The sequence below is a fragment of the Actinacidiphila epipremni genome (assembly GCF_012034175.1).
Lineage (GTDB): Bacteria > Actinomycetota > Actinomycetes > Streptomycetales > Streptomycetaceae > Actinacidiphila > Actinacidiphila epipremni.
In genome coordinates this window covers 1-57,671 of record NZ_JAATEJ010000023.1, presented here as the reverse complement: position 1 = coordinate 57,671, position 57,671 = coordinate 1, and the positions used below count along the sequence as shown (strand labels likewise).

General features: G+C 73.4%; 47 protein-coding genes. 28 read left to right on the top strand and 19 right to left on the bottom strand.

Features of this window, described 5'->3' with window-relative positions:
• Window positions 1–10 precede the first annotated feature (10 nt).
• The 3 genes from ispG to HCN08_RS24990 all read left to right on the top strand — a co-directional run bounded on the left by ispG (window position 11) and on the right by HCN08_RS24990 (window position 2,835).
• The gene (ispG, locus tag HCN08_RS25000; RefSeq protein WP_167985489.1) at window positions 11–1,165 is read left to right on the top strand and encodes a flavodoxin-dependent (E)-4-hydroxy-3-methylbut-2-enyl-diphosphate synthase; all 1,155 of its coding nucleotides are present in this window, start codon (window positions 11–13) and stop codon (window positions 1,163–1,165) included.
• 175 nt (window positions 1,166–1,340) lie between these two features.
• Window positions 1,341–2,186 (top strand): GNAT family N-acetyltransferase, encoded by an 846-nt coding sequence (locus tag HCN08_RS24995; RefSeq protein ID WP_167985488.1) that lies wholly within the window; start codon window positions 1,341–1,343, stop codon window positions 2,184–2,186.
• 112 nt (window positions 2,187–2,298) lie between these two features.
• A complete protein-coding gene (locus HCN08_RS24990; protein ID WP_167985487.1) occupies window positions 2,299–2,835 on the top strand; it encodes a GNAT family N-acetyltransferase in 537 nt (178 codons plus the stop codon).
• A gap of 9 nt (window positions 2,836–2,844) precedes the next feature.
• On the opposite strand, the gene HCN08_RS24985 is transcribed toward HCN08_RS24990, so the two are convergent.
• The 3 genes from HCN08_RS24985 to HCN08_RS24975 form a co-directional block, all read right to left on the bottom strand.
• The gene (locus HCN08_RS24985; RefSeq protein WP_167985486.1) at window positions 2,845–3,795 is read right to left on the bottom strand and encodes an aminoglycoside phosphotransferase family protein; all 951 of its coding nucleotides are present in this window, start codon (window positions 3,793–3,795) and stop codon (window positions 2,845–2,847) included.
• A gap of 65 nt (window positions 3,796–3,860) precedes the next feature.
• Entirely contained in the window at window positions 3,861–4,280 is a 420-nt protein-coding gene (locus HCN08_RS24980; protein WP_167985485.1) for a ferritin-like domain-containing protein, read from the bottom strand.
• Window positions 4,281–4,284: 4 nt separating this feature from the next.
• Entirely contained in the window at window positions 4,285–4,881 is a 597-nt protein-coding gene (locus HCN08_RS24975) for a hypothetical protein (protein WP_240970422.1), read from the bottom strand.
• A gap of 113 nt (window positions 4,882–4,994) precedes the next feature.
• On the opposite strand from HCN08_RS24975, the gene rimP reads away from it, so the two are divergent.
• From rimP to HCN08_RS24930, 9 genes are all read left to right on the top strand, one after another.
• Complete coding sequence (gene rimP, locus HCN08_RS24970) at window positions 4,995–5,582, top strand: ribosome maturation factor RimP (RefSeq protein ID WP_167985484.1); 588 nt, start codon at window positions 4,995–4,997, stop codon at window positions 5,580–5,582.
• Between the two features lie 2 nt (window positions 5,583–5,584).
• Entirely contained in the window at window positions 5,585–6,616 is a 1,032-nt protein-coding gene (gene nusA / locus HCN08_RS24965; RefSeq protein ID WP_167985483.1) for a transcription termination factor NusA, read from the top strand.
• A 102-nt stretch (window positions 6,617–6,718) separates the two neighbouring features.
• Window positions 6,719–7,000 carry a YlxR family protein gene (locus HCN08_RS24960; protein ID WP_167985482.1) on the top strand — a complete coding sequence of 94 codons (282 nt, stop codon included), beginning with the start codon at window positions 6,719–6,721 and terminating at the stop codon, window positions 6,998–7,000.
• 160 nt (window positions 7,001–7,160) lie between these two features.
• On the top strand, window positions 7,161–10,268 hold the full coding sequence (infB, locus tag HCN08_RS24955; protein WP_167985481.1) for a translation initiation factor IF-2: 3,108 nt from the start codon (window positions 7,161–7,163) through the stop codon (window positions 10,266–10,268).
• Between the two features lie 131 nt (window positions 10,269–10,399).
• Window positions 10,400–10,693 carry a DUF503 domain-containing protein gene (locus HCN08_RS24950; RefSeq protein ID WP_167985480.1) on the top strand — a complete coding sequence of 98 codons (294 nt, stop codon included), beginning with the start codon at window positions 10,400–10,402 and terminating at the stop codon, window positions 10,691–10,693.
• 120 nt (window positions 10,694–10,813) lie between these two features.
• Window positions 10,814–11,359 carry a 30S ribosome-binding factor RbfA gene (gene rbfA, locus HCN08_RS24945; RefSeq protein ID WP_167985479.1) on the top strand — a complete coding sequence of 182 codons (546 nt, stop codon included), beginning with the start codon at window positions 10,814–10,816 and terminating at the stop codon, window positions 11,357–11,359.
• Window positions 11,356–12,252: a tRNA pseudouridine(55) synthase TruB gene (gene truB / locus HCN08_RS24940; RefSeq protein WP_167985478.1), complete on the top strand. Its 897-nt coding sequence runs from the start codon at window positions 11,356–11,358 to the stop codon at window positions 12,250–12,252. Before rbfA ends, truB begins: the two co-directional genes overlap by 4 nt.
• Before the next feature lie 323 nt (window positions 12,253–12,575).
• Entirely contained in the window at window positions 12,576–16,703 is a 4,128-nt protein-coding gene (locus HCN08_RS35710; RefSeq protein ID WP_322974667.1) for a S1C family serine protease, read from the top strand.
• A 140-nt stretch (window positions 16,704–16,843) separates the two neighbouring features.
• Window positions 16,844–17,845: a bifunctional riboflavin kinase/FAD synthetase gene (locus HCN08_RS24930; protein WP_167985477.1), complete on the top strand. Its 1,002-nt coding sequence runs from the start codon at window positions 16,844–16,846 to the stop codon at window positions 17,843–17,845.
• Here HCN08_RS24930 and HCN08_RS24925 read toward each other — a convergent pair.
• From HCN08_RS24925 to eccE, 7 genes are all read right to left on the bottom strand, one after another.
• The gene (locus HCN08_RS24925; RefSeq protein WP_167985572.1) at window positions 17,815–18,477 is read right to left on the bottom strand and encodes a response regulator; all 663 of its coding nucleotides are present in this window, start codon (window positions 18,475–18,477) and stop codon (window positions 17,815–17,817) included. The genes HCN08_RS24930 and HCN08_RS24925 overlap by 31 nt on opposite strands.
• A gap of 80 nt (window positions 18,478–18,557) precedes the next feature.
• Window positions 18,558–19,793 (bottom strand): sensor histidine kinase, encoded by a 1,236-nt coding sequence (locus tag HCN08_RS24920; protein ID WP_322974666.1) that lies wholly within the window; start codon window positions 19,791–19,793, stop codon window positions 18,558–18,560.
• Between the two features lie 10 nt (window positions 19,794–19,803).
• Window positions 19,804–20,652, bottom strand: coding sequence for an ABC transporter permease (locus HCN08_RS24915; protein WP_240970421.1), 849 nt, complete (start codon window positions 20,650–20,652; stop codon window positions 19,804–19,806).
• Window positions 20,649–21,575 (bottom strand): ATP-binding cassette domain-containing protein, encoded by a 927-nt coding sequence (locus tag HCN08_RS24910; RefSeq protein ID WP_167985476.1) that lies wholly within the window; start codon window positions 21,573–21,575, stop codon window positions 20,649–20,651. Before HCN08_RS24910 ends, HCN08_RS24915 begins: the two co-directional genes overlap by 4 nt.
• A 268-nt stretch (window positions 21,576–21,843) precedes the next feature.
• Complete coding sequence (locus HCN08_RS24905; protein ID WP_167985475.1) at window positions 21,844–24,876, bottom strand: SCO5717 family growth-regulating ATPase; 3,033 nt, start codon at window positions 24,874–24,876, stop codon at window positions 21,844–21,846.
• A 192-nt stretch (window positions 24,877–25,068) separates the two neighbouring features.
• Complete coding sequence (locus tag HCN08_RS24900; RefSeq protein ID WP_407648879.1) at window positions 25,069–25,857, bottom strand: hypothetical protein; 789 nt, start codon at window positions 25,855–25,857, stop codon at window positions 25,069–25,071.
• Window positions 25,857–27,056, bottom strand: a complete 1,200-nt coding sequence (eccE, locus tag HCN08_RS24895) for a type VII secretion protein EccE (protein WP_167985568.1) — start codon at window positions 27,054–27,056, stop codon at window positions 25,857–25,859. The genes HCN08_RS24900 and eccE overlap by 1 nt, the downstream gene beginning before the upstream one ends.
• Window positions 27,057–27,315: 259 nt before the next feature.
• On the opposite strand from eccE, the gene eccB reads away from it, so the two are divergent.
• The 7 genes from eccB to mycP (HCN08_RS24860) all read left to right on the top strand — a co-directional run bounded on the left by eccB (window position 27,316) and on the right by mycP (HCN08_RS24860) (window position 34,570).
• Window positions 27,316–28,812 (top strand): type VII secretion protein EccB, encoded by a 1,497-nt coding sequence (gene eccB, locus HCN08_RS24890; RefSeq protein ID WP_167985474.1) that lies wholly within the window; start codon window positions 27,316–27,318, stop codon window positions 28,810–28,812.
• A gap of 83 nt (window positions 28,813–28,895) precedes the next feature.
• Window positions 28,896–29,378, top strand: a complete 483-nt coding sequence (locus HCN08_RS24885; RefSeq protein WP_167985473.1) for a hypothetical protein — start codon at window positions 28,896–28,898, stop codon at window positions 29,376–29,378.
• 82 nt (window positions 29,379–29,460) lie between these two features.
• Complete coding sequence (locus HCN08_RS24880) at window positions 29,461–30,975, top strand: WXG100 family type VII secretion target (RefSeq protein WP_167985472.1); 1,515 nt, start codon at window positions 29,461–29,463, stop codon at window positions 30,973–30,975.
• Window positions 30,976–31,021: 46 nt separating this feature from the next.
• Window positions 31,022–32,401, top strand: coding sequence for a type VII secretion-associated serine protease mycosin (gene mycP / locus HCN08_RS24875; RefSeq protein WP_167985471.1), 1,380 nt, complete (start codon window positions 31,022–31,024; stop codon window positions 32,399–32,401).
• 119 nt (window positions 32,402–32,520) lie between these two features.
• Window positions 32,521–32,859, top strand: coding sequence for a WXG100 family type VII secretion target (locus HCN08_RS24870; protein ID WP_167985470.1), 339 nt, complete (start codon window positions 32,521–32,523; stop codon window positions 32,857–32,859).
• A gap of 57 nt (window positions 32,860–32,916) precedes the next feature.
• Window positions 32,917–33,213, top strand: coding sequence for a WXG100 family type VII secretion target (locus HCN08_RS24865; RefSeq protein ID WP_167985469.1), 297 nt, complete (start codon window positions 32,917–32,919; stop codon window positions 33,211–33,213).
• Between the two features lie 142 nt (window positions 33,214–33,355).
• Window positions 33,356–34,570 (top strand): type VII secretion-associated serine protease mycosin, encoded by a 1,215-nt coding sequence (gene mycP, locus HCN08_RS24860; RefSeq protein WP_167985468.1) that lies wholly within the window; start codon window positions 33,356–33,358, stop codon window positions 34,568–34,570.
• A gap of 142 nt (window positions 34,571–34,712) precedes the next feature.
• On the opposite strand, the gene HCN08_RS24855 is transcribed toward mycP (HCN08_RS24860), so the two are convergent.
• The 8 genes from HCN08_RS24855 to eccCa all read right to left on the bottom strand — a co-directional run bounded on the left by HCN08_RS24855 (window position 34,713) and on the right by eccCa (window position 45,908).
• Window positions 34,713–36,032 (bottom strand): YrhB domain-containing protein, encoded by a 1,320-nt coding sequence (locus HCN08_RS24855; RefSeq protein WP_167985467.1) that lies wholly within the window; start codon window positions 36,030–36,032, stop codon window positions 34,713–34,715.
• Between the two features lie 4 nt (window positions 36,033–36,036).
• Window positions 36,037–36,396, bottom strand: a complete 360-nt coding sequence (locus HCN08_RS24850; protein ID WP_167985466.1) for a YrhB domain-containing protein — start codon at window positions 36,394–36,396, stop codon at window positions 36,037–36,039.
• A gap of 102 nt (window positions 36,397–36,498) precedes the next feature.
• Window positions 36,499–38,196: a putative T7SS-secreted protein gene (locus HCN08_RS24845; RefSeq protein ID WP_167985465.1), complete on the bottom strand. Its 1,698-nt coding sequence runs from the start codon at window positions 38,194–38,196 to the stop codon at window positions 36,499–36,501.
• Between the two features lie 239 nt (window positions 38,197–38,435).
• Window positions 38,436–38,756: a hypothetical protein gene (locus HCN08_RS24840; protein ID WP_167985464.1), complete on the bottom strand. Its 321-nt coding sequence runs from the start codon at window positions 38,754–38,756 to the stop codon at window positions 38,436–38,438.
• A gap of 16 nt (window positions 38,757–38,772) precedes the next feature.
• Complete coding sequence (locus HCN08_RS24835) at window positions 38,773–40,569, bottom strand: putative T7SS-secreted protein (RefSeq protein WP_167985463.1); 1,797 nt, start codon at window positions 40,567–40,569, stop codon at window positions 38,773–38,775.
• On the bottom strand, window positions 40,569–41,213 hold the full coding sequence (locus HCN08_RS24830; RefSeq protein WP_167985462.1) for a hypothetical protein: 645 nt from the start codon (window positions 41,211–41,213) through the stop codon (window positions 40,569–40,571). Before HCN08_RS24830 ends, HCN08_RS24835 begins: the two co-directional genes overlap by 1 nt.
• Window positions 41,210–41,863 carry a hypothetical protein gene (locus HCN08_RS36725; protein ID WP_322974664.1) on the bottom strand — a complete coding sequence of 218 codons (654 nt, stop codon included), beginning with the start codon at window positions 41,861–41,863 and terminating at the stop codon, window positions 41,210–41,212. Before HCN08_RS36725 ends, HCN08_RS24830 begins: the two co-directional genes overlap by 4 nt.
• Before the next feature lie 121 nt (window positions 41,864–41,984).
• On the bottom strand, window positions 41,985–45,908 hold the full coding sequence (gene eccCa / locus HCN08_RS24820; protein ID WP_167985461.1) for a type VII secretion protein EccCa: 3,924 nt from the start codon (window positions 45,906–45,908) through the stop codon (window positions 41,985–41,987).
• 135 nt (window positions 45,909–46,043) lie between these two features.
• On the opposite strand from eccCa, the gene eccD reads away from it, so the two are divergent.
• The 6 genes from eccD to HCN08_RS24790 all read left to right on the top strand — a co-directional run bounded on the left by eccD (window position 46,044) and on the right by HCN08_RS24790 (window position 53,128).
• Entirely contained in the window at window positions 46,044–47,513 is a 1,470-nt protein-coding gene (eccD, locus tag HCN08_RS24815; protein ID WP_167985460.1) for a type VII secretion integral membrane protein EccD, read from the top strand.
• Window positions 47,514–47,668: 155 nt separating this feature from the next.
• Window positions 47,669–47,956, top strand: a complete 288-nt coding sequence (rpsO, locus tag HCN08_RS24810; protein WP_031521677.1) for a 30S ribosomal protein S15 — start codon at window positions 47,669–47,671, stop codon at window positions 47,954–47,956.
• Window positions 47,957–48,268: 312 nt separating this feature from the next.
• On the top strand, window positions 48,269–50,491 hold the full coding sequence (locus tag HCN08_RS24805; protein WP_167985459.1) for a polyribonucleotide nucleotidyltransferase: 2,223 nt from the start codon (window positions 48,269–48,271) through the stop codon (window positions 50,489–50,491).
• The gene (locus HCN08_RS24800; RefSeq protein WP_167985458.1) at window positions 50,488–51,864 is read left to right on the top strand and encodes a M16 family metallopeptidase; all 1,377 of its coding nucleotides are present in this window, start codon (window positions 50,488–50,490) and stop codon (window positions 51,862–51,864) included. Before HCN08_RS24805 ends, HCN08_RS24800 begins: the two co-directional genes overlap by 4 nt.
• Before the next feature lie 37 nt (window positions 51,865–51,901).
• Entirely contained in the window at window positions 51,902–52,675 is a 774-nt protein-coding gene (gene dapB, locus HCN08_RS24795) for a 4-hydroxy-tetrahydrodipicolinate reductase (protein ID WP_167985457.1), read from the top strand.
• 3 nt (window positions 52,676–52,678) lie between these two features.
• On the top strand, window positions 52,679–53,128 hold the full coding sequence (locus HCN08_RS24790) for a tetratricopeptide repeat protein (RefSeq protein WP_167985456.1): 450 nt from the start codon (window positions 52,679–52,681) through the stop codon (window positions 53,126–53,128).
• A gap of 49 nt (window positions 53,129–53,177) precedes the next feature.
• On the opposite strand, the gene HCN08_RS24785 is transcribed toward HCN08_RS24790, so the two are convergent.
• Window positions 53,178–53,720 (bottom strand): hypothetical protein, encoded by a 543-nt coding sequence (locus HCN08_RS24785; protein WP_167985455.1) that lies wholly within the window; start codon window positions 53,718–53,720, stop codon window positions 53,178–53,180.
• Between the two features lie 248 nt (window positions 53,721–53,968).
• On the opposite strand from HCN08_RS24785, the gene thyX reads away from it, so the two are divergent.
• The 3 genes from thyX (at window position 53,969) to HCN08_RS24770 (ending at window position 57,606) form a co-directional block, all read left to right on the top strand.
• Complete coding sequence (gene thyX, locus HCN08_RS24780; protein WP_407648881.1) at window positions 53,969–54,679, top strand: FAD-dependent thymidylate synthase; 711 nt, start codon at window positions 53,969–53,971, stop codon at window positions 54,677–54,679.
• Window positions 54,680–54,866: 187 nt separating this feature from the next.
• A complete protein-coding gene (gene dapA, locus HCN08_RS24775) occupies window positions 54,867–55,766 on the top strand; it encodes a 4-hydroxy-tetrahydrodipicolinate synthase (RefSeq protein WP_167985453.1) in 900 nt (299 codons plus the stop codon).
• A gap of 154 nt (window positions 55,767–55,920) precedes the next feature.
• A complete protein-coding gene (locus tag HCN08_RS24770; protein ID WP_167985452.1) occupies window positions 55,921–57,606 on the top strand; it encodes a ribonuclease J in 1,686 nt (561 codons plus the stop codon).
• Window positions 57,607–57,671 lie beyond the last annotated feature (65 nt).

Here is a 57,671-nt window from a genome sequence, read left to right as displayed (position 1 = left end):
AGCCACGCAGATGACCGCGATTTCGCTCGGTATGCCGGATGTTCCGACCAGGCTCGCCGAGCGCCGCAAGAGCCGTCAGATCCAGGTCGGAAGCGTCGCCGTGGGTGGCGACGCCCCCGTGTCCGTGCAGTCCATGACCACCACGCGCACCTCTGACATCGGCGCCACCCTGCAGCAGATCGCCGAGCTCACCGCCTCGGGCTGCCAGATCGTCCGGGTCGCCTGCCCCACGCAGGACGACGCCGACGCCCTCGCCACGATCGCCAGGAAGTCCCAGATCCCGGTGATCGCCGACATCCACTTCCAGCCGAAGTACGTCTTCGCCGCGATCGACGCCGGCTGCGCCGCGGTCCGGGTCAACCCCGGCAACATCAAGCAGTTCGACGACAAGGTCCGGGAGATCGCCAAGGCCGCCTCCGACGCCGGCGTCCCGATCCGCATCGGCGTCAACGCCGGCTCGCTGGACAAGCGCCTGCTGGAGAAGTACGGCAAGGCCACGCCCGAGGCGCTCGTGGAGTCGGCGCTGTGGGAGGCCTCGCTGTTCGAGGAGCACGACTTCCGCGACATCAAGATCTCCGTCAAGCACAACGACCCGGTCGTGATGGTCAACGCCTACCGGCTGCTGGCGCAGAAGTGCGACTACCCGCTGCACCTCGGCGTGACCGAGGCCGGCCCCGCCTTCCAGGGCACCATCAAGTCGGCGGTCGCCTTCGGCGCGCTGCTCGCCGAGGGCATCGGCGACACCATCCGGGTCTCGCTGTCCGCGCCGCCCGCCGAGGAGGTCAAGGTCGGCATCCAGATCCTGGAGTCGCTGAACCTGCGCCAGCGCCGGCTGGAGATCGTCTCCTGCCCGTCCTGCGGGCGCGCCCAGGTCGACGTCTACAAGCTCGCCGAGGAGGTCACCGCGGGCCTGGAGGGCATGGAGGTGCCGCTCAGGGTCGCCGTCATGGGCTGCGTCGTCAACGGCCCCGGCGAGGCCCGCGAGGCCGACCTCGGTGTCGCCTCCGGCAACGGCAAGGGGCAGATCTTCGTCAAGGGCGAGGTCATCAAGACCGTGCCCGAGTCGAAGATCGTCGAGACGCTGATCGACGAGGCCATGAAGATCGCCGAGGAGATGCAGGACGCCGGCGTCGCCTCCGGCGAGCCCCAGGTGAGCGTGTCCTGACCGGCACCCCCGCCGCACCCCGATCGCGACGCCCCAGGCCCGCCCCGCGCCCGGTACCCGCCGGCGCGGGGCGGGGTACGCCCGTACGAGGTAAAGTGCGCAGACCATTCCCCGCCTGCGGGCCGGCCCCCGCCCGCGTGGGCGGCCCCCAAGGCGACGACGGTGAGGCCTCCACGTGCTGACCCACTCCACTGCCCGCGTCCTGGAACCCGGAGACCTCGACGCCGCGCTCGCCGTGCTCCACCGAGACCCGGTCGCCAACGCCTTCGTCACCTCCCGGGTCAACGTCGCCGGGCTTGACCCGTGGCGGCTCGGCGGCGAGATGTGGGGCTGGTACGCGGCCGGCAAGCTCACCTCGCTGTGCTACGCCGGCGCCAACCTCGTGCCGATCTGCGCGACCCCCGAGGCGGTCGCCGCCTTCGCCGAGCGCGCCCGCAGGTCGGGCCGCCGCTGCTCGTCCATCGTCGGCCCCGCCGAGGCCACCGCCGACCTGTGGTCCCGCCTGGAGCCGCACTGGGGCCCGGCCCGCGAAGTGCGCCGCCACCAGCCGCTGATGACCACCCGCGCACTGCCGGCCGGCATCACGCCCGACCCGCTGGTCCGCCGGGTCCGCAAGGACGAGATGGACGTCATCATGCCGGCGTGCGTCGCGATGTTCACCGAGGAGGTCGGCGTCTCCCCGCTGGCCGGCGACGGCGGCCTGCTCTACCAGGCGCGGGTGGCCGAACTGGTCTCCACCGGGCGGGCGTTCGCCCGTATCGAGGACGGCCGGGTGATCTTCAAGGCGGAGATCGGCGCCGTCACCCGGCACACCTGCCAGATCCAGGGCGTGTGGGTCGCCCCCTCGCACCGGGGCCGCCGGCTGTCCGAGACCGGCATGGCCGCCGTGCTGCACTACGCCCTGCGCGACGTCGCGCCCGTCGTCAGCCTCTACGTCAACGACTTCAACACCCCGGCGCGCGCCGCGTACGAGCGCGTCGGCTTCACCGAGGTCGGCTCCTTCATGTCGGTGCTGTTCTAGCGCCCGGTGTGAAGCAGGCCCCGGGACCGCGCCGGGCCCGCGACCGCGCCGGGCTGTCCCGTCCGTGGACGACACGGCGGTGACGGGTGCGGAAACAGTAGTCTCCCAGGCCATGGAGAAAGTCGTGGTCGAGCCCTGCGATCTTGCCGCGCACGTCGACGAGGCCCTCGCCGTACAGGCCGTGGCCTTCGGGCTCGGGCCCGAGGAGGTGGCGATCCGGCGGCAGATCGTGCTGCGGCACCTGACCTCGCCGGGCGCGCGGGCGCTGGCCGCGTACACCGCGCAGGACCGCCGCCTGGTCGGCTTCGTCTACGGGATGCCCAACGACCGCGGCCACTGGTGGTCCAGCGTCGTCCAGCCCTACCTGCGGCGCGAGGGCAACGACGGCTGGCTCGACGACTCCTTCGTGATCACCGAGCTGCACGTCCTCCCCGACTTCCAGGGCCGTGGCATCGGCCGCGAGCTGATCACCACGATCACCGACTCCGCGCGCGAACCGCGCAGCATCCTGTCGGCGATCGACGGCGACACCCCCGCCCGCCACCTCTACCACGCCCTCGGCTACCGCGACCTGGCCCGCCCGGTGCACTTCCCCAGCGCCGCCCGGCCGTACGCCGTGATGGGCGCCCCGCTGCCGCTGCTGCGCTGAGCGCCCGCTTCAGAGCCAGCTCGCGAACTCCAGCAGCAGCTCGCCGTCCTCCCGGCCGCCGACCGACAGATACCACACGCCCGCCTCCACCGCGCGGAAGACCGCCCAGCCGCGCAGCCGCTCGGCGTCCACCTCCAGCGCGTCGGCGAGCTTGGCGATCCGCCGCCGCGCGGTGGTACGCGAACCGGGCTGCGCGGCGAGCGTCGAGAGCCGGTCGCGGGCCAGCCACGCCAGGTCGAAGGCCCGCTCGCCCACCAGCGGCTTGGGGTCGATGGCCAGCCACGGCATCCGCTCGCCGGCCAGCACGTTGCCCTGGTGGTAGTCGCCGTGCAGCAAGACCGTCTCCACCGCGCCGGCCGAACCCGCCAGCTCCGCCTGCGCCGCCAGCGCCTGGTCGATCAGCTCCGCCGCGTCGGCCGCGTACGCCGCCTCCCGGCGCTCCCGCAGCAGCCCGGCCAGTTCCCCGGTGGTGTCGGCGACACTGCGGAAGGGATGGCCCTCGGCGGGCGGCACCCACAGCCGCTGCAGCACGCCCTCCGCCTCCAGCAGCGCCTTCGGCTCGGCCAGCGACCGCAGCGAGACATCCGCCCGCAGCCGCTCCAGCAGCATCGCGCCCTGCGCCGGATCGGCCCGCAGCAGCCGTACGGCGCCGCGCCCGCCCCAGTGCGCGAGCGCCGCGTGCTCGTGTTCGGTCTCCCGGTTGACCATGCCGACCTTGAGCACGGCCGGCTCGCCGTCCTCGTCGCGGACCAGCACGATCATGCTGATCTGCCCGCCGGCCGCGACGACCCGCTCCACGCCCAGCCGCCAGTCCGCCAGCAGCCCGGCCACCCGTGCGGGCAGCAGCGCCAGCCACTCCCGGCCCGCCTCGCCCTCCCACGCGGTGACCGTGCGCACCAGCCGCTCCGGGGGCTGCGGGCCGTCGTCAGCGGGCTGTCCTGGTCGCGCTGCTGAACCCATTGCTCTGCCCTGCCCTCCGTGCGTCCCCGTGGCGCCCGGCGGACAGCGCCGCGCTCAGCCGGAGCTCAGCCGCGTTCCGCCAGACCCGGGAAGGCTACGCTGCCGCCGCGCCAGCGCACGGCGCGCACCGCCGCGTCCCGCATCGCCGATGCCGCGTCGCCCCGCAGCCCGCCCAGCGCGCTGCGGACCACGTCGCCGTACGCGCCCGCGACCCGCTCCTCGACGTAGACCGCGAGCCGGGCCGCCGAGGCCGCGTCGGTCACCGCGAAGGGCAGCCGGTAGCCGGGCGCCGCGCCGACCGGGGCCGCGCCGAGGTCGGCCACCGTACGGGCCAGGGCGTCGCGGCGGGCCCGGTGGGCGTCGTAGCCCTGCTTCGCCTCGTCCTGCCGGGAGCCGGTCAGATGGCCGCCGACCACGCCGTAGCCGTACACCGCGGCGTGCTCGGCGGCCAGCGCCGCCTGCACCGCGTCGATGACCGCGTTCATCGCCTCAGCTCCCGCTCCCGCCCCGGTCCTCGTCCTGGCCCGAGCTGTGGTTCCCGTCCTGCGCGGCCGTGCTCTTACCCGAGGCCTTGGCCCCCAGCAGCGCCGCGTGGCCCGCGCCCGCCGCGGCGACCGAGGCCAGCAGCCGGGCCTGCTCGGCGGGCGCGGTCAGCAGTGCGGCGGCCCTGCGGTCGGCCAGCGCCCGCTCGGCGGACGCCAGGGCGGACAGCGCCTGCGCGGCCGTACCGGAAGAAGCGCCGGAAGAGGCGGCGGGGGAGGGGGCGGCCGGGGAGGCGGCCGGCGCGGTGCCGCCGAACGCCTCGATGTGCCGGGCCACTTCCGCCCGCAGCGGGCGCAGCCGGGCGGCGAGCGAGGGGTGGGCCGCGGACGCGGCGTCGTAACGCCCGATCAGCTCCCGGCTGTCGGCGAGCGCCCGGGCCCGTACCGCGGCCTCCGGCGGCAGCGCGCCGCCCTTGCCCGTACCGCCGGCCGTGGCGCCCGGTGAGGTGTCGGCCGGCCGCGTCGAGCACCCGGTGCCGACCGCGGCGACCGCCGCCGCCATCACGCTCCGCCTGCTCAGCCGAGCCGCCGCCTCCGGGATCATGGAGGGAGTGTACGGGGGCCCGAGTGGCGCGGTGCGCCGCCCCGGCTCGGGTAGCCTTGCCCTTACACGCGACCTTCCATCACAACAGCACACGCGGCCGAGGAGTCACCCGGATGAGCACCACCCAGAGCGAGAGGCTGCGTACGCTGCTCGAACCGCTCATCGGCAAGGCCGGCCTGGAGCTGGAGGACGTCACGCTGACCTCCTCCGGCCGCCGCCGCCAACTGCTGGTCGTGGTGGACGCGGAGGACGGGGTCCAGCTGGACGCCGTGGCGGCACTCAGCCGCGAGCTGTCGCAGGCGCTGGACGACTCCGACGTGATGGGCGAGGCCGAGTACGTCCTGGAGGTCACCTCCCCGGGCACCGACCGGCCGCTGACCGAGCCCCGGCACTTCCGGCGCAACGCCGGACGGCTGGTGAAGCTGGCCCTCAAGGAGCGTGGCGAGCTGGTCGCGCGGATCATGGCGGTGGACGGGACGGGCCTGGACCTGGAGGTCCCGGGCGTCAAGGGCCGCAAGCCCAAGCCCGCCCGCGCCGACTTCGCGGAGATCACCAGGGCCAGGGTCGAGGTCGAGTTCAACCGCAAGGCGGGCGAGAACCCCGACGACGCGGACGACGGCGACCTCGACGGGGACCTCGACGGGGACGAGAGCACCGGCAGCAGCGACAGCGACATCGACGAGACGACCGAGGAGGCGTAGCCGTGGACATCGACATGAAGGCCCTGCGGGGTCTGGTGCAGGAGCGGCAGATCTCGTTCGACCTGCTGGTCGAGGCCATCGAGTCGGCGCTGCTGATCGCCTACCACCGCGAGCCGGGCAGCCACCGGCGGGCCCGGGTGGAACTCGACCGCACCAGCGGGCATGTGACCGTGTGGGCGACCGAGGACCCGGAGGAGGTCGCCGAGGGCGCCGAGCCGCGCGAGTTCGACGACACCCCCTCCGGCTTCGGCCGGATCGCCGCGTCGACCGCCAAGCAGGTGATCCTGCAGCGGCTGCGCGACGCGGAGGACGACGTCACGTTCGGCGAGTACGCCGGCCGCGAGGGCGACATCGTCACCGGCGTCGTCCAGCAGGGCAAGGACCCCAAGAACGTCCTGGTCGACATCGGCAAGCTGGAGGCCATCCTGCCGGTGCAGGAGCAGGTCCCCGGCGAGGAGTACCGGCACGGCACCCGGCTGCGCACCTACGTCGTGCGGGTGGCCAAGGGCGTACGCGGCCCGTCCGTCACCCTCTCGCGCACCCACCCCAACCTGGTCAAAAAGCTCTTCGCGCTCGAAGTGCCGGAGATCGCCGACGGCTCGGTCCTCATCGAGGCGATCGCCCGCGAGGCCGGCCACCGGACGAAGATCGCGGTGCGGTCGGCCCGCTCCGGGCTCAACGCCAAGGGCGCCTGCATCGGCCCGATGGGCGCCCGGGTGCGCGCGGTCATGGCGGAGCTGAACGGCGAGAAGATCGACATCGTCGACTGGTCGGACGACCCGGCCGAGATGGTCGCGAACGCGCTGTCACCCGCCCGGGTGTCCCGGGTCGAGGTGGTGGACGCCGGCGCGCGCTCGGCACGGGTGACCGTCCCCGACTACCAGCTGTCACTGGCCATCGGCAAGGAGGGCCAGAACGCGCGGCTGGCCGCCCGGCTCACCGGCTGGCGGATCGACATCCGCCCCGACACCGAGGGCGCCGATCAGCCGCACTCCGGCGGCCAGTCACCGGTGCAGGCGCGTCCGGAAGGCTGAAACACCACCACGGACGGCCGAAAACCCGCCCGTCATGAAACGAACAGCCGTGCGTCGACCCACTCGAAGGAGTGAGGTCGGCGCGGGGAGGTAGACTGAAGAGTGTCTGGTCGGACGCTGCCTGCAGCATGCCCGGAGCGAACGTGCGTCGGCTGCCGTCAGCGAGCGGCCAAGAGCGAACTGCTGCGTGTGGTGATGAGGGAGGGCGCCTGCGTCCCCGATCATCGCGGTACGCTGCCCGGTCGGGGTGCCTATGTGCATCCCGCCCTTGCCTGCCTCGACCTGGCGGTCCGCCGCCGGGCGTTCACCCGGGCCTTCAAGGCCCCGGCGGCGCCCGACACCGCGGCCCTGCGCCGGTTTGTCGAGCAGCAGGCAGCCCCGTAAGAAGGCAAGGAAGAAGTACGGCACGGGCCCGTCCCGTGCGATCAGGTACCTCGCGAGATGGAAGTAGGTCGAGATTGCGATGAGCACTCGATGAGTACGCGATGAGTACGCCCATGAAGTAGCGACGGTCCGGTGGACACCCGGACCTCAAAGGAGCGAAGTGGCTAAGGTCCGGGTATACGAACTCGCCAAGGAGATGGGAGTTGAGAGCAAGGTCGTCATGGCCAAGCTCCAAGAACTCGGCGAGTTCGTCCGTTCGGCGTCCTCGACGATCGAGGCGCCGGTCGTCCGCAAGTTGACCGACGCTTTCCAGGGACCCGGCGGTGGCACCGCCGGCAAGTCCGCTGCGAAGCCTTCGGCGCCGCGCAAGAGCGTCGCCGCCAAGCCGGCCCCCACCCCGGGTGCGCCGGCTCGTCCCGCTGCCCCGGCCCCCAAGCCGGCCGCCGGCGGTTCTTCCACCCCCGCGGCCCCCGCCGCGTCGAGCACCGGCTCCGCGCCGGCGCCCGGCCCGCGCCCGGGCCCGGCCGCACCCCGGCCCGCCGCGCCCAAGCCCGGCCCGGCCGCACCCGTACCGGCCGCGGAGTTCCAGGCCCCGCCTGCCGCGCCGCCGGCCAACCAGCCGCCGCGCCCCGGCCCGGCGAGCCCGGCCCCGCGCCCGGCCCGTCCCGCCCAGGGCGGCGGCCAGCGCGAGGGCGGCCCGCGCGACCAGCGCGACGGCGGCCAGCGTGACGGCGGCGCACCGCGTTCCGGCGGCCAGCGCCCCGGCCAGGGCGCTCCGCGTCCCGGCGCCCCGCGCCCCGCGGGCCCGCGTCCCGGCAACAACCCCTTCACGTCCGGCTCCACCGGTATGCCGCGCCCCGGTGGCGCGCCGCGTCCCGGCGGCGGCCAGGGCGGTGCCCCGCGTCCGGCAGGCCCCGGCGGCGGTGCCCCGCGTCCCGGTGGCGCGCCGCGTCCCGGTGGCGGCCAGGGCGGTCCCGGTGCGGGCGGCGCCCGTCCGAGCCCGGGCGGCATGCCCCGCCCGCAGGCTTCGGGCCCGCGTCCCAACCCCGGCATGATGCCGCAGCGTCCCGCCCCGTCCCCGGGCGGTCGTCCCGGCGGTCCCGGTGGGCGTCCCGGCGGCCCGGGCGGTCGTCCGGGCGGTCCCGGCGGTCGTCCCGGCGGCGGTGGCGGCTTCGCCGGCCGTCCGGCAGGTCCCGGCGGCGGCGGTCGTCCCGGCGGCGGTGGCGGCGGCTTCGGCGGCCCGCGTCCCGGCGGCGGTGCCGGCGGTGGCGGTGGCGGCTTCGGCGGTCCCCGTCCCGGCTTCGGCGGGCGTCCCGGCGGCCCCGGCGGCCGTGGCGGAACGCAGGGTGCCTTCGGCCGCGGCCCGGGCGGACGTCCGGCGCGCGGCCGTAAGAGCAAGCGCCAGCGGCGCCAGGAGTACGAGGCCATGCAGGCCCCGTCCGTGGGCGGTGTGCTGCTGCCCCGCGGCAACGGCCAGACGGTACGGCTCTCGCGCGGTGCCTCGCTCACCGACTTCGCCGAGAAGATCAACGCCAACCCGGCGTCGCTCGTCCAGGTGATGCTCAACCTCGGTGAGATGGTCACGGCCACCCAGTCGGTCTCGGACTCCACCCTGGAGCTGCTGGCCGACGAGATGAACTACGTGCTGGAGATCGTCAGCCCGGAGGAGGAGGACCGCGAGCTGCTCGAGTCCTTCGACATCGAGTTCGGCGAGGACGAGGGCGGCGAGGAAGCCCTCCAGCCGCGCCCGCCGGTGGTCACCGTCATGGGTCACGTCGACCACGGCAAGACCCGGCTGCTCGACGCGATCCGCAAGACCAACGTGGTCGCGGGCGAGGCCGGCGGCATCACCCAGCACATCGGTGCCTACCAGGTGACGACCGAGGTGAACGGCGAGGACCGCCGCATCACCTTCATCGACACCCCCGGTCACGAGGCGTTCACCGCCATGCGTGCCCGCGGCGCGAAGTCCACCGACATCGCGATCCTGGTGGTCGCCGCCAACGACGGCGTCATGCCGCAGACGATCGAGGCGCTCAACCACGCCAAGGCGGCCGACGTGCCGATCGTCGTCGCGGTCAACAAGATCGACGTCGAGGGCGCCGACCCGACCAAGGTGCGCGGCCAGCTCACCGAGTTCGGCCTGGTGGCGGAGGAGTACGGCGGCGACACGATGTTCGTCGACATCTCCGCCAAGCAGGGCCTGCACATCGACGAGCTGCTCGAAGCGGTGATCCTCACCGCGGACGCCTCGCTCGACCTGCGGGCCAACCCGGAGCAGGACGCGCAGGGCATCGCGATCGAGGCCCACCTGGACAAGGGCCGCGGCGCCGTCGCGACCGTCCTGGTCCAGCGCGGCACGCTGCGCGTCGGCGACACGATGGTCGTCGGCGACGCGTACGGCCGGGTGCGCGCCATGCTCGACGACAAGGGCGAGAACGTGGAGGAGGCGACCCCGTCGACCCCGGTCCTCGTCCTCGGCCTGACCAACGTGCCCGGCGCCGGCGACAACTTCCTCGTCGTCGAGGAGGACCGCACGGCCCGGCAGATCGCCGAGAAGCGCGCCGCCCGCGAGCGCAACGTCCGCTTCGCCCGCAAGGGCGTGCGGTTCTCCCTGGAGAACCTGGACGAGGCGCTCAAGGCCGGCCTGGTCCAGGAACTCAACCTCATCATCAAGGGCGACGCGTCCGGTTCGGTCGAGGCCCTGGAGTCCTCGCTGCTCCAGCTCGACGTCGGCGAAGAGGTCGAGATCCGGGTGCTGCACCGCGGTGTCGGCGCGGTCACCGAGTCGGACATCGACCTGGCCACCGGCTCCGACGCCATCGTGATCGGCTTCAACGTCCGCGCGGCCGGCCGTGCCGCGCAGATGGCCGAGCGCGAGGGTGTGGACGTCCGCTACTACTCGGTGATCTACCAGGCCATCGAGGAGATCGAGGCGGCGCTCAAGGGCATGCTCAAGCCGGAGTACGAGGAGGTCGAGCTCGGCACCGCGGAGATCCGCGAGGTCTTCCGCTCGTCCAAGCTCGGCAACATCGCCGGTGTGCTCGTGCGCTCCGGCGAGGTCCGGCGCAACACCAAGGCCCGCCTGCTGCGCGACGGCAAGGTCATCGCGGAGAACCTCACCATCGAGGGCCTGCGCCGCTTCAAGGACGACGTCACCGAGATTCGTGAGGGTTACGAGGGCGGTATCAACCTCGGCAACTACAACGACATCAAGATCGACGACGTCATCGCGACGTACGAGATGCGCGAGAAGCCGCGCGGCTGACGCCGCCGGCGCCCGCGCGGGGCAAGCCCGTAACAGGGTGCACGCCCGCGCGGGGCACAGCTGAGGGCCGGGGCCGGTCGGCGGGGAAATCCCGTCGATGGGCCCCGGCCGTCGCCTGTACCGTCGTATCCATGTATGCAGGCACGTTGCGTTTTGACCTGCTCCTGGGCGACGTCCGGTCCCTGAAGGAGAAGCGGTCCGTGGTCCGTCCGATCGTCGCCGAGCTGCACCGCAAGTTCGGGGTGAGCGTCGCGGAGACCGGCGGGCAGGACCTCTACCGCAGGGCCGAGATAGGCCTCGCGGTGGTGTCGGGGGATCTCGGGCACCTCAAGGACGTACTCGACCGGTGCGAGCGCTGGATGATCGCCCGTCCCGAGGTGGAACTGCTGTCGGCACGGCAGCGCATCCACGGCGAGGATGACTGAGCGGCCCACTGACGGGCAGCCCGCTGGCGGGCGGCCCGATCGAGGGTGGCCGGGTCGCAGCCGGCCACCACCGGTTGCCGACGACTCCGCACACGATCCAGACGAAGAGAGAAGAAGACGATGACCGACACCGCGCGGGCGCGCAAGCTGGCCGACCGCATCCGGGTCGTGGTCGCCGAGACCCTGCAGCGGCGGATCAAGGATCCGCGGCTGGGGTATGTGACGATCACCGACACCCGGGTCACCGGCGACCTGCGGGAGGCGACGGTCTTCTACACGGTCTACGGCGACGACGAGGAGCGGGCCGCCTCCGCCGCCGCCCTGGAGAGCGCCAAGGGCGTGCTGCGCTCCGAGGTCGGTCGGCAGACCGGGGTGCGCTTCACGCCCACCCTGGCCTTCGTCGCCGACGCCCTCCCGGACAACGCGCGCACCATCGACGACCTGCTCGCCAAGGCGCGCGCCGCGGACGAGGAGGTGCGCAAGACCGCGACCGACGCGAAGTACGCGGGGGAGGCGGACCCGTACCGCAAGCCCGCGGACCCGGACGCCGACCTCGACGACGCGGACGACGCGGACGACGCGGACGACGCGGACGACGAGGACCTCGGCCAGGACGGGCCGGCCGAGGGCGCCGACGACTCCGAGGGTGGTTCGTCGCCGGCATGACGCGTAACCCGGCGCCCTCCGGGCTTGTCGTGGTCGACAAGCCCGGAGGGCTCACCTCGCACGGCGTCGTCTCCCGGATGCGCCGGTTCGCCGGCACCCGCCGGGTCGGCCACGCCGGCACCCTCGACCCGATGGCGACCGGCGTGCTGATCGTCGGCGTGGAGCGGGCGACCCGGCTGCTCGGGCACCTCGCGCTCACCGAGAAGGAGTACGTCGCCACCATCCGGCTCGGCCGGACCACCGTCACCGACGACGCGGAGGGCGAGGTCACCGCCTCCGCCGCGCCGGACGCGGTCGCCGCGGTGAGCAGGCAGGCCCTCGACGCCGGCATCGCCGCGCTGACCGGGCCGATCCAGCAGGTCCCGTCGAAGGTCAGCGCGATCAAGATCGACGGGGTCCGCTCCTACACCCGGGTGCGGGAGGGCGAGGAGTTCGAGCTGCCCGCCCGGCCCGTGACGGTCCACTCCTTCACCGTGCAGGACGTACGGCCGGGCGAGGGCGTGCTCGACCTCGACGTCACCGTGGTGTGCTCGTCGGGTACGTACATCCGCGCGCTGGCCCGCGACCTGGGCGCCGGCCTCGGCGTGGGCGGCCACCTCACCGCGCTGCGCCGCACCCGCGTCGGGCCGTACGACCTGTCCGGCGCGCACACGCTGGACGAGCTGGCGGAGTCCTTCGCGGTGCTGCCGCTGGAGGACGCGGCGGCGGCGGCCTTCCCGCGCTGGGACGTGGACGCCGCGCAGGCGCAGCTGCTCTCCCACGGCGTCCGGGTGGCCGCCCCGGCCCTCGCGCCCGGCCCGAACGCGGTCTTCGCGCCGGACGGGCGGCTGCTGGCGCTCGTCGAGCCGCACCAGGGGCAGGCACGCATCCTGGCGGGCTTCCCGCCGGGGTAGGGGCTGTCGCGGCCTGCGGGCAACCGGGGGCGGGGACCCTGCGGCTTCCGGCCGGGCGGCTTCCGGTTCCGGCCCCCGGTTGCCCGGAGGGCTGCCGGCATGCGCGGGCTCGGTGGGTGTGCGCAGGGCCTGTGCGGCTGTCCGGCCACGGACGGGTCGTTTGCCGCCGGGGCTGGCCACCCGGTTGGCGGAGCGCTCGGTGTGGAGGGCGGGCGCGCGGGGGGCGCCTTCCCGGGTGATCCTCGCCAAGCGGCGATCACCACCCGTAACGTCTCCTTCGGGACGAAACGGGGCGCGCTGCAGCGCGGGGGAGGTGGTGCGGGGTGGCGGCAGGAGCGACGGCGCACGGCGGGGCGCACGACGGCGGACCGGGCGGACCGGGCGGACCCGACGCAGCCCTGATCCGGGTGTGCGACCTCGCCGGCCGCCCGCGCGGCACCGGCTTCCTCGCCGACACCGACGGCACGATGGTGACCAGCCACGAAGCCGTCGACGGCCTCGCCCGCCTCGTACTGCACGCCCCCGGCGGCCGGCTGTGCCTGGCCGAGTCCGCCGCGATCACCCCGCTGCCCGAGCAGGGCCTCGCCCTGGTCGCCACCGAGGGCCTGGACGTCCCGCCGCTGCCACTCGCCCCCGGCGGCCCCGCGCACCCCGACCGGCGGATACGGGTCCGGCTGCCGCACCGCACCGAAGGCGCCGTGCTGGGCACCGCCACGGTCACCTACACCGCGACCGACCGCTTCCACCTGCTCCAGGACGTCTACGAACTGGCCCTGGACGGCGCCGACATGAGCCGGGTCGCACCGCAGGCGTCCGGTGCGCCGGTGATCGACGCGGCCACCGGCGCGGTGCTGGGCGTCGTCGCGACCGCGCTGCACGCCGGTCACCGCGCGGCCGGCTTCGCGCTCCCGCTGCGCCCCGCGGGCGCCCCGCGCGCCCTCGCCGACCTGCTGGCCCGCAACGCCGCCGCCGTGCCCGGCTACGGGCCGCACCTGAACCTCGCGGGCGCGCTCCAGCTCACCGCGACGTCCGTCGGCACCGCGGCGGGCCCGGGGCAGTGGCGCGAGCCGGTCGCGCGACCCGACGTCGCCGGCGTGCTGCGGCACTTCCTCGCCGCCGCGGGCGACACCGCGCCGCTGGTCCTCGGCCTGGTCGGCGAGCCCGGCACCGGCCGCAGCACCGAGCTGGCCCGGCTCGCCGCCCGCCGCGCCCGCGGGCCGCTGCCCGCGCCGACGGTGTGGCTGCGCGGTGCGGAGCTGCGCCCCGCCGACGGCGGCATCAAGGACGCCGTGGAGCGCTCCCTGCGCACCGCCGCCCGTATCGTCAGCGCCCCGGGCGCCGCCGAGCCGCCGTACGCCTCCCCGGACGCCGTCGCCGACCTCGCCCGGTCCGCCGGGCGCCCGCTGCTCGTCCTGCTCGACGCCCCCGAGGAGATGCCCCCGGTCCTCGCCCACTGCCTGGCCGACTGGACCGCCGGCACCGCGAGCTGGCTGCGCGCCGGCGGCGCCCGGCTGATCATCGCCTGCCGCCCGGAGTTCTGGGCGCAGGCCGGCCCGCTGCTGCCGCGGGGGCTGCTGTACGGGGCGGGGCGCGGGCCCGACGGCGGGGCGGGGTCCGGGGACGCCAGGCTGGGGGGTGCCGGGGTCGGGGGGCAGGGCTGCGGGGGCGCGGGTTCCGGGGGTGCCGGGTTCGGGGGTGCCGGTTCCGGGGGCGCGGGGTGCGGGGACGCCGGTTCCGGGGGCGCCGGGCTCGGGGATGCCGGTTCCGGGGGCGCGGGGTTCGGTGACGCCGCTTCCGGGGGCGCCGGACTCGGGGGTGCCGGGTACGGGGGCGCGGGCTCCGTGGGAGCGAGCCCGTATGCGCCGGGGAGTGCGCCGGAGCACACCGGCGGGGCCCGCGTCGTCACGTCCTGCGACCGGGTGCCCGCGCCGGCCCCGCATGTACGGCTCGGGGACCTGGACCCGGCGCAGGCCGCCCTCGCCCGTAAGCGCTACGGCGTGCCCGAGGGCGTGCTCGGCCCTGACGACGCCGCCCATCCGCTGACGCTGCGCCTGCTGTCGGAGGTGCGCGCGGCCGTGCCCGACGGCGCCGACGGCACCCCGACGCGCGCCGACGTCTTCGCCGCGCACCTGGACCTGGTGTGCCTGCGTATCGCGGTACGGCTTGCCGCCGGCGCCGAACCGCCGATGCGCGGGCGCGCGGTCCGGCGGCTCGCCGCGCGGGTCGCCGGGCAGGTCCACGAGGCCGCCCGCCGCTGCCTGGGCCCGGGGCAGGGCGAACTGGACCGGGAGGCCTTCGAGGAGCTTTTCCCGTGGCGTACGGGCTGGGCGTCGGCTGTGCTCAGCGAGGGGCTGCTCGTACCGGCGGGCGCCGGCTACCGCTTCGCCCACGAGGAGGCCGCCGAATGGCTCCAGGCCCGCCACCTGGACCTGGACGCGGCCCTGCACGCCCTCGTCCACCGCTGGTGCGCGACCCCCGACGCGCCCTCCGCGGAGGCCCCCGTACGCCTCCCGTCCCGTCCCGCCGCCCCGGCCGCCCTCGCCTCCCACGCCCGGGCCGGCCACCCGCCGCCCGTCCCCCCGGCGCCCCCGGTCGCGCCGCCCGCCGCCCCGCGCTCGCTGCCCGTGCCCCGGCACCGCGCGGGGCCGGTGGTGCGGGCCCTGCTGGCGACGGAGCCCGAGGCGCTGTCCCGGCACCTGACCGCGCTGATCCAGGCCCTGGACCACCGCACCCCGCCGCCCACCCGCTGCGCCCCGCGCACGCCCGCGGCCCCGCCGTCCGCCGCCGAGCCGCCCGCGGCCGACCCGGACGCCGACACCGTGCCCACCCCGCGCACCCGCCGCCCCGCCCGCCCGGACCCTGCGCCCGCGGCGGGGCGCGAATGGCCGGCCGGGGTCGAGTCGGGGTGGGCGACGCCGCCGTGGGCGGGGGCCCGGGAGGCCGAGGCCCTGTGGTGGGCGGCGCACCTGCTGCGCGAGGTGCTGCTGCGGCTGCCCGACGCCGGGGTCTGCCGCGACGTGCTGCGCGAGCTCGCCGCGCGGGTCGCGGTGCGGTCCGTGGAGCGCGGCGGATTCACCGACCAGGGCATGGGCGGCCTCGGCGACTTCGGGCCGTGGTTCTGGCGCCGGGTGCGGGTGCCGCTCGCCGAACGGCTGGACCTGCTGCGGCTGCTGCTGCCCGCCGACGGCCCGCCGGGCGCGCCGGATCGCGCCGAGCGCTTCCTCGGGGCCGTCTCCGACCTGCTGTGCCGGGACCCGGGGCAGGTGCTGCCGGTGGTGTGCGGGTGGTTCGACGACGACCGGCCGCTCCAGACGCCGCCGGGCATGACCGGGCCCCGGCTGACCGTCGCCTCCGCGGCGCAGGCCCTGCTGCACACCCACCGCCGGCTCGCCGTGGACGACCTCACCGAGGCGCTGGCCGCCGCCGCCCACCCGGCCGCCGACGAACTCCTCGCCGACCTCGCCGAGGACGAGCCGTCCGCCATGTGCCGGGCCGTCGACCGCTGGGCCCACGACACCCGGCCCGGCCGGCGCGCCCTGGCCGCCGCCCACGGACCGCACGCCGCGCTCCTCGCCCACGGCGACGCCGACCTCGAACTCCTCCGGTACGCCGCCTTCGCGCTGCTGGCCCGCCCCGCGGACCGCGCCCTGCACGGCGCCGCCCTCGGCATGCTGGTCCGCGACCCGGTGACCCGCGCCCGCCACCTGCCCGCCGCCCTCGACCGGTTCGCCGCCGCCGACCCCCAGCTGCCCGCCGCCGCGCTCGCCGCGGCCCTCACCACCCACCCCGAGCCGGTCCTCGCCGCCTTCCAGGCCCGGCTCACCGCCGCGCCGCCGGGCCACGACGACGAGCACGCCCTGCTCACCGAACTCGCCGGCGTCACCGAACCGGCCCTCGCCCGCAGGACCGCCGCCCTGGTCCAGGACCACCTGCGCCGCCGCCCGGCCGCCGCCCCGGCCGTCGCCCGCTTCCTCGACCTGCGCCTGGAGCAGGGCCCCGGCGTACGCGCCGTCCTCCTCCCGCTGACCACCGCGCTGCTGCGCGACCACCCCCCGCACATCCGCCGCACCCTCACCACCGTCCTCGCCGCGCCGGGAAGCCATCTGTCCCGCCCGCTGCGGCAGGAGCTGCTGGACGCCGTCCTCGACACCGAACGCGACCCCGACGTCCTGGAGGCGCTGCTCACCGCCGCGGCCGACGGCGCGGGCCGCCGCCCGCCGCCGCTCACCCACGAACTGGTCCGCCGGCTCGCCCTGATCCTCGGCCGCACCCCCGAGGGCGCCACCCGCTTTGACCGCCGCGTCGTCGAGCTCGCCGCCACCCGGCCCGACTTCGCCCGCCTGCTGCTGACCTGGCTCACCGACACCGCCACCTGGGACCCCCTGCTCGGCCCCAGCGCCCGTCACCGCCTCCCCGCCGCCCCGACCGGCGCCGCCCCCCAGGCGCCCTGACCCCCTGCGCGCCGCCGCCCGCCGGTCCTGTGCGGGAGGCACGACCGGACCGGGGGCGCGCCCCCGGCCACGGACATGGCAGTCTTGGCTCTGCAGAAAAGTGAGAGTCACAGATCCGGCGAGGGAAGCGGAGCGTCAAGGTGCAGCGCTGGCGGGGATTGGACGACGTTCCCGAGGACTGGGGGCGCTGCGTCGTCACCATCGGCTCATACGACGGCGTCCACCGCGGTCACCAGCTGATCATGGGCCGCACCGTGGAGCGCGCCCGTGAGCTGGGACTGCCGTCGGTGGTCGTGACGTTCGACCCGCACCCGAGCGAGGTCGTCCGGCCCGGCAGCCATCCCCCGCTGCTGTCGGCCCACCACCACCGCGCGGAACTGGTCGCCGCCCTCGGTGTGGACGCCCTGCTGATCATCCCCTTCACCAGTGAGTTCTCCCAGCTCTCCCCGAGCGAGTTCATCCGTACCGTGCTGGTCGACGGGCTGCACGCCCGCCATGTCGTCGAGGGCCCCAACTTCCGCTTCGGCCACAAGGCCGCCGGCGACGTCGAGTTCCTCTCTGCCCTCGGCCTGAAGTACGACTACGACCTGGAGGTCGTCGACCTCTTCATGCGCGGCGAGGCCGGCGGCGGCGAACCCTTCTCCTCCACCCTGACCCGCCGCCTCATCGGCGCCGGCGACGTCGAGGGCGCCGCCGAGGTCCTGGGCCGGCCGCACCGCGTCGAGGGCGTCGTCGTCCGCGGCGCCCAGCGAGGCCGCGACCTCGGCTACCCCACCGCCAACGTCGAGACCCTCCCGCACACCGCCATCCCCGCCGACGGCGTCTACGCCGGCTGGCTGCACGTCGGCGACGAGGCCATGCCCGCGGCGATCTCGGTCGGCACCAACCCCACCTTCGACGGCACCGCCAGGACCGTCGAGGCCTACGCCATCGACCGCGTCGACCTCGACCTCTACGGCCTGCACGTCGCCGTCGACTTCCTGGCCTTCCTGCGCGGCATGGAGAAGTTCGACGCCATCGAGGCGCTGCTGGAACGCATGGCCGACGACGTCAAGCGCGCCCGCGAACTGATCGAGGCCGCCGAGCAGTCCGGCGCCGCCGCCCCCACGCCTCAGCCCGGCCGCACCAGCCGCGACTCATAGGCGAACACCACCGCCTGCACCCGGTCCCGCAACTCCAGCTTCACCAGGATCCGGCTCAGATGCGTCTTCACCGTCGCCTCCGCCAGATGCAGCGACCCGGCGATCTCGGTGTTCGACAACCCGCGGCCGACCTCCACCAGCACCTCCCGCTCGCGCGCCGTCAACCTCCCCAGCCGCTCGTCCTCGCCCGCGCCCTCACCGGGCGCGGGCAGCCGGTGCGCGAAATGCTCCAGCAGCCGGCGGGTGATCCGCGGCGCCACCACCGCGTCCCCCGCCGCCACCGAACGGATCGCCCCCAGCAGCTCCTCCGGCAGCGCGTTCTTCAGCAGGAACCCCGACGCCCCCGCCCGCAGCCCCGCGAACGCGTACTCGTCCAGGTCGAACGTCGTCAGGATCAGCACCCGCGACTCCGGGCAGCCCTCGATGATCCGCGCCGTCGCCTCGATACCGTCCGTGCCCGGCATCCGCACATCCATCAGCACCACGTCCGGCCGCAACCGCCGCGCCATCCGCACCGCCTGCGCCCCGTCGCCCGCCTCACCCACCACCGCCATGTCGGCCTGCGCGTCCAGCACCATCGTGAACGCCATCCGCAGCAACGGCTCGTCGTCCACCAGCAGCACCCGCACCACCGGCTCCGCCCCGGCCGCCGTTACCGCCCGCTCGCCCGTCGGCCCGCCCGCCACCTGCGCCGGCGGAGCCGATTCCGCGGTCACAACGCCTCCGGCGTCGTCAGCGCCAGGACGGCCGCCACCCGCCAGCCGCCCCCGGGCAGCGGCCCCGCCGTCAGCCGCCCGCCGTATGCCGCCGCCCGCTCCCGCATCCCCGGCAGCCCATGCCCCGCGGGCCCGGCCGGATCCCGCCGCGCCACCGCCACCGCACCCGCACCGTCGTCGGTCACCGTGACCGTCACCTCCTCCGTCGTACACCCGATCCTCACCTGCGCCGACGCCCCCGCCGGCGCATGCTTCAGGGTGTTCGTCAGCGCCTCCTGCACCAGCCGGTAGACCGTCAGCTGCGCCGCCACCGGCACCGACTCCGGGTCACCCGCCACCCCCAGCCGGGTCGGCAGCCCCGCAGCCCGCACCTGCTCCACCAGCGCCGGCAACTGCCCGATGCCCGGCACCGGATGCCGCAACGCGTCCGGCTCGTCCGCCCGCAGCACCCCCAGGAAGCGCCGCATGTCGGTGATGGCCTGCCGCCCCGTCGCCGACACCTGCCGCATCGCCGCCGCCGCCCGCTCCGGGGACTGCCGCTGCACGAAGGACGCCCCGTCCGCAAGCGCCACCATCACCGACAGGTTGTGCGTCACGATGTCATGCATCTCCCGCGCGATCCGCGCCCGCTCCCCGGCCACCGCGAGCTGCGCCTGCTGGTCCCGCTCCCGCTCCAGCCGCACCGCCCGGTCCTCCAGCGCCGCCAACCGGTCCCGCCGGCTGCGCATGTTCAGCCCCAGCACCATCGCCGCGGTCGCCATCGCCGACAGCGACACGAACGTCCCCGTGCCCCGTTCGTGCACCGACCACCGCAACGTCGCCAGCAGCACCCCGCCCTCCAGCACCAGGAACGCCAGCAGCGTCCGGCGCCGGGTGCTGTACGCGGCCACCGCGTACAGCGTGAGCAGCAGCGTCACATCCGTGGGCGTCCGCACATCGCACGCCCACTGCACGAACGCCGCCAACGCGATGCAGCAGAACACCGCCATCGGCGCCCGCCGCCGCCATATCAGCGGCAGCACCAGGCCCGCATGCACGGGCACCTGGACCGCCGGGTCATGCCCGAGCGGCCCGCGCAACGCCGCCGCCGACGCCATGAACAGCCCCGTCGCGAACACCACGTCCAGCGTCGCCGGTGACAGCCGCAGCCACCCGGCCACCCGCGCATACCCGCCGGGCACCAGCCGCGCCCCGCCTGCCGGTGACGCGCCGCCCGCCGCCTCGACGGTCACCGCGGGGACCTCATGCGTCGCGCCGCCTGAGCAGCACCGCTGCTCCTGCGAGCGCCACCGCCGCATAGCCGCAGAACACCGCGAAACCCGTCCACGGCGCCAGCGTATGCGCCTCCCGGTGCAGGGCCATCACGGACTGGCCGGCCGTGCTCGGCAGCCACTGGTCCACATGGTCGCCCCACGACGCCGGCAGCGCCTGCGCCAGGACCGGCACGACCAGCAGCAGTCCGAACACCGCCGCTATACCGCCCGCGGTGTTCCTCAGCAGCGCGCCGAGCGCCACCCCGAGCAGACCCACGACCGTCAGATACAGGCCCACTCCCATCACCTGGCGTATCTCCCCCGGATCGCCCAGCGAGGCGCCCAGATGCCTGCCGGACAGCAGCGCCTGGCCGAGCAGGAACGCCATGAGCGAACCCGCCGTCATCAGCAGCCAGGTGACCGCCGCGAACAGCCCCGCCTTCGCCCACAGCACCGGCAGCCGCCCCGGCACCGCCGCGAACGTCGCCCGTATCATCCCGGTCGCATACTCCCCGCTGACCACCAGCACGCCGAGCACACCCACCGCGAGCTGCGCCAGGAAGTAGCCCCGCAGGCTCGTCATCCCGGGCCGGAAGGCGGCCTGCTCACGTGCCGTCATATGGTCCCAGTGGCCTGCGACGAAGCCGGAGAACAGTGCCCCGAGCCCCACCAGCGCCACCACGGCGACTATCAGCGTGGCGAAGGTGGACCGCAGGCTGCGCAGCTTGATCCACTCCGAGTGCAGCACCCGCAGCTGCGTCACCTCGCCCTGCCGGGCCCGCCCCGGACGCGGGGGTGTGCCGCCGCCCGCCGTGGCGGCGCTCATGGTCGTACTCATGCCGGCTGTCCTTCCCGCTCGCGCACCGGAGCCTGGTATTCCACGGCGTCCCTGGTCATCTCCATGAACGCCTCCTCCAACGACGCCTGCTGCGGCGTCAGTTCGGCCAGGGCTATTCCGGCGTCCGCCGCCGTCCGGCCGATCCGGTCGCTGCTCAAACCGGTGACCTCCAGCACCTCGCTGCGCTCCGACGTCACCGCCACCCCGGGGGCCGCGAGCAGCCGACGCAGCCGGTCCGCCTCGTCGGTGCGGACCCTGACCGAGCCGCCGGCGCCCTTCACGAAATCCGCCACCGTCATGTCGGCCATCAGCCGGCCCCGGCCGATGACGACCAGATGCTCGGCCGTCAGCGCCATCTCCGACATCAGGTGCGAGGACAGCAGCACCGTCCGCCCCTGGGCGGCCAGGTCCTTCAGAAGAGTGCGGATCCACCGGATGCCCTCGGGATCCAGCCCGTTCACCGGTTCGTCCAGCACCAGCGTCGCCGGGTCGCCGAGCAGGGCGCTGGCGATACCGAGCCGCTGGCCCATACCCAGGGAGAAGCCGCCCGCCCGCTTGTGCGCGACCTCGCGCAGACCCACGATGTCGATCACTTCCTCCACCCGGCGGCGCGGGATGCCCGTCGTCGCGGCCAGCGCGAGCAGGTGGTGGTAGGCGCTGCGCCCGGTGTGGACCGCCCGCGCCTCCAGCATCGCGCCCACCTCGTACAGCGGCGCGCGATGGCGCGCGTACTCCTTGCCGTTGACTCTCACCCAGCCGGACGTGGGCGCGTCCAGTCCGAGGATCATGCGCATGGTCGTCGACTTCCCCGCGCCGTTGGGCCCGAGGAAACCGGTGACGACGCCGGGCCGGACGGTGAAGCTCAGCTCGGTCACGGCGGTGCGCTCGCCGTAGCGCTTGGTCAGTGCGTGCGCTTCGATCATGGTGGTCCTCGTCAGGGGTGCGCGGGTCGGTCGATCAGGATGTCCCTATCGTCCGTTCTCGCCGCCCCCGCCCGCGACGGCCCACGGGCTGATTTCCGGGCCGCGTCCGTGCATCCCCGGGCGGACCCCGCGTACAACACCTGAGGTACGCCGTCCGGGCAGCCCGTACACGCCAAGGGCCGCCGCCACGGCGATCCGCGGCGGCGGCCCGGTGACCGCCCGGCGGTGCCCGGCCGATGAGGTTCGCCGGGCACCGCTCCTGCTCGTGCTACTGCTCCTGCGGGGGCGGCGGGTAGCCGTACCCCTGCTGCGGATCCTGCGGCGGCGCCGGCCAGCCCTGCTGCGCCTGGGGGGCCTGCGGCTGCGGCGCCTGCGGCTGGAACGGCACCGCGGGCGGCTGCCCGGCCGGCCCCGCCTGCTGGTACGGCTGCGGCGCCTGCGGCGGGACACCGTACTGGCCCGGCGGCACCTGCCCCGGCTGCATCGGCTGCCCGTACGGCTGCGGCGCCGGCTGCCCGAACGGGCCGGGCTGCCCGGGCTGCCCCGGCGCCGGGTAGCCCGCGGGCGCCCCGCCGTACGGCCCCGGCGCCCCGAACTGGCCCGGCATCGGGGGCGCCTGGACCGGCGGCGGGTTCTGGCCGTCCGCCGTCCACAGCCCCTGCGCCTGCTGGGCCCGCGCGAAGTCCTCCGCGACCATCGCCGAGAGGTTGAAGTACGCCTCCCGGGTCTTGGGCCGCATCATGTCCAGATCGACCTCGGCGCCGGCCGCCAGGTGCTCGTCGAACGGCACCACCTGCACGCCCCGGCAGCGCGTCTGGAAGTGCGCGACGATGTCCTCGACCTTGATCATCTTCCCGGTCTCGCGCACCCCCGAGATCACGGTGATGCTGCGCGCCACCAGATCCGCGTAGCCGTGCGCCGACAGCCAGTCCAGGGTCGTGCTCGCGCTCGACGCGCCGTCCACCGACGGCGTCGAGACGATGATCAGCTGATCGGCGAGATCCAGCACTCCACGCATCGCGCTGTAGAGCAGACCCGTGCCGGAGTCGGTGAGGATCACCGGGTACTGCCGCCCCAGCACGTCGATCGCCCGCCGGTAGTCCTCGTCGCTGAACGCCGTCGAGACCGCCGGGTCCACGTCGTTGGCGATGATCTCCAGGCCGGACGGCGCCTGCGAGGTGAACCGCCGGATGTCCATGTAGCTGTTCAGATACGGGATGGCCTGCACCAGGTCGCGGATCGTCGCCCCGGTCTCCCGGCGCACCCGGCGGCCGAGCGTGCCCGCGTCGGGGTTGGCGTCGATCGCCAGGATCTTGTCCTGCCGCTCGCTCGCGAGCGTCGAGCCCAGCGCCGTCGTGGTCGTCGTCTTGCCGACGCCGCCCTTGAGGCTGATCACCGCGATCCGGTAGCACGACAGCACCGGAGTGCGGATCAGCTCCAGCTTGCGCTGCCGCTCCGCCTCCTCCTTCTTGCCGCCGAGCTTGAACCGGCTCGGCTGCGCGTTCGCCCCGGGCTTGCGGGGCTTCGGCTGGTTGCGCAGGAGCCGGTCGGAGGACAGCTCCACGGCCGCGGTGTAGCCCAGCGGGGCGCCGCCCTGCGTCGTGCGCTGCCGCTGGTCGGGCGTCACCGTCGGCCAGCCGCCCGAGCGCGGGTCGACCGGCGCCGCGGGGGGAGCCGGGGGAGCAGGCGGTGCCGGGACGCCGGGCCGGCCCTGGGACGGCGGGGCCGGCACCTGCGGCGTCGGGGCCGCGGGCCCGCCGGCCACCCGCGGGTCGAGGCCGTGCGCGGGCACCGGCAGGTTCTGCGCGGGCGGCTGCTGCGGGAAGCCGTAGCCCCCCTGGGCCGGCAGAGGCCGCAGCGGCCCCGCCGCCTCCGCCTCTCCACCCGTCGCCGGCGGCTGCCCGCCGTGCTGGGCCGGCGGGAAACCGTAACCGCCGCCCTGCGCGGGTGGCTGCTGCGGCTGCCCGCTCACCATCTCGCCCTGCCCCTGCTGCGGCGGGAAGCCGTAACCCGGCTGCGTGGCAGGGGCGTTGGGCTGCGGCTGCTGCGCGGGCAGGCGCAGCGCGGGCTCTTGCGGGAAGCCGTAGCCGCCCTGCGGGCCGGGAACCGCCGGCGGCGCGGGCGGGTTCGGGGCGGCCGGCGGGAAGCCGTAACCGCCCTGCTGCGGGGCGGGCGGCATCGGTGCGGGCGGCGCGGGGGCCGGGAAGGCGGGGTGCGGGTGCGGCGCGGGCGCGGCGGGTCCCGGCGGCGGGGGATAGGCGGCGGCCGGCCTCTGCGGCTGACCGCCCTGCGTGACGGGCGGCGCGGCAGGCGTCGGGAAGGCCTGCGAGGACTCCGGTGTCGGCTGCTGCGGCTCCGCGCGCTCGAAGTGCGGCGGCAGCGGCGGCACCGCGCTCTGCGGCCCGGGCGGCGCCCACGGCGCCGGCTCGCCGGCCGGCTGCTGGGGAGGGGCCCAGGCCGGCGCGTCCTCAGGCGCGGGAGCCGGTGCAGGGGCCGGTGCAGGGGCCGGCTCCGCGACCGGCTCCGGCGGCCTGGCGTCCTGCGGTTCGGGCGCTGCTTCCCCGGCTTCCTCGGCGGCGGGCGCTGCGGACTCCGCAGCCTCGGAGTCCGCAGCCTCCTCCTCCGCGGGCCGCTGCGCCAGCGGCCCCGCCTGCCCGACCTCCTCGATCCGTACCCCGGCCCGCTCCTCGATCTCCTGCCGCAGCGCCGCGGCGGTGAACCGCACGGTCGCACGCGCCTCGGACTCGTCCGCCTCCGGCTCGGCCTCCGCCGACGTCGCCTCGACGGGGGCCGGTTCGACCGGCGCCACGGGCCCGGTCTCCGGCTCGGGGACCGCGGCCCGGGCCGGGGGCGCGTCGGGCGTCACCGGGGTGCCGGACCACACCGGCCGCGCGGCAGCCGGCTCGGGCGCCGCAGCCGACCACGCGGCCCCGCCCGCCAACGGCGAGGCGCCCGCGGCCGGTTCCTGCGGCACCCGCGGCGGCAGCGGCTCCCACCGCGGCACCTGGGTGGTCGCCGGCTCCTCCTCCGGCGCGGGGAACGGCGCCGGTCCTGCCTGGGGTTCCGGCACGGCCTGCGGCTCGGCTGCCGGCGGAGGCGCGGGAGCGGGGGGCGCCGGCGGCACCACGGGCTCGGACTGCGGCGGCTGCGCAGCCGCCGCCCCGCCACTTGCGCCGCCGTTCTGCATGTACCAGGCCGGCGGGGTGAAGTCGAAGCGGTACTCGCCCGTCATGTCGCCTTCGGCCGGTTCGTCGACAGGGGCGGCCCCGCCCGCGCGGTCGTCGTCCCGATCGCTGTTCACTGTGCCTCCCGGTCTGCGTCGGGGAGTCGACCGCAGCCGTCACCCCGCCCCGTGCGCCGCAGGACGAGCGCCCTGGGCCACCGTCCTGCCGCTCTCGACACACAGCCTAAACGCCGGGGCACGTCCACCGTCAGGCCGTCCGCACCGCTGCGCCCATTCCCGCGCGAAACCTCCGCGAACGGGCGCCCGCGGTCAGTCGATCCGCCGCGCCTCGCCCAGCAGGCCGACCTCGGCGTCGGTCGGCTGCAGCAGCACGAACTGCCGGTGCTGCGGGGTTCCCCAGAGCATCACGCCGTCGCCCAGCGCCGGCAGCGCCGCCGTCTCCTCACGGGTCAGCCGCAGTACGCGCGCCAGCACCTCCGCCTCCTGCGGCGACACCCGCTGGATCCCGACAAGACCGGCCTCGCCCAGCAGCCGGGGCGCCTGTGGCCCGAGGAACGGCAGCAGCGTCAGCACCGCCTGCCACGGCGCCTTCGCCAGCCTGCTGCGCGGCGGATACGTACCGCAGTCCCGCACCACCAGCACCGGACTCGACACCGTCGGCCCCTGCGACGGCAGTTCGCGCACATCGTGGACCGTCATGCACTGCTGCCCGCCTCCCGCCTGCTGCGCCAGCGGCGTCCACACCTGCGGACGGGCCGACTCCACCGCCACCCGCGCGCCCGTGCCCACCGCCCGCAGCGCCAGCACCTGCGCCGTCCACACGCTGCCGATCACCACGACGTCCAACTGCGCGGGCCGGAAGAAGCCCAGCACCGCCGGATTGCCCGCCTCGTCGATCCCGGCGACCACACCGTCGTCGCCGAGCGGCAACGACATCGTCTCCAACTGCGTCGCCGACAGCCCGTGCCGGTCCCGCCGCGGACCGCGCAACCCGAAGCCGGGCATGGCCTTGCGGCGCTGCGCCGGCACCGCCTGCTCCTGGTCGCCAGCCGGCCGCACACCTTGCCGCGGCATCCGGTACATCGGTTGAGAGGTCATCAGCTGGTCCCTCCCAGCGGCAGCGTCGCCAGCACCCCGGGCAGCTGCTCGCGGTCCAGCCGCATCAGCCCCACCTTGTGCCGGCGCGCCACCTTCTCCAGTTCCCTGCGCGCCACCGTCAACTGCCGGTCGTCGCGCGCCGTGATCCGCACATACGCGCTGAGCGCCGGCGTCTGCCCCGTGCCACGGGTCAGCGTCAGCGCGAAACTCCCCGCCATCGCGGGTATGGCGGTGAGCGCCGTGACCGTACGCGCGGTCGGCATCGCCCCGCCGCCCTGCGGCCAGCGCCCCACCCAGTACGTGGTGTGCCAGCGGTCGTCGCAGCGCCAGGCCCGGCTGCGCTCCTGCGTCCTGCGCTGACCTGTGCCGATCCGCCCGGCGAGCGCCGTCGCCAGCGGGTTGACGCCCGCCGACGTGGCCAGGGCCGCCGTCAACTCCTCCTCGTCCAGCACCGACGCCTCGAAGCCCGCCCCCGCCAGCCGGCTCGCCAGATGGTCCGCCGCCCGCAACACGGCCCGCTGGGCGCCGCCGAGCCCGCCGCCACGCGCCATCACCGCCTCCGGGCACAACTCCGGATCCAGCTTCAGCGCCACCCACGTCACGCGGATCGCCGGCGTGCCGTACTGCGCCTGGAGCGGACCGTACGACACCGCGGCGACCGCCTGCGGCGGCAGATGCGGCGCCGGCGCCGGCTGCACGTGCTGCACCACCTGCGCCGAGGCCAACGTGATGTCGTCGACCTCCAGGGCGTCGTAGAGCAGCCCCAGCGGCATCGGCCGCGCCGTACGCAGCGGCTCGTCCCGCGACTGCACCAAGAGCACCGCCGTCAGGAACGTACCGTCGCCCACCATCCCCACGCTGCGCTCACGCCGCCGCCCCGAGAAGGTGTACGTGCGCAGCGCCGGCTCGCACTCGGCAATAGGCGCAAGCGCAGGGTCCAGCAGCCCGGCCGCGGCGGACCCCGCCGTACCGCCGGCCGAGCGCCCCGCCTCCTCCGCCGCCGCACGCTGCCTGCGGCGCATCGCCAGCACACTGGCCAGCCACTCCGGCAGCGGCCTGCCCCGGCGCCGCAGCACGGCCGCCGCCACGAGCACCACGGCGACCACCGACAGCGGCACCAACGCCGCCCGCCCGACCGCCGCACCGATCAGCACCAGGGCCGCCGCGACCTCCACCAGCGCCAACTGGTGCAGCCGCACCGCCCCTATCCGCCCCGGCCGGGACCGCAGGTGCACTGCGGCCGGCGCAGGTCCGTGCCTGCGATCGCGGCGTGCTGTCGTAGCGGTGCTCATCCCCCAGCGCCCTCCGTCGTGCGGCGTCTTGATGTCCGCTCACCGTACCGGTGTCATAGGACATGCGGCGCACCCGGCATAGTAGGGGACCGACCCTGCCCACGCGACGGCACGGCGTACGCGGGCAATGGGTCCCAGCCGACGTCACCCGGGGGAAAACGGAACGATGGCCTCACGCAAGGAACAGCTCAACGCCTACACCTTCGCGCGCAAGCGCGTGGTGGCGGCCTTCCTCCAGCCCAGCCCCGCGGGCTCGGACGAAGGCGCCCCGCGTCCGCTGCGCGCCCTGGTGCCGGGCATCGTCGTCGGTGCCGTCCTGCTCGCAGGCTTCGGCGCCTGGGGCCTGATCAGCCCTTCCGTGCCGCACGGCTGGGACGACCCGGGCAAGCACGTGATCGTCGCCGACGAGTCCACGACGCGCTACGTCGTCCTCAACGACGCCGACACCCACAAGCCCGTCCTGCACCCCGTGCTGAACATGGCCTCGGCGCGGCTGCTGCTCGACCCCGGCAACTACGACGTCATCAAGGTCAAGGAATCCGTCCTCGACCACAGCGGGCTCAAGCACGGCGCCACCATAGGGATCCCGTACGCCCCCGACCGCCTGCCCAGCACCGCCGACGCGGCCAAGCCGAAGGTCTGGGCCGTCTGCGACCGCCCGGGCGGCGGCACCGGCGTCGGCGCCCAGCAGGCGGTCTTCGTCCTCGGCGGCGACGAGGCCGGCGCGGTGGCCGGCGCGTCCGCTCTCTCCGGCGACCAGGTCCTCTACGTCAGGGACCAGAACGACACCAAGTACCTCGTCGACGCCCAAGGCACCAAGTTCCGGCTCGGCGGCACCGGCGTCACGAATCCCCAGCAGGTGGAGCTGCTGCTGCGCACGATCTTCGGCGAGGGCGCGCAGCCGCAGACCGTCACCGACGCCTGGCTCGGCACCCTCGACAGCGGCACGCCCATCGCGTTCCCGGTGATCGAGAATAGCGGCACCAAGACGCAGGCCGCAGGGGTGCCCGCGGACGCCGCGGTCGTCGGCACCGTCCTGCAGGCCCAGAGCGGCGCCGGGGTGCAGTACTACGTCACCACCAAGGACGGCATCGCACCGGTCAGCCGCTTCGGGGCGCTGCTGCTGCTCCAGTTGAGCAACAAGAGCGACGCGCACAAGATCGCCATCCCCAGCAACCCGCGACCGGAGTTCCTCCCCGCCGACTGGCCCCAGGGCGACCCCGCGCAGGTGAACTCCACCGCGGGCGACGCGCCCCGCGACGTCTCGTGCAGCGTCCTGCACGGCGGCGCCACCGCCACGTCCGGGCCGAAGCTGACCATGTGGGCGGGCAAGGACTACCCCGAGCAGATCGTCGAGGGCACCGCCAGCGCATACGTCACGCCCGGCAGCGGCCTGCTCTACCAGGAGGTCGTCGGACACGACGTCAGCGGCGGCACCCTCTACCTCGTGACGGACACCGGCCTGCGCTACGCCGTCTCCCGCAACAACGACAGCGCCGCCGCCAACAAGGCGGCCAACTCGCAGCAGGAGACGAACCAGGCCGCCGTCCGGCTCGGCTACCAGGACGTCAAGCCGATGTCGATCCCGTCCGTCTGGTCCGAACTTCTCCCCAAAGGACCGGCGTTGGACACCACAAGTGCAGCACAACCGCAAGGATCGTGACAGCACCGTGAACACAGAAGCCGGTAAGGTGGATGCTGGTGGTGTCCGTGACCACCGGTGCATGGGGGAGGGGTGACGCTCGGATGAGAGCACCGATCGAAGGCGGCACAAGCCTGCACGTCGCGCTGGAGGACCTGCGCAGCTTCAAGACCCGCGTCGACGGCCTGCTGGAGGAACTGGACGGCTCCGTCGCCGCGCCGAAGAAGATCGGCGAGGACCCGGTCAAGGCCGCGCAGATCGGCAGCGGCTTCGGCGAGGCGAGCGACCTGATGAAGGCGTATTCGTACGTCCACAGCCAGCTCGAACAGCTCTCGCAGACGCTGGCCGCCCAGATCGAGGCTATGAGCCTCTCGCTGCACATCGGCCACTCGACGTTCAAGAACGTCGACCTCGGCACGCAGCGCAAGCTCCTCGACCTCAACGACCAGATCATCCAGGCGTACGACCCCAAGCTGGACCCGAACGCCCCCAAGACGACCGACCCCGCCCACCCCGCCAGCGACACGCACGGCACCAGCGGCACGAAGGGCACGGGATCCGACGCGGGCAGCCGAGGCGTGGGATGACGTCCACGACGACGTCCACCGGCACGGTCCACGGGCGGTGCACCGGCATCGCGACAGACGCGACACACGACGGGGGCAAGGCATGACCGACACGACAGGGGGAAGCGGCGGCGGGTTCTTCGGCAATGTGGCCAAGGCCGTCGAGAACGCGCTCGACTTCTCCCGCACGGATTTCGAGTCGTTCTCACACGAGGAACTGCTGGACATGATCCAGCACGCCGACCCCGAGGCGCTGTCCGGCTTCGGCGAGCGCCTCACCACGGCGGTCACCAAGATCAACCAGATCGGCACGGACCTCAACGACCACATCGCCTACGTCGACTGGGACGGCACGTCCGGCGCCGCCTTCAAGGAGTGGGGCAAGAACGTCGCCAAGTCCACCCTGGCGCTGGGCGACTACGCCGACTCCACCGGCAAGGCCCTCACCGCGGCGGCCGACACCCTCCGCACGGTCAAGCGCGACATGCCGAAGGTCCCCGCCGCGGCCAAGTCCACGTACGACGCCCTCCACGCCGACCCCGTCGCCCGCCACGACCCCGACGGCCAGAAGGAGATCTCGCAGGCCCACACGCAGCTGGAGACCGCCCGCATCCAGGCGGCGGACCAGATGCACAAGCTTGCGCAGTCGTACTCCTTCTCGGCGGCGATCATCAACACCGCGCAGCCGCCGACGTATCCGCCGATGCCGGCGACGTTCGTGCCGCCGGCTGATGTGCGTGACTATGGTTCCTCGACCTACAGCTCGATCAGTGGTCCTTCGGCGACTCATGTCTCAAGCGGTAGCGGAGGCACCTCGCACGCTGTGCAACCCGCTCAGCACAGCGAGCTGGAAAAGGTCTCCGTCTCTGGTGACGTCTCGCATGTGTCGAAGGCGGGGGCGCCGGTTTCCTCCGTCCTGGACGACAATCCGCTGCCGGTCACGCACATCCAGTCGACTGGGCCGCTGGCTCCGGTCGCGACGGCACCGCCCGGCCCGGGACCGGCGCCCAACACGACTGGGGGGAATGGTCCCTTCACCGTGGGACCCACGATCGGGCCCGTGCAGCCGGTGGTCACCAACCCCAGCCAGCAGTACGCCGGTGGCGGCCCGTCTCTGCAGAACCAGCTGCGCAACGTCGAGTCGATCAACACCGGTGGACCACGTAATGCCACCGGTATCACCCCGCGTGCCCTGCCCAAAACGCCTGTTGAGGAGATCGGCGGAACCTCGCCGGTGCGGCGCGGGCCGACCAACGGGATCTACGGCGGTCGTCCTACGAACGAGCCTTCGGCGTTCGGTGGCCGCGCTCAGAGCCAGGTGGCCCGTGGCAGTGTGATCGGCGGGCGGGGCTCCGCGGCCCGTATGCCTGGCGGCGCTATGGGCGAGGGCGAGCCCGGCATGGGCGGTCGCGGCGCCATGGGTCGCGGTGGCGCTTCGGGCCGACTGGCGAGCGAGCCGGGCGGCGTCGTGGGCCGCACGCCGGCCTCCGAGTTCGCGCCGGGCACGAGCCGACCCAACCGAGACCGGCGCCGTAACGTCCAGCGTCCCGACCACCTGATCGAAGAGGACGACTGGATCCCGACTCGTGACGATGTTGCGCCGCCCGTTATCGACTGAGGCCGATCGCAGGTCGACCCAGTCCACGCCACCGAGGAGAAGCGCGATGAACCGCCGGGCACGTACCCGGGTACAACGTGCCCTGGCAATTGTCGCAACCAGCGGCGCCCTGGTGCTCGGCATCGGGGCGCTGCCCGCGCAGGCGCAGACGTTGCGGCAGATGCAGTGGCATATCGATGCGATGCGGTTGCCCGAGGCGTGGAAACTCAGCCAAGGTGCCGGCATCACTGTGGGCGTGATTGACACGGGTGTCGACCGTACCGTTCCTGACTTGGTGGGACAGGTACTGGCAGGCGTGAGCTACACGTACCCGGTCAGTTCGCCGTACAAGGACAAGGACGGTCACGGAACGGCGATGGCCAGTTTGATCGCCGGTACTGGGGCCGCTGACGGCAGTACCGGTGCCATCGGCGTCGCTCCTAAGGCCAAGATCCTGCCGGTCCAGGTTTTCAACGATCCCCGCGACACCAATGAGGCAGCCAGCGCGCAGAGCTTCACGGTGCAGTTGGAAAAGTCGCTCCGGTACGCGGTGGACCACGATGCGCGGGTGATCAACATCTCGCAGGGGGTGCCGGCTACCTCTCTGCGTCCTCAGGACATTGCCGATCTCCAAGGCGCCGTGGACTACGCTCGATCCAAGGGCGCCTTGATCATTGCCGGCACGGGTAACTCAGGCGAGACGGGTAGCCCGGTTGCCTACCCTGCCGCGAGCCGAGGCGTAGTCGGGGTCGGGGCGCTGGACAGCAGCGGAAATCCCCTCTCGCTTTCCACCAAGGGGCCGCAGGTAGACCTTTCCGCCGTCGGCAAAGGCATTGTTTCGGCTTGCCCCAGCGGTATCCGTCCCAACTGTGTCAACACCGGCACAGGCACCAGCGACGCCTCCGCCCTCACCTCCGGCTCCGCCGCCCTCCTCTGGTCCGCCCACCCCGACTGGACCGCCAACCAGGTCCTGCGGGTCCTGCTGAACACCGCGTCGAAGCCCACCGACGGCGCGGAGCGCAATGACTCGATCGGGTACGGGGCCGTCAGGCCGCGGGTGGCGTTGGAGACGCCGGGGGATCCGGGGCCCGCCGATGTGTATCCGCTCGCGGAGCACGAGGGGTGGAAGCAGTCCGCGGAGCCGTCCGCGACGGCGACGTCAGGGGCGGAGGGGACGGGTGCCCCGGCGCCCTCGGCGTCACCGTCGTCCGCCGGCACGGCGGCGGGGGACGGGGCCGGCGGTGGGGGCGGCGGCGCCACGCCGTGGATCGCGGCCGGGGCGGCGGTCGTGGTGCTGGCGGCGGGCGGGACGTTCCTGGTCGTCAGGCGGAAGCGGCGCGCGGCGGCGTTTGTACCGCAACTGTCACAACCTCCGCAGCCGCCGCTCCCTCCGCAGCAACCGCCGTATGGTGGTGGCTACAGGCAGCCGCCGCCTCCGCCGTACTAGGGGCAACTGGGACCACAGGGTGTCCTGTTGGGCTCAGAAGGTGTTGTGGCTAGAGTGAGCGGGTAACGTATTCGCCCACGACGACGTAGACGCGATTGCATGGGGGAGGGGCAGAATCCATGACTGCCGGAATGAAGGTCACCGCCGCATCGCTGGCCAAGCTCGAGAGTGACATCTACGACATGGTCGGTTCGATGGACCGTCAGGTGAAGGCGCTCCAGACGGTGATCGACAACCTCGAGGGCCACTGGCGCGGTATCGGCGCCAACGCCTTCAACGCGCAGCAGTCCCTGATCAACGAGGACCACCGTGTGCTGGCCATCCTGCTCAACAAGATCAAGGACGCCGTGCACGACACGAACATCACGTCGAACGCCACCGACGAGGACGTCCTCCAGGACATGAAGAGCATCGACATCAACGGCAGCGCCGCGGGCAGCGGCATCGCCGGTCTGTGACTCCGAACTTCACCCGCACATCGCAAGCCGCACACTCTACTTCCATGGGGGGTACTCATGTCCGATCCCGGTGAGCTCAAGGTCACATACGCCTCTCTCGACGAGGCTGCCGGTGCCATCAAGCACCAGGCCGGCCAGCTGCAGAGCGACCTGGAGAACCTGCTGACCCGCGTCCGCGCGGTCGCGTCGTACTGGGAAGGCGACGCGCAGACCGCCTTCCACTCCGTCGCCAACGAGTGGGCGAACCGCACCCACCACATGCACGACGTGCTGGAGTCGATCGCGAGCAAGGTGCAGATCGCCAGCGGTCACTACAACGCCGCCGACAAGAAGGCCGCGTCCTACTTCGGCTGAGTCCGACCGGCCCTCAGGCCGATCGATCCCGGACCGGCCGGCCGTGACGGCCGGCCGGCGGGTCGTCGGCGGGCCCTAGCAGTGTGTGTACGGGCCGAGGAGAGGCGTCGTGAGGGTTGCAGGGCCGCCGCGCCGGCGTGGGATGTCCGTGGCAGCCGTCGCCGCAGCCGCACTGGCGGTTCTGCCGGGGGTTCTGCTCGGCTCGGCCCCCGCGGCGATGGCCGACGCGTCCGCTGCGCCCGACTCGCCGCGCGCGTACCAGCCGCTGGACGGCGACGGGCAGTGCACATTCCCCGCGCCGTCCGTCAAGCAGACGCCGTGGTCGCTGCAACGGGTGCTGCTCAACCAACTGTGGCAGAGTACCCAGGGCAAGGGCGTCAAGGTAGCGGTGATCGACTCGGGGGTGGATGTCAAGAACCCCCAGTTGACGCTCGCGGTGGACGTCTCGCACAGCGTCGACCTGGTGGACCCCAAGGGCAACGGCACCACCGACCCCGTCGGCCATGGCACCGAGGTCGCGGGCATCATCGCGGCCCGGCCCGTGTCCTCGACCGGCTTCGTCGGTCTGGCCCCGCAGGCCACCATCATCTCGATCCGGCAGGCGGGCGAGGACGGCACGGGGACGATCCCCAACCTGATCAAGGCGCTGCACGACGCCGTGGCGGCCGGCGCCAAGGTCATCAACATCTCGCAGGACGCCCCCGCCGGCACCCCCGAGCTGCAGGCAGCCATCACCGCCGCCGTGCACGCCGACGTCGTCGTCATCGCCTCCGCGGGCAACGACGGAGCCGACGGCAAGTCCAGGACCACCTTCCCCGGCGGCTATCCGGGTGTACTGGCGGTCGGGGCATCGGACCGCAACAACGAGCGCGCGTCCTTCTCCCAGGCGGGGGATTTCGTCGGCGTCGCCGCACCGGGCGTGGACATGCTGTCCACCGTGCCCGGCGGCGGGCAGTGCGTGGACAACGGCACCAGTTTCGCCGCGCCCTTCGTCGCCGGGGTCGCCGCGCTCATCCGCGCCAAGCACCCGTCCTGGACCGCGCCCGAGGTCATCGCGCAGATCGAGCAGACCGCCCAGCGCACCACGTCCCTCGGCCACAACGCGTTCGTCGGCTGGGGCGTCGTGGACCCGGTCCGGGCGCTGACCGACGACGAGAAGAAGGTCGAGACCCCCACCCCCGACCCCGGCGTGCTCAAGGGCCGGGACCGGGTGGTGCCCGCGGCCCTCACGTTCGGCGACACCGCCAAGCAGCGCCAGAAGCGCACCGCGGCCTACGTGGTCAGCGGCATGGCGGTCGTCCTGCTGCTCATCACCGGTACGACGATCGCCCTGCGCGACCGCCGGCGCCGCACCTGAGCCGAGCGGCGCGCACCGCACGACACACCCGAGGCCGCAGGCGGCCGTCTGAGGCGCCGTCAGATCATGAGCCGTCCCGGAGGTGCGAGCGGCCCTGTACGGCTCCCAGAAGGCCGTACAGGGCCGCTCACGCACCCGAGCTTCAGCGGTAGCGGATCAGGTGCAGCGACCGCAGGCCCTCGGTCTCGAGTGCCGCCGGCGCGTCCCTGGCGGCGTCGATCACCGCGGGCCCCCGCTCGGTCTGCGTCACCACGCACAGCAGGCCCACCGACTCCCGCCCCCGCCGGTCGTTGCGGCGCACCCACACCAGCCCCCGCGCACCCGGCGGCAACTCCACCAGCTCGCCCAGCACCGTCGGCCAGTCGGTGAAGTCGACGACCTCCATGACCTCGCCCAGCGAGGCCATCGTCGGCCCGAACCAGGCCGCGGGGCCGGGCTCGGGCGGCAGCGGGAAGCCGTCGACGCCGGGCTGCGCGCCCTGGTCCCAGGCCGTGAACCAGCCCCACGGGTCGGAGTTAGGGAGCCCGAACGGCATCGAGCCGTCCTTGGGCACCACCAGGGCCGCGTCCAGCATCCCGTGCTGCGGGTTGCCGTCGGCGACGAACTGGCGGGTGTTGACGGCGAAGAGCCAGCCGCGTGCGCTCTCGTCCTCGGGGGAGGGGTCCACGAGCACGACCTGCCCGCCGTGCACATGCTCCAGCCACGCCTCGGCGGCGCGCACGGCCGAGGCCAGGTCCGGTGCGCCGTGCCCGGCGCCAGCCGCAGCGGTCGCCGCCGTGGTCGCGGCACCGGCGGCGCCCTGCGGCGGGATACGGGCCAGCACGATCTCGCGGACGTTCTCGGTCTCCAGCCGGGCGAGCCGCTGCGCCTGCGGGTCGAGGACGGCGACCTGGCCGTCCTTGTTGTGCGCGTACAGCAGGTGGCCGGTCGCCTCGGCGCCGTGCAGCTCGCGCCGCACCCACACCACGCCCGCGGTGCCGGGACCGGGCTCACCGACCGCCGCGATGACGGTCTCCCAGTCGGGGCAGGGCCCGACCTCGGCGGTCGGGAAGTACCGGCGCAGGAAGTCGTCCCACCAGGTGGGGCCCTCGTGGGCCGACTGCCACGGCAGGGCAGCCGCGGGTGCCCCGCCGACCGAGGCGTGCGCGGCGAGCACCGCGCCCCTGGCGTTGGTCCTGCGGGCCTGGGCGGCGGGGTCGCGGGGCCTGGGGTCCCGCTCGAAGTCGGCCAGGTCGCCCCACGGGTCGTCGGTGGCCGGGTGGAAGGGCGGCATGCCGTTCTTCGGCACGCACACCAGCGAGGTGAGCATCGGCGCCGCCGCCGCACCCGCGGCGGCCGGTTCGAGGGCGGTGCTGAAGACCCAGGTCTGCGGGGTCTCGGCGACCGGTGCGCGCTCCAGCCGCATCGGCACGTCGTACTCGGCGCCGAGCCATTCCCTGGCGACCAGATACGGATCGGTCACGGCCTCACGCCCCGGTCGCCGGCGGCTGCCGGGTCCACTGGGTCCCGAAGGTCCGCGGGTCGTCCAGGTGGCTCAGCCGCTCCGGCCACACGCCCTCGTCGTACCAGGCCTTGGACTCGGCCATGTTCAGGGCGCTGGGCACGAAGTCGACGAGCGATCCGTCCTTGAAGACCACGACGGACCGCACCATCGGCGCCTGCGTGATGTCGCCGGTGTCGAGGTGCTCCTGGGTGTCGAAGAGGACGGTCCAGGCCAGCCGGTGCTCGGTCGCCGCGTCGGGCCCGATCACGATGGTCGGCGGCCCGTCCCCGAACCGGTCCCGCAGGAACGCCCAGGCGGCGGCGAGTGCCTGCTCCTCGGTCATTACAGGTGCACCTTTCCTCGTCGCGCCGATCACGCCGGCGCATACGTCGTGAACTCGTCGGTGGCTCGCGGTCCCCGGGGCCGCCGGGGCCGCCCGGCCAGGCTACTTGTACGGCATATACATGATTCTCGACGTGCCGGTCTCGAGCTGGGCGAGCCGCCCGGTCTGGCCGTCGAGGAAGACCACGCCGTTGCTGTCGTGGACGACGTTGAAGACGTGCGCCGTCCCGTCCGGCCGGGCGACGTACACCACGCCGCGCGACCCCTCGCCGCGCGCGTTCATGTCGTTGATGATGTTGTCGTAGTTGCTGACGTCGTGGAACTTGGCACCGGGGTTCCCCAGCCGCGCGGGGCTCGGCCACTGTCCCGACTGCAGCGGCGTGGCCTTGGACGGCATGCCGTCGAGGCGCTCGTTGACCGCCTCGACGTTCTTCGAGCAGTTCTCGGTGTAGCCCGGCTTGCCCGTCTCGTTGACGTCCTTGAGCCACGGGTACTCGTCGTGCAGAAACTGCGCCTCCTCGGCGGGCGTCATCGAGCCCTGGTGGAACGCCTTGCCCTTGACGTCGGAGGTGGCCCGCGCGAGGCCCTTCCACTTGCCCGCGCCCGCCGCCGCGTCCTTGGCGCCCTGCTCGGCGATGTCCTTGCCCGCGCCTTCGACGGCGGCCTTGCCGGCCGCGCTGCCGCCGTCGGTGGCGAGAGCCATGAGGATGTTGCCGACGAGCCGGCCGCCCGCCTCGTCGGCGTCCGAGCCCCACCCGCTGCCGAGCAGGATGCCGGGCAGCCGCTCCGGATGGGCGGACATGTCGACGATGCCGGCGACGGTCGAGTTCAGATGCGTCAGATATTGCGCCGGGTGGGTGATGTTGTACGGGTCCGTCGGGTTCAGGCCCCGGACGAACTTCAGGATGTCGGTGCCGCTGCGTATCAGGCCGCCCGCGAAGTGCTCCATCTGGATGGGCGCCGAGCGCAGGAAGTCGCCGCCGTCACCCTTCATGCGGTCGGTGAAGTCCGGCTTGGGCGGCGCGAGGGCGGTGGCGGCGCGGACCTTGGTCGCCGCGTCACCGGCCGCGGTGTTGCGCTGCTTGCGGGCGGCGGTCAGGATCTCCTTGGCGTGGCTCTTGTCGCCGGCGCCCGGGTCGACGAACGCGGCCGGGGCGGTGGGCGGCTTGCCCGGGTCGCCGTTGCCGTCGACCTTCTTCTTGTAGTCGGCCAGGTCGCTGTTGTACTGGTCGACCTGGGTGTTGTACGCCTCCGCGGCCTTCTTGCGCGCCTCGGTGCCCTGCTTCCACAGCCGGATGGCCTCCTTGGCCTGGCCCTGGGCCCAGTCGATGGTGAAGGCGTAGTCCTCCAGCGCGTTCGAGGCGTCCTGGCAGGCGGTCGCGGCCTTGGCCCATTTCGCGGGCTGGGGCTGGAACTTGGCGCGGAAGGCGTCGGCTCCGTCGCCGTTCCAGTCGCCGGGGTCGAGGTGGGTCAGACCCGTGTGGCCGGTGTCGAAGGCGCTGTGGAAGCGGCTCAGGTGCCCGGAGATCTCCCGCACCTTGTTCGAGTCGCCGTGGATGAGCTCCTTGGGGTCCTCGGTCTGGCCGAGCTGCTGCTCGTCGACGTGCGCGCCGAGGTGGTCGGCGATGGAGTCGCCGTGGTCGTCGACCCAGTCGGCCGCGTCGTGCAGGCCGACGTGGTCCAGTCCGTCGCCGACGAGGTGGGCGCCGTCGTCGATCAGCTCGCCGGCCTTCTTCTTGGCCTTGCCGATCAGCTTCTCGCCGCCGTCGCCGATCTTGTTGACCAGACTGCCCAGGCCCATCAGCCCACCCCCGCGGTGCTGTTCTGCGGTGCCGCCTCCGGGGCCGGCCCGCCTCTAACGGTGTTGAGGATGCCGGTCATCCTCTCAGGTTTGGTCTCCCGGGCGCATCTTCGGTCCCGCTTGTTACGGGAGCGGGACATCCCGGCCCCCCTGGTGGGAGCAGCTTTCCCCGTCCCCCCGGCGGCTTCCGACACGCCCGGACGGCGGCACGACCGTCAGCACATGGTCCACGCCGGCGCCTATTGCCGCGGATCGCCGCCGCGCACCTGGCGGTACAGCTCCGCCGTGCCTTCGACACCGTGATAGGGCAGCACCGTGGCCGTGCCGGAGGACTTGTCCACCACGACCGCCGCCGTCCCCGGCGCGGTTATCGCCGGCGGCTGCCCGGGAGGCGGCGGCGGTGGCGGCGCGAGGACGGGCAGCACGATGAAGCCGAGGTCGAACTCGGTGGCCGACAGCGGCGCCGGCGCGCCGTCCGGCAACCGCCACGCGAAGCTGCGCGCGGCAATACGCCGGGCCTCCGCCTCGTCCACGCGGGGCCCGGGATCGGTCGGGCTCACCACACCACCGCCTCTTTCACGGTACGGGCGCCGGTGCGACCGGCCGCCGCTGCGCGTCGAGCACATAGTGGAACACATGCCGCGCACCGGTGTGGATCGGCTCGGTGCTCACCAGGCCCGTCTGCGGGTCGAACCAGTAGACCTGGCCCTGGTGGTTGAGGGCGGTGAAGACATGCGCGGTGCGCGTCCCGTCGGCGGTGGCCGGCCACTCGATGTGCACGAAGGCGCTCGACCCGTGCCCGGCCCCGCGCACCTCCTCGGCGACCGTGCCGTACGCGCTCGGTCCCGGCCCGGTGTAGCCGAAAGGGGTGCCGCCCCAGGCGTTGCCGTTCTCCACGCCGAACCGCTCGGCCGTCAACAGGTCGAGCGTGCCGTCCTCCCCGCGGGTGAGGGTGCGGGCCGCGGCGACCTGCGGGTTGCCGTACCAGGTCTCCAGGGCGGCGCGTACGGCGTCGGCGCAGTTGTTGGCGCGGCCGGCCACCTGGGGGCCGCCGTCGTTCTGCCGCCGGGTCCACGGTGCGCGCGGGTCGGGATGGCGCCGGAAGCTGCCGTCGCGGTTGCGCGGCACCGCCGCCTCCAGCGCCCGCTGGTCGGCGTGGTCGACGGGCTGCAGCCCGCCCGGCCCGCCCTTCAGCGCGCTGCGGATCTCCTCCAGCCGGGCGCCCCGCGGCGGCACGGCGGCACGCCACCCGGGCAAGCCGCGGCCGGCCGCGCTGCCGCCGTCCGTGGCGAGAGCCAGCAGCACATTGCCGAGCAACCGGCCGCCCGCCTCGTCACCGTCCGAGCCCCAACCGCCGCCGAGCACCGCGCCCGGCAGCCGCTCGGGACGCGCAGCCAGGTCCAGCAGCCCGGCCGCCGTCGCGTCCAGCCGGGTCACGTACGCGGCCGGGTGGGTGACGTTGTACGGGTCGTACGGGTTCAGGCCGCGGGCGAAACGCAGCGCGTCGGCAGCGGCCCGCACGACGCCGCCGGCGAAGTGCTCCAGGCGGATGGGCGCGGCGGCGAACAGGTCACCGGCCCGATGGGCGAGCCGCTCGCCGAAGCGCGGCAGTTCGGGCGCGAGCGCCGCCGCGGAGCGCAGGGCCGCCACCGCGGCGCCGGCCGCGCTGTCCCGCTGCTCGCGCGCCGCCGCCAGGACATCGCAGGCGGCGTCCCGGTCGCCCTGCCCGGGGTCGACGAAGGGCCCGGGCGCCGCAGGCCCACCGCCGCCCGGAGCACGCTCCACAGCCCCCTCGTACCGCGCCACCGCGGCGCTATAGGCAGCGGCGGCCCGCTCACGCGCCCGCACCCCGCGCCGCCACAGCCGTACCGCCTCGGCCGCCCGCCCTTGCGCCCACTCCACGGTGCACGCGTACCGCTCCAGCGCCTCCGCCGCCTCCTGGCACGCGGTCGCCGCGCGGCCCCACGCGACCGGCTGCGGCGTGAAGGCCGCCCGGAAGGCGTCGCCGCCCGCGCCCTGCCAGTCGTCGGCGTCGAGCCGGGACAGGCCCCTGCGGCCGGTGTCGAACGCCGTGTGCAGCCGGCGCAAATGGCCGGCGGCGGCGCGCAGCCGCCCGGCGTCGCCGTGCACCAACTCCACCGGGTCGTCGCTGCGGCCGAGTTCCTGCTCGTCGACGTGGGCGGCGAGCCGGTCGGCGATCGCGTCACCGGTGTCCTCGGCCCATTCCGCGACCCGGTGCAGGCCGGCGGCGTCCAGGGCCCCGGCCGCCATGCGGGCGTTGTCGTCGATCAGGGCGCCGGCCGTGCGCCGCGCGGAGCGCAGCACCTTGCCGCCGGCGTCGCCCAGAGCGTCGACCAGCGCCCCCAGGCCCATCAGCCGCCGCCCTGCCCCTGCTGCTGCGCCTGCTCGGCCGCCGTCGGACCGTAGAAGTCCTCCAGGGCCTTGTTGTACTCGTCGTGGTTGCCGGTGAGCGTCGCCGCGGTCTCCGCCGTCCAGTTCTGGCTCATGTCGTGCGCGGTGTCCTTCCAGGTCTGCCCCATCTCGGACAGCGCCTGCTGGGCGGACTTCGGGCTGAAGTCGGGGTGCAGGAAGTCGTTGATCGCGTTGTCGGAGCCGATCTGGCTCCACGACATGTTCTCCTCCTGCTCCTCGGTCAGGTTGGGATTGCCGAGGTCGGAGGCCACGACGACCTTGAGCGTCTTCTTCGCGTACTGGTCCATCTCGTAGTACGTGCCGGCCGCCAGGCCCAGGCGCTGCGCGATCTGGTCGGCGTCCTGCACGATCGTGCGCACGCCCCACTCCCAGCGGTCGCAGAAGCCGTTGAAGGCCGAGGTGAGCCCGTCGTGGCCGGTCTGCATGCCGGTCAGCTTCATGTTGGAGAAGCCGCGGCCCACGTCGGCCGCCGCCTCCTGGCCCATCGACTGCAGCTCGTGGATCACGCCGTTGAGCCCGGCCGCCGTCTGCGCCAGTGCCGTCTCGGTGACGTTGTAGCCGCCGCCCCCGCCGCCTCCGGTCATCGTTCCTCCCCGTTCACCGCCACGGCGTCCACCGCGGCCCTGTCAGGTACCACGCCCACCACGGGCGGGAAGAGCATCGGCAGGCCGCCCGCCACGTCCAGCGCCACACCGGCCGGCTCGCCGACCGCGGGCACCACCTCGTCCAGCAGCCGCCACCCGTGGACCGTCACGTAGTCCACGTCCTGCGAGCCGTCCGCGCCGCGGGCCACCGCGAAACGCGCCAGCTCGGTGTCGTCGGAGAAGGCGTACACCCAGTGCACACCGCCCGACTTGGTCGCCCACAGGTCGCCCTCGATGGTCGGCACCATCACCACGCTCGCGCGGAAGGCGTCGATGAGCGCCACCGGGTCGCCGTTCCCGGCGTGCAGATCCGTCAGCTCCGCAATGAGCGCCGCGTGCGCGCCCTCCTGCGCCGTCGGCAGCGCCCCGAAGGCCGCGGCGACCGGCACCGTCGGGCGGTCGCCCGCGCCGGCCACCAGGTCCGTCAGCCGCGACTGGGCCGGCGTGACCGGGCCGTCGCCGCCGGGCGCCCGCTCCGGTACGTCCCCGGCGCCCCCGGGCCCGCCCGCGGGGGTCTCCGGCTTCCCGTCGGAGCCGGCCGGCGCCGCGTCACCGCCGGAACCGTAGAACCGGTCCCAGTCCGACTTCATGATCGTGCCCCCATCGCCGGTGCGGCAGCACAATCCCGGCCGCACACACTCGCCCTCACTCCACCCGGAAAAGCTAGCAGGCGGCCGGGTGCCCGGCCCCCCGCCGTCAACAAGCCGCAGCTCACTCGGGGTTCCAGGCCAGCTGGACCAGCCGCGCCCCGCCGCGCCGGGCCGAGAAGATCGCCCGCCCGGGCGGCATCTGCCGCGGCCGGATACTGCCCATCAGCTCGCCCTCGCCCGGGTCGCCGGACAGCACCAGGCCCTGTGCGGCCAGTTCCTTGGCCCGCTGCATGAACGGCTCGTACATGGACCGGCCCGCGCCGCCGCTGCTGCGCGCCAGGATGAAGCGCACCCCCACGTCACGGGCGAACGGCAGGCTGTCGGCGAGCTGCGCCATCGGGTTGCTGCCCGCCGTGACCAGCTCGTAGTCGTCGATCAGCACGAACAGCTGCGGTCCGCTCCACCAACTGCGGTCGCGCAACTGCCGCGGTGTGACGTCGGGCCCGGGGGCGCGCCGCTCGACGAGCTTGGCGACCTCCGTCATGTGCGTCTCCATGGCCGCGGACGCCGCCACGTACTCCAGCACATGGCTCTCGGGCAGCGAACCGAGCAGTGTGCGCCGGTAGTCGGAGACGACGAGCATCGCCTCCTGCGGGGTGTAGCGGCGGCTCAACTGGCGGGCGATGTGCCGCAGCGCGGCCGTCTTGCCCGACTCGCTGTCACCGAAGATGATCAGCACCGGATCGGTCTCGAAGTTGACGAAGACCGGCGCGAGCGCCGTCTCGTCGATGCCGATGGCGATCCCCCGCTCGGGGAAGCGCGAACCGTCCGGCAGCTGCTCGGCGGGCAGCATGCGCGGCAGCATCCGGATCGCCGGCGCGGTCTGCCCGCGCCAGGCCGAGTTGACCGCCTCGATCAGGGCCGAGCCGCCCTCGGCGAGGTCGGCCGCCGACGAACTGCCGTCGATACGCGGCAGGCCCGCCATGAAGTGCAGCTGCGCCGGCGTGATGCCGCGCCCCGGAACCCCCGGCGGCACGTTCGCGGCGACCTTGCGGTTGATCTCGGAGTCCATGGTGTCGCCGAGCCGCAGCTCCAGCCGGTTCAGCAACTGGTCCTTCAGCGCCGCCCTGACCTCCATGTAGCGCGACGCGGTGATGACGACGTGCACACCGAAGCCGAGACCGCGCGCTGCGATGTCCGCGACGACGGGCTCCAGTTGCTCGTTGTCCTGCTTGAACGCGCCCCAGCCGTCGATCAGCAGGAAGACGTCGCCCCACCGCTCGTCGGGCAGCTCACCGGTCGCCCGCATCCTGCGGTACGACGCGACCGTGTCGATGCCGCGACTGCGGAAGACCTCCTCACGGCGGGCCAGCACGCCCGCGACCTCCGCGACAGCGCGCCGCACCCGGTCCGGCTCCAGCCGCCCGGCGACACCGCCGACATGCGCGAGCCCGTCCACGGCGCGCAGCGCGCCGCCACCGAAGTCCAGGCAGTAGAACTGCACTTCATCCGGGGTGTGCGTCAGCGCGAAGGACGTCACCAATGTGCGCAGCAGCGTCGACTTGCCGCTGCGCGGACCGCCGACGACCAGGCCGTGGCCGGCCGCGCCGCTGAAGTCCAGCATCAGCGGGTCGCGGCGCTGCTCGAACGGCTTGTCCACGATGCCCAGCGGCGCGGTCAGCGACCCCAGCGCCACCCCGCTGCTCGCCTGCAGACCGCGCTCCGACACCGCCAGCGGCATCAGCCGGTCCAGGCTCGGCGCCTCGTCCAGCGGCGGCAGCCACACCTGGTGCGCCTCCGGGCCGCGGCCCTCCAGCCGCCGCACGAGCACGTCCAGCACGGTGTCGGCGACCGCGTCGTCCCGCTGCGCCACCGGCTGCGCGACCGGCGCGCTCATCGGCACCTGCGCCGCGGTGAACGGCGCCGCCCGGCGACCGGCCATCACCGAGCCGTCCGCCTCCGCGGCCTGCCCGCGGCGGTACGGACCGGAGACGTACGCCGCCTTGAACCGCACCATGGTGTCCGTGCCGAACTTCAGGTAGCCCGAACCCGGCACCGACGGCAGGTGGTACGCGTCCGGCACGCCCAGCGCCGCCCGCGACTCCGAGGCGGAGAAGGTCCGCAGGCCGATGCGGTACGACAGGTACGTGTCCAGGCCGCGCAGCCGGCCCTCCTCCAGGCGCTGCGAGGCCAGCAGCAGGTGCACGCCCAGCGACCGGCCGATCCGGCCGATCTGGATGAACATGTCGATGAACTCGGGCTTGGCGGTGAGCAGTTCGCTGAACTCGTCGATGACCAGCACCAGTGACGCCAGCGGCTCAAGCGCCGCACCCGCGGTCCTGGCCCGCTCGTAGTCGTGGATGTTGGCGTAGTTGCCGGTGGACTTCAGCAGCTCCTGGCGGCGCTGCAGTTCACCGGTGATCGAGTCGCGCATGCGGTCGACCAGCGTCAGGTCGTCGGCGAGGTTGGTGATGACCGCCGACACGTGCGGCATCTCGCTCATCCCGGCGAAGGTCGCGCCGCCCTTGAAGTCGGCGAGCACGAAGTTCAGCGACTCCGACGAGTGGGTGACCGCCAGCCCGAGCACCAGGGTGCGCAGCAGCTCCGACTTGCCGGAACCGGTCGCGCCCACGCACAGCCCGTGCGGGCCCATGCCCTCCTGCGCGGCCTCCTTCAGGTCCAGGTAGACCGGCTCGCCGTCCTCGCCGACGCCGATCGGCACCCGCAGCCGCTCGTGCTGGCTGCGCGGCACCCAGCCGCGCGCCACGTCGAACGAGCCGGCCTCGCCGATGCCCATCAGGTCGGTGAAGTCCAGGTTGGACAGCAGCGGTTCGTCCTCACCGCCGTCCGCCGGCCGCAGCGGCGCCAACTGCCGCGCCAGGGACTCCGCCTCGATCGCGCTGAGCCGGTCCGGCGTGCCGCCGTACGCATGCCCCGCCGACGAGCGCAGCAGCATCTCCTCGGCCGTGCAGCGCAGCCACAGGTCGCCGCGCGGCTCACCGCTCTCGCCCGGCGCCACCTCCACCAGCGTCACGCCCAGCAGCCCCTCCGCGGACGCCAGCACCGACGTCGCCGGGACGGCGCCGCCGTCGACGAAGACCACCAGGTGCGGCTGGTCCAGCAGCGGCGTCGCGTCCCGCTGGAACCGCGGCCGGTCCTCCAGCCGGCCGCGCAGCAGCTCCTCCAGCTCGCCCAGGTCGCCTACCACCAGGCGCCGGGTGCCGGCCCCGTCCAGCTCCGCCCCGGACTGCGCGTGCGGCAGCCACTTGACCCACTCCCACTCGCGCATCGCCGACGGCGACGCCGCCACGCCCAGCACCATGTCGGCGGGGGAGTGCAGCGCGGTCAGCTGCGCGATCATCGCCCGCGCCTGCCCGTACACAGCGGCCGGCTCACCGGTCAGCGCCACATGCGCGAACGCCCGCAGCGACACCGCAAGCGGCAGGCCCTCGACCGTGCCGTAGGCGGCGATGAAACGCTGCATGGCGTGCGCGGTGAGCGGCTCCAGCTGGTCCACCGGCGCCGTCTCCGGCGCCACCAACGGCGTGGCCAATTGCTGCGGGGCGAGCCCGACCCTCACCTGTCCGAAGTCGTCGTCGCCGGGGCGCCGCTCCCAGATCCGCTTGCCCTCCGCGGCCAGCGCCCACAGCTGGTCGGGCGCGGGATGGGTGTAGAGCTGGCTGTTGCGCTGCTGCTCGGCCACCTTGCGGGCCTTACGGCGCTGCTGCGCCAGGTACTTGAGGTAGTCACGGCGGCCGTCGGCCATATGGCCGCTGGCGCCCTGCCGGGTCCGCACGACCTGGCCGATGCCCATGGCGACCATCGACGTCATCATCAGGCCGCCCATCACCTTCATGATGGGCTGCGAACCGGGCATGAAGAAATACGCCGCAGAGCCGCCCATGGCGAGCATGGGCAGCAGCATCATCATCACGCCCTGGTCCTGGCCGCGTTGGAGTTCCGGCGGCGGCGCCAGCTCAAGCTCTTCTGCCGGCACCTCCGGCGGGAAAGCCCGCGCCGGACGCTTGACGATGACCGAACTCACTGATGTGCTCGCCCCCCGGGATCATCGACCCGTCGTGACTGATATTTTGTCGCAGATACTACTTACAGCCACTGCCCACCGGCCAGGCGGGAGTTGGCTGCACGCGGACTACCGCACGCTAGGGGGCACAGCGCGGTGAGCACGATCTCAGCGACCGGATTCTGCCGCGTCACGGTCGTGGCGCCGGACAGCAGGATCGACGTGGCGCTTCCGGACGACCTGCCGGTCGCCGACCTGCGCCCGGACATCCTGCGCCTGTCGGGGCAGGTGCAGAGCGAGGAGGAGCCCACCGGCTTCCACCTCGTCCGCCGGGACGGCAGCGTGCTGGACCCCGCCCTGTCGCTGTCCGCGCAGCGCGTGCTGGACGGCGAGCTGATCGCCCTGCGCGCGTTCGCCGAGTCGCTGCCGCCCGCCGTCCACGACGACGTCGCCGACGCCATAGCCACCGCCGTGGTCCGCGACCGGCGCCGCTGGTCCGACGACCTGATGCGGGCGGTCGGCCTGACCGGCGGCGCGGTGCTGCTGGTGATGATGTGCTTCGTCCTGTGGTGGGCCGAACCGGTCCGGCACGACATGCACTCCATGCCGGGCGTCGTCGCCGGCGTCATCGGCACGGTCCTGATCGCCTTCGCCGCCGTACGCGCCCGCGTCTACCGCGACCGCGCCGCCGCGGTCGCCCTGGGCCTGGCCGCGCTGCCGCACCTGCTGATCGCCGGCTCCGGCATCGTCGCCCCCGACGCCGGGCACGGACCGGGCCGGCTGCAGTTCCTGGTGGGCTGCGCGACGGTGCTGCTGGCCTCGGCGATCCTCGTCGCGGTGCTGCCGACCGGCGACGCGCCCTTCGTGGCGTCGGCGTTCCTGGCCGCCGCCGGCACCCTGGCCACGTACGGCGCCATCGCCACCGACGCCCCGCCGCGCGCCGTCGCCTCGGTCGCCGCCGTCGCCGCGGTCGGGCTGGTCGGCTTCCTGCCCGGCTGGTCCGCGCGCTTCGCCCGGCTCCCGATCGGTTTCGGCCAGCCCGAGCCGTCCGCCGAGGTCATGGAGCGGTACGGCGACCGGCGCGCCGACCCCGAGCCGCCCATCGACTACGAGGCCGTCGCGGCGCAGGCCCGCCGCGGCCACGAGCTGCTGCTCGGCCTGGTCGGCGGCTGCGCGGCCACCGTCGTCGGCGCCACCGCCGTCATGGGCTTCTCCCACTCCGCGCCCGCCCAGGTGCTGGCCCTGACCGCGGGCGTCGCCGCACTGCTGCGCGCCCGGCTCTTCCGCTACACCACGCAGGTCGCGAGCCTGGTGGTGGCCGGGATCCTCGCGATCGCGCTGCTCATCCTGGGCCTCGCGCTCAACCCCGACACCTCGCTGCTGATCCACCTGGCGCACGGCGACCACAGCCCGCTGGACCTGCACACCCTGTGGCTGTCCGCGGCGATCGCGGCGGGCGCGGTGCTGATGGTCGCGATCGGCCTGATCGTGCCGCGCAAGGGCGTCTCGCCGTTCTGGGGCCGCAGCCTGGACCTCACCGAGGGCGTCGTGCTGCTGTCGCTGGTCCCGCTGTGCCTGGCGGTCCTGAAGGTCTACAGCTCGGTCCGCGGCCTCAGCAGCGACTGACCCGCCGGTAAGGAGCACGATCACCGGCTGGTAGTCTGTGGTGAGGTCACCCGTGCGCTCACGCCCGGTGACCGTGTGCCGTGCGAGTCACAGAAGATCTCCCCGCGAAGAAGACCGGGGGCGCTCGCCGGCGACTGACCCCTGGAGGAGTCCGTATGGCTCTCGATGTCGAGACGAAGAAGCAGATCATCGCCGAGTTCGGCACCAAGGAAGGCGACACCGGCTCCCCCGAGGTCCAGGTCGCGCTGCTTTCGCGGCGCATCTCGGACCTGACCGAGCACCTCAAGACCCACAAGCACGACCACCACTCGCGCCGCGGTCTGCTCATCCTGGTCGGCCAGCGCCGCCGCCTGCTGCAGTACCTGGCCAAGAAGGACATCACGCGCTTCCGTGAGCTGCGCGAGCGCCTCGGCATCCGTGCCGGTGCGGCGGGCGTTCGCTAGGACGCGTGCTGGGGAGCGGTTCCCGTCGGACGGGGCCGCTCCCTTTGCCATATGCGCCGCCACGACGGTCACGAAGCGCGCACAAGACGTGCGCGACACGTGCGTCATCTGGTGCAATGGTGATGTTGACTGCTGTTGACAACGTATGAGGAGGAGCGTCCTCCTATCCGCCGCAGCTGCCGGTCCTCGGTAGTGGCTTCCGGGTGGTTACGCCCCCGGTGGCTTCGATCGAAGACCGGCCCCGGCAGGACGCCCCTCCACCGATGGCCCACGGGGAAACGCCCCGCGGGCGAGACGAGGAGAAACCCCATAGTGGAGAACGAGACCCACTACGCCGAAGCCGTCATCGACAACGGGACCTTCGGCACCCGCACCATCCGCTTCGAGACGGGCCGGCTGGCCCGTCAGGCCGCCGGCTCCGCCGTGGCCTACCTGGACGACGACACCATGGTGCTGTCGGCCACCAGCGCTTCCAAGCAGCCCAAGGAGCACTTCGACTTCTTCCCCCTCACGGTGGACGTCGAGGAGCGCATGTACGCCGCCGGCCGCATCCCCGGCTCGTTCTTCCGCCGCGAGGGCCGCCCCTCCGAGGACGCCATCCTCACCTGCCGGCTGATCGACCGCCCGCTGCGCCCGTCCTTCGTCAAGGGCCTGCGCAACGAGATCCAGATCGTCGCCACCATCATGGCGCTCAACCCCGACCACCTCTACGACGTGGTCGCGATCAACGCCGCCTCCTGCTCCACGCAGCTGGCCGGCCTGCCCTTCTCCGGCCCGATCGGCGGCGTGCGCGTCGCCCTGATCCGCGGCCAGTGGGTGGCCTTCCCCACGCACACCGAGCTGGAGGAGGCCGTGTTCGACATGGTCGTCGCCGGCCGCGTGCTGGACGACGGCGACGTGGCGATCATGATGGTCGAGGCCGAGGCCACCGACAAGACGATCAGGCTCGTCGAGGGCGGCGCCGAGGCGCCGACCGAGGAGGTCGTCGCCTCCGGCCTGGAGGCCGCCAAGCCGTTCATCAAGGTCCTGTGCAAGGCGCAGTCGGAGCTGGCCGGCAAGGCCGCCAAGCCGACCGCCGAATTCCCCGTCTTCCTCGAGTACGAGGCCGACGTCTTCGAGGCCCTGGAGGCCGCGGTCACCGACGAGCTGGCGCAGGCGCTGACCATCGCCGGCAAGCAGGCCCGCGAGGCCGAGCTGGACCGCGTCAAGGGCCTGGCCGCCGAGAAGCTCCTGCCGCAGTTCGAGGGCCGCGAGAAGGAGATCTCCGCCGCCTACCGCTCGCTGACCAAGAAGCTGGTCCGCCAGCGCGTCATCCGCGACAAGGTCCGTATCGACGGCCGCGGCGTCACCGACATCCGCACCCTGGCCGCCGAGGTCGAGGCGATCCCGCGGGTGCACGGCTCGGCGCTGTTCGAGCGCGGTGAGACCCAGATCCTGGGCGTCACCACCCTCAACATGCTCCGCATGGAGCAGCAGCTGGACACGCTGGCGCCCGAGACGCGCAAGCGCTACATGCACAACTACAACTTCCCGCCGTACTCCGTCGGCGAGACCGGCCGCGTCGGCTCCCCCAAGCGCCGCGAGATCGGCCACGGCGCGCTCGCCGAGCGCGCCCTGATCCCGGTCCTGCCGACCCGCGAGGAGTTCCCCTACGCGATCCGGCAGGTCTCCGAGGCGCTGGGCTCCAACGGCTCCACCTCGATGGGCTCGGTGTGCGCCTCCACCATGTCGCTGCTGAACGCCGGTGTGCCGCTCAAGGCCCCGGTCGCCGGTATCGCCATGGGCCTGATCTCACAGGAGATCGAGGGCGAGACGCACTACGTGGCGCTGACCGACATCCTCGGCGCCGAGGACGCCTTCGGCGACATGGACTTCAAGGTCGCCGGCACCAAGGACTTCGTGACCGCCCTCCAGCTCGACACCAAGCTGGACGGCATCCCGGCGTCCGTGCTCGCCGCGGCCCTCAAGCAGGCCCGCGACGCCCGGCTGCACATCCTCGACGTGATGATGGAGGCCATCGACTCCCCGGACGAGATGTCCCCGAACGCGCCGCGGATCATCAGCATCAAGATCCCGGTGGACAAGATCGGCGAGGTCATCGGCCCCAAGGGCAAGATGATCAACCAGATCCAGGAGGACACCGGCGCCGACATCTCCATCGAGGACGACGGCACGGTCCTGATCGGCGCCACGGAGGGCTCGCAGGCCGAGGCCGCCCGCACGATGATCAACCAGATCGCCAACCCGACGATGCCCGAGGTCGGCGAGCGCTACCTGGGCACGGTCGTCAAGACCACCACCTTCGGCGCGTTCGTCTCGCTCATGCCCGGCAAGGACGGCCTGCTGCACATCTCGCAGATCCGCAAGCTCGCCGGCGGCAAGCGCGTGGAGAACGTCGAGGACGTCCTCGGTGTCGGCGCCAAGGTGCAGGTCGAGATCGCCGAGATCGACCAGCGCGGCAAGCTCTCGCTCGTCCCCGTGATCGAGGGCGAGGACGGCGACGAGCAGGACGCGAAGGACGAGTCGGCCCAGTGACGACCCGCTCCACCGCCGTGACGGCCCGCCCCTCCACCAAGGGGCGGGCCGTCCGCACGCGGACCCTGCTGCCCGGCACCGACGGCATCGGCACCGTACGCCGCAGCGTGCTCCCCGGCGGCCTGCGGGTCGTGACCGAGACGCTGCCGACGGTACGGTCGGCCACCTTCGGCATCTGGGCCGCCGTCGGCTCCCGCGACGAGACCCCGGTGCTCGGCGGCGCCACCCACTACCTGGAGCACCTGCTCTTCAAGGGAACCTCCCGGCGCAGCGCCCTGGACATCTCCGCGGCCATAGACGCCGTCGGCGGCGAGATGAACGCGTTCACCGCCAAGGAGTACACCTGCTACTACGCCCGGGTCCTCGACACCGACCTGCCGCTGGCCGTCGACGTCGTGTGCGACATGCTCACCGGGTCGCTGATCCGCCAGGAGGACATCGACGCCGAACGCGGTGTCGTCCTGGAGGAGATCGCGATGACCGAGGATGACCCCGGCGACCAGGTCCACGACCTGTTCAGCACCGCCATGCTCGGCGACACCCCGCTGGGCCGCCCCGTGCTCGGCACCGTCGAGACCATCAACGCCCTCACCCGCGACCAGGTCCACCGGTTCTACCGCCGGCACTACGACCCGACGCGGCTGGTCGTCGCCGCCGCGGGCAACATCGACCACGCCGGCGTCGTACGCCAGGTCCGCCGCGCCTTCGAGTCCGCCGGCGCGCTGCGCGACCCCGACGCCGCGCCGCAGCCGCCGCGGGCCGGCCGGCGCGCCCTGCGCACCGCAGGCCGCGTCGAGGTCCTCGACCGGCGTACCGAGCAGGCCCACGTGGTGCTCGGCGTACCGGGCCTGTCCCGCACCGACGACCGGCGCTGGGCGCTCGGCGTGCTCAACACCGCGCTCGGCGGCGGCATGAGCTCACGGCTGTTCCAGGAGATCAGGGAGAAGCGCGGCCTGGCCTACTCGGTCTACTCCTACACCTCGTCCTTCGCCGACTGCGGCCTGTTCGGGGTGTACGCCGGCTGCCAGCCCTCCCGGGTGCCCGAGGTGCTGAAGATCTGCCGGGACGAACTCCACCAGGTCGCCGAGCACGGGCTGACCGACGAGGAGCTGCGCCGCGCCATCGGCCAGCTGGCCGGCTCGACCGTGCTCGGCCTGGAGGACACCGGCGCGCTGATGAACCGGATCGGCAAGAGCGAGCTGTGCTGGGGCGACCAGCTCTCGGTCGACGACCTGCTCGCCAAGATCGCCGCCGTCACCCCCGACGAGGTGCGCGCGGTCGCCCGCGACGTGCTGGGGCAGCGCCCGTCGCTGGCCGCCATCGGCCCGCTCAAGCAGAAGCAGACGTCCCGCCTGCACGAAGCCGTCGCATGACCTGCCGCCGTACGCAGACCTGGAGGATCCCCGCAAGATGAGCAAGCTCCGTGTGGCCGTCATCGGCGCCCAGGGCCGGATCGGCTCGGCCGCGGCCGGCGCCGTCGACGCCGCCGACGACCTCGACCTGGTCGCCGCGATCGACCGCGACGACCCGCTGGAGGCGCTGACCGAGGCCGGCGCGCAGGTCGCCGTGGAACTGACCCACCCCGACGCCGTCATGGGCAACCTGGAATTCTGCGTCGGGCACGGCATCCACGCCGTCGTCGGCACCACCGGCTGGACCGCGGAGCGCCTGGAGCAGCTGAGCGGCTGGCTGGCCGACGCCCCCGACACCGGGGTGCTGGTCGCGCCCAACTTCTCCATCGGCGCCGTGCTGACCATGCAGTTCGCCCGGCAGGCCGCCCGCTGGTTCGACTCCGCCGAGGTCATCGAGCTGCACCACGACAACAAGGCCGACGCCCCCAGCGGCACCGCCACCCGCACCGCCCAGCTGATCGCCGCCGCCCGCGCCGAGGCCGGCCTCGGCGCGCAGCACGACCCGACCACCCACGGCCTGGACGGCGCCCGCGGCGCCGACGTCGAGGGCATTCCCGTGCACTCGGTACGGCTGCGCGGCCTGCTCGCCCACCAGGAGGTGCTGTTCGGCGGCACCGGCGAGACGCTCACCATCCGGCACGACTCGCTCCACCACAGCAGCTTCATGCCCGGCATCCTGCTGGCCGCCCGCACGGTCCCCGGGGTCCCGGGCCTCACGTACGGCCTGGAACACTTCCTGGAGGGCACCCAGCCGGACCGCCAGGGAGACTGACGCATGCGCGCCAAAATCAGCTACGCCGCCTCCGCCCTCGCGCTGATCTTCTACTTCGTGCTGGTCGGCGACCGCGGGGTGCTGCTGATCGCCGACGGGCGGCCGGTCACCGTCGCCTTCGGCGTCGCGGTGCTGGTGCTGCCCCTGATCGGCGCCTGGTTCCTGTGGCACACCACGCAGTTCGCCCGCAGCGCCGGACGGCTGGGCCGCGAGCTGGAGGCCGAGGGCGGGCTGCCGGTCGACGACCTGGCCCGTACCCCCAGCGGGCGGATCGACCGGGATGCCGCCGACGCGGTCTTCGCACAGCGGCAGGCCGAGACCGAGGCGGCACCGGAGGACTGGCGCAACTGGTTCCGGCTGGCCGTCGCCTACTTCGACGCCCGCGACACGCCGAGGGCACGCAAGGCCATGCAGCGGGCCATCGCCCTGCACGACGGGAAACCGTCCCGCTGACCGCCCCCGAGGGGCGCACAGGGCCGCCGAGGGCCGTTGCGGGGCACGCTCAGCGCAGCTCCGCGGCCCAGCCCTCGATCGTGTCGGCGGCGATGTCGAAGGCCTCGACCCGGCCGAGGAAGTCCGCGTTGTGGTCGGTGAGCTGCGGACGCAGCGGCTCACCGCCCTTGCGGGTGATGATCAGCGCCTGACCCTGCACCGTGCGCGGCAGCCCCAGCACCTTCACCGGCTGCTGCGCCGTGCGCACCGAGCCGACCTTCCGCCACGGCACGGTCACCGTGCTGAAGAAGCCCGTCTGCCGCAGCCCCTTGCCGCTCACCCACACCCCGACCCGCAGCAGCCGCAGCGTCGCCGCTATCACCAGCACCGCCACCAGCAGGCACACCGCCGCACCGCTCCCGTTGCGCGCGGCGGCCATGATGAGCGTGGCGAAGAGCAGGTACGACGCCAGCATCAGGGCGATCGCCGCGGTCCCGACCCGCCACGGCCCCGGCCGGTACGGGCGCATCCAGCGGTCCTGCTCAAGGTGCGGCAGCGGTCGTCCCGCCGCGAGGTCGTCGGGGGCGGTCGCGGAGCTGAAGGGGAGGGACACGCGCGAGATCCTCTTTGCGTTTCCGGTGGGACGGGCGGGCAGCACTCTGACCGGTGAGGCTAGCCGCACCGGCGCCGACTCGGCTACTTCACGGCGGCCGACCGGCTGCTCGGCCGTACAGGTGACCCCGTACGTGATCCCGGGCCCGGCCCGCCATAGGGTGGCAGCCGCACGTCAGCTCACAGTAAGGACGCCAGGTGCCGACCGAACCCCCCGCAGGGACCCCCGACAGCGACCCGGCAGCCGCCATCGAGTTCCGGGACGACGTGACCGTCGAGCTGATCAAGCACAGCGCGTCGGACTCCGACGTCCTGTGGGCGGCCCGGGTCTCCACCGCGGGCGAGCAGTCGCTCGACGAGCTCACCAAGGACCCGGAGCGCTCGAAGGGCCTGATCAACTACCTCATGCGGGACCGGCACGGCAGCCCCTTCGAGCACAACTCGATGACCTTCTTCGTCAGCGCCCCGATCTTCGTCTTCCGCGAGTTCATGCGGCACCGCGTCGGATGGTCGTACAACGAGGAGTCCGGCCGCTACCGCGAGCTGCAGCCGGTCTTCTACGTGCCGGGGCCGGACCGCAAGCTGGTGCAGCAGGGCCGTCCGGGCAAGTACGAGTTCGTCCACGGCACGCCGGAGCAGCACAAAGGCGCGGTCGCCGCCATGGAGGAGTCCTACGCGCAGTCGTACGCCGCCTACCGGGCGATGCTCGCCGAGGGCGTCGCCCGCGAGGTGGCCAGGGCCACCCTCCCGGTCGGCCTGTTCTCCTCGATGTACGCCACGTGCAACGCGCGCTCGCTCATGCATTTCCTGGGGCTGCGCACCCAGCACGAGATGGCCAAGGTGCCGTCCTTCCCGCAGCGCGAGATCGCGATGGTCGGCGAGCGCATGGAGGCGGCCTGGTCGGAGCTCATGCCGCTCACCCATGCGGCCTTCAATGCCAACGGGCGTGTCGCCCCGTAAGCAGGCGGCCGGGCGCCGCACCGTAGCCGAATGTCCGAAGTGTTCGGATTGCAGGCATTCGTGAGGTTCATCTACGCTGCCGATACGGACCCCGGCGGTGCCTGAACCCCCGAGCAGACACCGCCGGAGTCCTTTGCGCAGGTCCCACGGCTGCGTGCTCCCGTACACACCGAGTAGCGTGGGACCCATGGCTCCGACCTCCACCCCCGACGCCCCCTTCGGGCGGGTACTGACCGCAATGGTCACGCCGTTCACCGCAGACGGCGCCCTCGACCTCGCCGGCGCCCAGCAGCTCGCCACCCACCTGGTGGACGCGGGCAACGACGGACTCGTCGTCAACGGCACCACCGGGGAGTCGCCCACCACGAGCGACACGGAGAAGGACCGGCTCGTCCGGGCCGTCGTCGAAGCGGTCGGCGACCGCGCCTTCGTCGTCGCCGGCGTCGGCACCAACGACACCCGGCACAGCACCGAGCTCGCCCGCCAGGCCGAGCGCGCCGGCGCCCACGGCCTGCTCACGGTCACGCCGTACTACAGCAAGCCCCCGCAAGAGGGCCTGGTCCGGCACTTCACGGCCATCGCCGACGCCACGGGCCTGCCCGTGATGCTCTACGACATCCCCGGCCGCAGCGGCGTCCCCCTGGACACCGAGACCATCGTCCGGCTGGCGCAGCACCCCAGGATCGTCGCCAACAAGGACGCCAAGGGCGACCTCGCCGCCGCCGGCTGGGCCCTCAGCCGCAGCGGCCTGGCCTGGTACTCCGGCGACGACATGCTCAACCTGCCGCTGCTGTCCATCGGCGGCACCGGCTTCGTCTCCGTCGTCGGCCACCTGGTCACCGCCGAGCTGCGGGCGATGCTCGACGCCTACACCGGCGGCGACGTCACCAAGGCGGCCGAGATCCACCAGCGGCTGCTGCCGGTCTTCACCGGCATGTTCCGCGCCCAGGGCGTCATGACCACCAAGGCCGCCCTCGCGCTGCGCGGACTGCCCGCCGGCCCCCTGCGCCTGCCGCTGGTCGAACTGGACGCGGAGGCCACACAGCAGCTCAGGAAGGATCTCGCCGCCGGCGGGGTACACCTGTGAACACAGACTTCACAACAGACTTCACAACTGAATACGCACCATCCGAACGCCGACGCATCGCCCGAATGACGGTTCGTCGCGGAAAAACCACAGACAGTGCCGCACGCCATGGCCCAGGAAGGCCCTTCCGGCGTGCGCGACAGGGAGAAGACCTTTGAGTCATCCGCACCCAGAACTCGGCCCGCCGAGGCCCCTGACCGAAGGCGGCCTGCGCATCACGCCGCTCGGCGGTCTCGGTGAGATCGGCCGCAACATGACCGTCTTCGAATTCGGCGGCAAGCTGCTGATCGTCGACTGCGGCGTCCTCTTCCCCGAAGAGGAGCAGCCCGGCGTCGATCTCATCCTCCCCGACTTCAGCTCCATCAGGGACCGCCTCGACGACGTCGTCGGAGTGATCCTCACCCACGGTCACGAGGACCACATCGGAGCCGTCCCCTTCCTGCTCAGGGAGAAGGACGACATCCCGCTGATCGGCTCCAAGCTCACCCTCGCACTCATCGAGGCCAAGCTGCAGGAGCACCGCATCCGGCCCTACGCCCTGGAGGTCAAGGAGGGCGACCGGGAGCGCATCGGGCCCTTCGACTGCGAGTTCGTCGCCGTCAACCACTCCATTCCCGACGCCCTCGCCGTCGCCATCCGCACACCGGCCGGCATGGTCGTGGTCACCGGCGACTTCAAGATGGACCAGCTCCCGCTGGACGGCCGGCTCACCGACCTGCCGACCTTCGCACGGCTCGGCGAGGAGGGCATCGACCTGCTCCTCGCCGACTCCACCAATGCCGAGGTCCCCGGCTTTGTCCCGCCCGAGCGCGACATCTCGCAGGTGCTCCGGCAGACCTTCGCCAAGGCCGAGAAGCGCATCATCGTCGCGAGCTTCGCCAGCCATGTGCACCGCATCCAGCAGGTGCTGGACGCCGCCCACGAACGAGGCCGCAAGGTCGCCTTCGTCGGCCGCTCCATGGTCAGGAACATGGGCATCGCCCGGGACCTCGGCTACCTCAAGGTCCCGGCCGGCCTCATCGTGGACGTCAAGGTCCTCGACGACCTGCCGGACGAGAAGGTCGTCCTGGTCTGCACCGGCTCCCAGGGCGAACCGATGGCAGCCCTCTCCCGCATGGCCAACCGCGACCACCAGATCCGCATCGTGGAGGGTGACACCGTCGTCCTGGCCTCCTCGCTGATCCCGGGGAACGAGAACGCGGTCTACCGGGTCATCAACGGCCTCACCCGGTGGGGAGCCAACGTCGTCCACAAGGGCAACGCCAAGGTCCACGTCTCCGGGCACGCCTCGGCCGGCGAGCTCCTGTACTTCTACAACATCTGCAAGCCGCGCAACCTGATGCCGATCCACGGCGAATGGCGCCACCTGCGGGCCAACGCCGACCTCGGCCAGCTCACCGGAATCCCCCGGGACCGCACGGTCATCGCCGAGGACGGTGTCGCCGTCGACCTCGTCGCCGGCAAGGCGACCATCGCCGGCAAGGTGCAGGCCGGTTACGTCTACGTCGACGGCCTCTCGGTCGGCGACATCACCGAGTCCTCGCTCAAGGACCGCCGCATCCTCGGCGAGGAGGGGATCGTCTCGGTCTTCGTCGTGGTCGACAGCACGACCGGCAAGATCGTCGGCGGCCCCAACATCCATGCCCGCGGCTCCGGCATCGAGGACGAGGCCTTCGCCGACGTCATCCCGAAGATCGAGGAGGGCCTGTCCCGTTCCGCCTCCGACGGTGTGATGGAGACCCGCCAGATCCAGCAGCTCATCCGACGGTCCGTCGGCAAGTGGGTGTCCGACACCTACCGCCGCCGCCCGATGATCCTCCCGGTGGTCGTGGAGGTCTGACCCACCGTCAACCTCCCCACCACGAGCGGGCCGCCGGATTTGCATCCGGCGGCCCGCTCCAGTAC

Bases quoted from the DNA above. Each gene is read 5' to 3' on its own strand.
- ispG (WP_167985489.1), top strand. From the start codon at position 11: ATGACCGCGATTTCGCTCGGTATGCCGGATGTTCCGACCAGGCTCGCC.
- HCN08_RS24990 (WP_167985487.1), top strand. From the start codon at position 2,299: ATGGAGAAAGTCGTGGTCGAGCCCTGCGATCTTGCCGCGCACGTCGAC.
- HCN08_RS24985 (WP_167985486.1), bottom strand. From the start codon at position 3,795: ATGGGTTCAGCAGCGCGACCAGGACAGCCCGCTGACGACGGCCCGCAG.
- HCN08_RS24980 (WP_167985485.1), bottom strand. From the start codon at position 4,280: ATGAACGCGGTCATCGACGCGGTGCAGGCGGCGCTGGCCGCCGAGCAC.
- HCN08_RS24975 (WP_240970422.1), bottom strand. From the start codon at position 4,881: ATGATCCCGGAGGCGGCGGCTCGGCTGAGCAGGCGGAGCGTGATGGCG.
- rimP (WP_167985484.1), top strand. From the start codon at position 4,995: ATGAGCACCACCCAGAGCGAGAGGCTGCGTACGCTGCTCGAACCGCTC.
- HCN08_RS24950 (WP_167985480.1), top strand. From the start codon at position 10,400: ATGTATGCAGGCACGTTGCGTTTTGACCTGCTCCTGGGCGACGTCCGG.
- rbfA (WP_167985479.1), top strand. From the start codon at position 10,814: ATGACCGACACCGCGCGGGCGCGCAAGCTGGCCGACCGCATCCGGGTC.
- truB (WP_167985478.1), top strand. From the start codon at position 11,356: ATGACGCGTAACCCGGCGCCCTCCGGGCTTGTCGTGGTCGACAAGCCC.
- HCN08_RS24915 (WP_240970421.1), bottom strand. From the start codon at position 20,652: ATGAGTACGACCATGAGCGCCGCCACGGCGGGCGGCGGCACACCCCCG.
- HCN08_RS24910 (WP_167985476.1), bottom strand. From the start codon at position 21,575: ATGATCGAAGCGCACGCACTGACCAAGCGCTACGGCGAGCGCACCGCC.
- HCN08_RS24900 (WP_407648879.1), bottom strand. From the start codon at position 25,857: ATGACCTCTCAACCGATGTACCGGATGCCGCGGCAAGGTGTGCGGCCG.
- eccB (WP_167985474.1), top strand. From the start codon at position 27,316: ATGGCCTCACGCAAGGAACAGCTCAACGCCTACACCTTCGCGCGCAAG.
- HCN08_RS24885 (WP_167985473.1), top strand. From the start codon at position 28,896: ATGAGAGCACCGATCGAAGGCGGCACAAGCCTGCACGTCGCGCTGGAG.
- HCN08_RS24880 (WP_167985472.1), top strand. From the start codon at position 29,461: ATGACCGACACGACAGGGGGAAGCGGCGGCGGGTTCTTCGGCAATGTG.
- mycP (WP_167985471.1), top strand. From the start codon at position 31,022: ATGAACCGCCGGGCACGTACCCGGGTACAACGTGCCCTGGCAATTGTC.
- HCN08_RS24870 (WP_167985470.1), top strand. From the start codon at position 32,521: ATGACTGCCGGAATGAAGGTCACCGCCGCATCGCTGGCCAAGCTCGAG.
- HCN08_RS24865 (WP_167985469.1), top strand. From the start codon at position 32,917: ATGTCCGATCCCGGTGAGCTCAAGGTCACATACGCCTCTCTCGACGAG.
- mycP (WP_167985468.1), top strand. From the start codon at position 33,356: ATGTCCGTGGCAGCCGTCGCCGCAGCCGCACTGGCGGTTCTGCCGGGG.
- HCN08_RS24850 (WP_167985466.1), bottom strand. From the start codon at position 36,396: ATGACCGAGGAGCAGGCACTCGCCGCCGCCTGGGCGTTCCTGCGGGAC.
- HCN08_RS24845 (WP_167985465.1), bottom strand. From the start codon at position 38,196: ATGGGCCTGGGCAGTCTGGTCAACAAGATCGGCGACGGCGGCGAGAAG.
- HCN08_RS24835 (WP_167985463.1), bottom strand. From the start codon at position 40,569: ATGGGCCTGGGGGCGCTGGTCGACGCTCTGGGCGACGCCGGCGGCAAG.
- HCN08_RS24830 (WP_167985462.1), bottom strand. From the start codon at position 41,213: ATGACCGGAGGCGGCGGGGGCGGCGGCTACAACGTCACCGAGACGGCA.
- HCN08_RS36725 (WP_322974664.1), bottom strand. From the start codon at position 41,863: ATGAAGTCGGACTGGGACCGGTTCTACGGTTCCGGCGGTGACGCGGCG.
- rpsO (WP_031521677.1), top strand. From the start codon at position 47,669: ATGGCTCTCGATGTCGAGACGAAGAAGCAGATCATCGCCGAGTTCGGC.
- dapB (WP_167985457.1), top strand. From the start codon at position 51,902: ATGAGCAAGCTCCGTGTGGCCGTCATCGGCGCCCAGGGCCGGATCGGC.
- HCN08_RS24790 (WP_167985456.1), top strand. From the start codon at position 52,679: ATGCGCGCCAAAATCAGCTACGCCGCCTCCGCCCTCGCGCTGATCTTC.
- dapA (WP_167985453.1), top strand. From the start codon at position 54,867: ATGGCTCCGACCTCCACCCCCGACGCCCCCTTCGGGCGGGTACTGACC.